Source organism: Microvirga medicaginis, from assembly GCF_052658925.1.
In genome coordinates this window covers 113,394-169,824 of record NZ_JBQWEL010000012.1, presented here as the reverse complement: position 1 = coordinate 169,824, position 56,431 = coordinate 113,394, and the positions used below count along the sequence as shown (strand labels likewise).

Here is a 56,431-nt window from a genome sequence, read left to right as displayed (position 1 = left end):
TCCGATCGTATCCAGATAGCTCCAGTGATCCGGCATCTGGAAAACCCAGCGGTCAAGCCATTTCGCAGTGTCCTCTGGCGAACGGGAGGCACGGTAATATTCCGCCAGATGCTCGCTGTCGTGCTCATAATATCCGTAGACGCCGGTGGGATGAGCGCCATAAGGAACGTGCACGATCATGTCGACCATCAAACCGGGAATGATCGTGAGCGATGGCTGCTCCCGAATCACATCCGTGTCGACAATCTCTTCAACCGTTACGATGACGGTCCTCGCGGCCCTGGCCTGCTCTTCGACGACCGAAGTCGTGCCAAAGAGCTGCACATTTCCGTGTTTGTCCGCGCGGGCCGCATGAATGATGGCGAAGTCAGGCTGAAGAGGGGATACGACGGTGACATTGCCGTTTCCGAACGGCGAGGGGAGAAACCGAGACTTTTCCGCAGGGTCCTCGAAGCCTGGCTGGTTGAGAATATCGGTACCAGCCATTGCCTTCAGCGGCATGAAGGGGAGGCCGAGCCCGCTTGCCATCAGGCGCATCACCATGCCGAAATGGCTGTGATCCTCAACCTCGATAGTTCCATTTTCGACGCCTTCGGAGAAGCGCCGACAACGGCCATATCCCTCAAACATGAAGTTCGAAAAGTAGGCGCGTTTCAGAACGCCCGCCGCAGCCAGAAATTCCGCAACCCAGCATTCGGCAACGCCCATGAGCGTGAGGTCCTTACGGCCGGCCTTGATCAGCCCGCGAAGAAAGGCGAGGGGCTGATGGGAGTGCGCGAATCCTCCTCCAGTGAGGGAGGCTCCGTCAGGAATAGTGCTGATCGCCTCTTCGAGAGAGACGATTTTGGAATGTGTCGCCATTGTCGAGATACCTGACCTCTTGTGAGCTTAGGCGGCTTCGATCCACTGCTGCCGCGCGCCCGTAATCAGCGAGACGATATCGTCGCCGGAGGCTGCGGCTGTGGGAATGTCGCCCACCTTCGTGCCTTGCCTGAGAACCACGACGCGCTGGCTCATCTCCTTGACCATGGGCATGTTGTGGGTGATCAGGACGATGGAGACACCCTCTGCCTGAAGCTGACGAACCGCATCCATCGCACGCTTCGTCTCCTGTACACCCAGTGCGGCGGTGGGCTCGTCAAGCAGGACGAGGCCACTGTGCCACAGCTTCGTGCGGGCAATAGCCACGGCCTGACGCTGACCGCCGCTCAGGCCTGCAACATTCGCATTGGGATGAGGAGTGTTGATTGAAAGGCCGCTCAGCGCAATCGCTGCCTTGTCTCTCATAACCTTCTTGTTGAGAAAGCGGAACGGTCCGAGCTTGCGGATCTCCTCGCGGCCGAGAAAGACATTCTCTGCAACATTCAGATTATTGCAGAGCCCGAGGTCCTGGTACACGGTCTCGATGCCCAGGGACCGAGCAACATCGGTCGACGAGATCGAAACCTCTTTTCCATTGAATTTGATCATGCCGGAAGACGGACGGATCGCTCCGGAGAGAATCTTGACGAGGGTGCTCTTACCGGCGCCGTTATCACCGACGAGGGCAATCGTCTCGCCTGCGCGGATGGTCAGATCGACACCGCGGAGCGCCTGGACGGCCCCATAGTTCTTCTTGATGTCAGAAGCTTCGAGCAGAACGGGTCGTGTCATCGTGCCGCCTCCATAGCGCAATCGTTCGGCCGACAGGCAGTGTGCCATTGTAGCATTCCCATCGGCGACTCTCCCAATACGATTTCATGCCTCTGTCTAACTTCCGTAGACAGGCCTTATTCGCGATGCCGCCAGAGACGGCTGTGTTGAGCCAACAGCAATCTCGAGACGCTGGCGACCGGCACGAAAACGTTTTTGGAAAAACGTTTCATTTTTACATATACAATCGGTGGCGGCCCCGTCAATATGGGGCCTTGTTCATCATCAGGTTCTTTGTGGTCGTGAATGACCAACGGGAAATGACGAAATGAGAGACAGGAAGCGGGTCACGATCAAAGATGTGGCGCACGAGACAGGCCTCGCTCTGTCTACAGTATCCAACGCTTTGGCGGGCAAGACTTATGTGAGCGACGAGACGCGAGCTCTCGTGCGGGCGGCTGCTGAAAAGCTCGGCTACAGAGCCTCTGTTGTCGCACGCGCGCTGCGAATGCAGAGAAGCTTTACTATCGGTGTTCTCATTGCGGACGTTTCAAACCCGTCTTCGGCAGATTTCGTGCGGGGCGTAGAGGACGTGGTCCTCCGCGAGAAATGCACGCTCCTGCTTTGCAATACGGATGGGGATGAGGAGAAGCAGCTTTCGCATATGCGTACGCTGATCGACCGGCAGGTCGACGGAATGGTCCTCATTTCCCAGCATTGCACATCGGCTAAGGTGCGCGAGCTTCTGGACGCCTCCGTCCCGTTCGTGTTGGTTCAGCGGCGCAGCGCGAGACACAAAGACAATTACGTCGGATCCGACAACTGCGAGGGTCTGAGCCAAGCCATTCATTATGCCCATTCGCTTGGTCATCGGCGGATTGGCTTCGTGCAGGGGCCAGATGATTCAAGTGCCGCGAGGGAGCGTCTAGAGACCTTCCTCGCGGTAGCGGATAGCCTGAAGCTGAAGGTCGAACAGGATCTGATTTATCGAGGCGACTACACCTTCGACAGCGGGGTCACGGCGGGGCAATGCTTCTGTGCGATGCGCCGGCGCCCGACCTGCATTCTGGCCAGCAGCGACATCAATGCTCTCGGGATCATCCAATCTGCCCTGGACGCAGACCTGACCGTGCCAAGCGACCTCTCGGTCATTGGATTGGATGATATATCATTGGCATCGTTCCGGCGAATTGATTTGACAACGATCCAGTTGCAAAAGCGGGACATAGGCATTGCCGCCGCGGAACTACTGATGAGAAAGATCCGGCAACCTTCGTCCCGCCCGCAGCAGATCGTCCTTCCGACAAAGCTGATCATAAGAGGGTCGGTTGTGCCGCCAGCCGGGAAGCCCCGCGGCAATGCGAGGAAGCCAGCCGCACAAGCCTTGGCAGTTGTGAGGACGGCCTCGCCTGCCGCCTCCGCCGAATAAACTCGCCAGCGCCTTAAAAGAATGCCGCATGAGTGGTGTTGACGAAGCCGGGTTGCTGTGCTTTTTTATCGAAACGTTTTTTAAAAAACGTTTTTAACAGAGCCCCCGCCAGCCATCAGCAAGGGGCCACTTGCCGCTGCGGCCTCAAGGCTACCACTGAGTCCGGTGCGGTCAGGGCACAGAATGCGGGATCACGACGTCTCGTCGCATAGAAGGGAGGACACCATGAAGAAAATGATTGTGGCGCTCGCTGCGTCGATCATGACAATAGCTTTGGCGCCCGCCGGTGAGGCGCAGGAGCGTCTCAAGGTCGGCGGCATCATCTATGCTCGCGACTCCCAGTACTGGCAGCAGGTCGAGCGTGGCATGAACGATGCCGCCAAGAAGCTCGGGGTCGACTTGCAGATTGGCCTGAACCGCAGGCAGCTGGCGACCGAGGGGCAGCTCGTCGAAGACTTCGCGACCCGGGGTGTCAACATCATTGTCATGCCGCCGTTGGACACGCAGGCCTCGGCCGCTGCTGCGCAGCGGGCGAAGAGCCGCAACATCATGATCGTGGACTACGACACCCGCTTTGTAGATGACTCCATCTCGAGCCACACCGTCGGCGTTGATAGCCGACAGCTTGCGGGCGAGGTCGGCAAGCAGATGCGTAAGCTGATCGATGCCAAGTCGGGCGCGGCAACCACAGTCGGACTGATCACTCTTCCACCGACGAATCCGAACATGCAGGCCCGCCGGAGTGGCGTCGTCTCGGCCCTGGAAGGCGGTAACGTGACATACGTGGCCGAAGTGGCCGCGGCAACGCCAGAACAGGGGGCGAACGCCTTCGAGAACATCCTGCAGCGCAATCCGGCAACCGAGATGATCTGGGTATCCAACTCCGGTGCTCTGTCCGGCGCTGCTGCCGCAGCTCGTCGCTCGAACGCCAAGGCAAAGCTCTACGGGATCGATATGAGCCAAGAATTGGCGCAGATGCTGCTGGATCCCTCGAGCACCTTGCAGGCCGTTTCCGATCAGCAGCCCTACATGATCGGCTACACCGCCGTGGAGACGGCTGCAAAATCTTTCCGTGGCGAGAAGCTGCCGCGTCAGATCAATGTGCCGGCGCGCCTGTACACCCGCGACGATCCGAAGTCGGTCAACGAGTATCTGGACTTCGTGAAGTCGCTCTCGAACTGAAGATGCTTCGGTACTATCACCGGATGCAGAACCTGCATCCGGTGCTGTCCCAGAAGGCGATACGTGGGTTGATAGAATGAGCAATATGGCAACAAACGTCTCAGTAACGGCACGGCAGGCCAATCATCATAAGCTTGACTTGAGCTCATGGCGGGCGGAGATCGGAGTTGCAATTGCTCTTGCTTTCCTGATCGCGGTCTTCAGCTTCACGGCGCCGAACTTTTTCAGTCCCGAGAACTTCGTCACGCTGATGCAGCAGACCTCCGTGATCGCCATCATTGCTGTCGGCATGACGATGGTAATTATCGCAGGTGAGATCGACCTATCTGTCGGCGCCATGGTTGGTCTGTCAGGGACGCTGTTCGCGCTGCTCGTCGTTCAGGCCGGCCTACCCATGTTCGTCGCTTGTTCAGCGGTTCTTGCACTGGCGGCCCTCGTCGGCTGCTTCACCGGAATGCTGCGCGTCGTCTGGGCCATTCCAACATTCATCACGACGCTCGGGCTGTTGTCCGCGTTGCGGGGAACCGCTTTCTATATCAGCGAGGGTCTTACCATCGGCCCCTTGCCATCCTCACTCGCATTCATTTGGTACGGACATGTGCTTGGGCTTCCCGTGCCGGTTTGGGCAATGCTCATCGTTATCGCGACTGGCTGGATCGTCCTGACCCAGACCCGTTTCGGCAGGCATATTTACGCTGTTGGTGGAAATGCCGTTACCGCGTCCCGGTACGGCGTTCGCGTGGGGAGCCTGAGGATCGCCGTGTTGGTCATCGTTCAGCTTCTCGCCGCTCTGGCCGGCGTGATGCTCGTGGGTCGGTTGAATGCCGGCAGTGCAACAGTCGGTGAATTGATGGAGCTCGATGTCATTGCGGCGGTCATCGTCGGTGGCACAAGCCTGAACGGCGGGGCGGGCCGCATCATCGGAACGATTCTTGGCGTGTTCTTCGTCGCTGTGCTGCGAAACGGGATGGTACTCAACGGCCTGGACCCGATCATCTTCCTCATCGCCCAGGGACTGGTGATCATCCTCGCCGTATGGTGGAGCATGCTGCGGCGGCAGCAGTCAGCAGGGTAGCGGAGGGCGGGTTACGTGCAGCGCAGTACAAGAGCTGCGCCGCAGATGACCGTGGCATTCCATACATCGAGGCATAGACGCAATCCAAACTGGAATGGCCAGCATCCGGCTTCCTCCGGGGAACGACAGTGCTGATATCCAGATAAGATAGAAGATAGCTGAATGAGCGCACCGAGTTCAAAACTGATATCGATGGCAGAAGCCGCGAGCATGGTACACGATGGCTCCCGCGTCGCGCTGGGTGGCTTCGCCGTATACCAAAAGCCGATGGCTTTCGTCCGGGAGCTCATCCGCCAAGCCCGTCGGGACCTGACCATCGTTGGAACCGCCAATTCTTACGATATCGATATGCTTGCTGCAGCGGGATGCATCAAGCAGGTTGAAACGTCGTATGTTGGGCTTGAGAAGTTCGGCCTTGCGCGGAACTTCCGCCGGTCCGTGGAGCGGGGGAATCTCAAGGTCGTCGACTATCCTGAAATGGTCAGCTGGGACCGCTTCCGCGCGAGCCAGGAAGGTCTCAAGTTCTGGCCCATCCCTTTTCTCGGCGGGAACGATGTCGTTACCTATAACAAAGACATCAAGGAGTTTCCTTGTCCGATGACGGGCCGTCCGCTCTTCGCGGTTCCCGCTGCCGAACCCGATATCGTCGTCATCCACGCCATCGCGGCGGACGAGCGCGGAAATGTCGTCATTCCGGCACGGCGCCTGCTGCCGCAGAGCGGCGATGTCTTGATGGTGCGCTCCTGCGACAAGGTCATCGTCACGGCGGAAAAGATCGTCTCGAGTTCGTTCATCCGCCGTCATGCGAGGCTTGTGGAAATACCGTCCTACCGAACAAAGGCGGTCGTGCATGCCCCTTACGGCGCTCACCCGACGCCTGTTCTCGGACGTTACCTGGCGGACGAGGTGCACCTCGCCAAATACGCAGAAGCATCGGGTTCAGAGGAAGCATTCCGCCAATACCTTGATGACTATGTCTACCGGCTTCCGGACCAGAGCGCTTACGCAGAAGCAATCGGCCCGGGACGCTTGGCCGACCTCCAAGATATGGATTCGCTCCTATGACCGACACACCGGCAACACTCTACGAGGTATTGGCGGCGGCTCTCGCGCGGGACTTCGCCGATGGAGAAGTCGGCTTCACAGGCTTGCTGACGGGACAGGCCGCAGCGATCTTCGGAACGGCAGTTCCCATCGTCGCCATGGAGCTTGCGCGCCTGACTCACGCTCCGAACCTCACTCTTCTTCTGGCCGGCTGCTATCACAATCCTGACTTCAGCCAGCTCGATGCGATGCCGGATTCCGAGCACGACGCTTTGCTGCGGGACCTTCCGGCCGAGGCCCAGACCTATGATTACCCGGGGCAATGGGTTCTGAAGCGCGGCGACATCAGCTTCGGATTCAGCAGTGCCGTTCAGGTCGACGTCGCAGGAAACATCAACAGCGTCTGTATCGGAGAGCATGACCGCCCGAAGGTCCGCCTTGTCGGCCCCATTCTTCAGCCCGAGCACATGACCCTGTTCCGGCGAGAATACATCATGATGCCGCATCATGACCGGCGGAACTTCGTCGAGAAGGTCGATTATGTGTCCGGCGTCGGATATCCCGGCGGTCTTGAGGGCCGCCGTGAGCTGGGGCTCGACTGGGGTGGACCCGAGCTGGTCGTGACTCCGAAGTGCATATTCGACTTCGACAAGGTCCGCGGCCGGATCAGGGTACGGTCCATCCATCCTGGCGTGACGCATGAGGAGGTGAGGGACTCGACGGGCTTCGACGTAGGCGATTTGACATCGGTGCCTGAGACCCAGCTTCCCACAGCCGAAGAGCTTCGCCTGATCCGGGAGCGCATCGATCCGAGGCAGCTGCTCTTGCCACGGTCTCATTGAAGGGGACGGAGTGCATGAGCCTTGGATCATGCGCCATGCTGCAGGACCCCGATAAGCAGCGACGGATGACTATCGAGTTTGCGAACTTCCACCACAGTGGAACTGAAAAAGGAACCAGAACATGACGAGTTCAACTGATGCATCTCTGCCCTGGCGTGATCTCACCGATCCTCGCCGCGCCGCCGAGGTCGACGATCTCGAAGCCGGATTGAAAGAGCCGGTTTTCGAGAATCTGGAGATCCCAGAAGCTCTAGGGCCGGTGACCATCACCGTGGACGATCACAAGATCAAGCGGTTCTCCTTCACACAGGACGACTATTCGCCATGGTATCTGGAGGCGAGCCCCTTCGGAGGGGCACGGATCGGCCAACCCGCCCTGCTGGGAAATGATCTTGTCCAGCTGTTCACGACGAGATACCGCGCCAGCAAGACAGTTGGCTTCCACACCGAGGAGCAGATGTGGTTCGACAGCCCCGTCAAGCTCGGTGAAAAGGTGACGATGTCGGGCACCTACACGGAAGCCTATGAGCGCCGTGGACAGGGGTATGTGGTGATGGAGGCGCAGGCGATTGGCGAGGATGGCCGCAGCATCGTGCGGCATCGTGGAGTCGAGATCCTGCGCACTGTTCCTGGACGCATCGCCGGTCGCGGTAGCGACACACCCCAGCGTAAGGTGACGGGCGAGATCCCGACCAATCCGCGCTTTATCGAAAAGGTCGATGCCGAGACACGTCCCGGCGACGTTCTGAAGCCTCTGCCCAAGACAGTGACCTTCGAACAGACCGCCGTATTCTCGCGCATCGGCGAGTATGTCCGCAACACGCATAACGATCTCGATATCGCGCGGGCGGCGGAGCTTCGTGTGCCGATCGTGCAGGGCCAGCAGCAGTTTGGCCTCATGGCGGAGTTGATGGCCAAAGTTTTCGGAGCGGCGTGGTTCACCGGCGGCTGGATGCAGGTCAAGTTCATCTCTCCTCTGGAGGTCTTCGATCCCATTGAGATCTCCGGCATCGTGACCAATGTGACGCCCGAGGCCGATGGCCGGCAGAAGGTCGAGCTGGAGATCTGGGTGCGCCGCGCCTCGGATTCGAAGCTCACGGCAGTGGGCTGGGCGTCCTGCGTGCATCCCAAGTAAGGAGCCCATCGGCGGCCGAAACAGGGCCGGCGATCCGGCGAGCAGCAAGACGAGGCTGTCGGCGAGCTTGAGAGGCATGCCGGCAGCCTCCTATGAGCATCTGCGATGGGCCGATGGATGGGCCCATCGCAGGGTCTGGGAGTAGGGCAGTCCAGAATTGAACAGACTGCCAAGAACCAGCCGATCAGAACTATAGGCGGTGGTCGTCGCCGGCGCGATGGCGATCCCCGGTGGTCTAATGACCCATGAGTTCAAGAGCCAGATACAGCCAGCCAGAGCATCAGTTCGCCTCCTCATGCCAATGAACCTGGGATCGCGGTTGTCTGCCAGGGAGGCGCCCGGTCGATACCATGTCGGTCGCCGAATGCATTGCTCGCTTCCGCGGCTATCCGATGTGGCTGGCCGCATTGCCCGGAAGAATGTCTATCCCGTTGGGACTCGGCCCGGAGAGGGTAAGCTCGGCCGGCCTCCACCTTTACAACCGGAAGGGTAGATTTTAGTAAAACTTTTTATAGAATACCTCAATCGGATGAGGGACGTCCGAAAAACGTTCTACCCGACGACTGAGAATTTTATATCGTTCAAGATGGTTGGCCCCGCCGATGCATTTGGAACGCGATTCTGATTTGCTCATCGGGTGGTTCCAAATGTCTAAGAACAGAAATGTCCAAGGGTAGACGGGATATGGATCTCATTGACGAGGTGGATGGTTCCGAGAGAAGGCGCGCCACCATTCATGACGTCGCACGTGAATGCGGTGTCTCCGTCTCGACCGTTTCCAATGCTCTTGCGGGAAAGACCAACGTCAGCGAGGAAACCAAGCAGCGCGTTCTCGCGGCAGCCGCCAAGCTCGGCTACCGAGCATCGAAGTTCGCCCGCTCCTTGCGGATGCAGCGCAGCTTCACGATCGGCGTTCTCATCGCGGATGTCGCCAATCCCGCCTCGCCCGATTTCGTGCGCGGGATCGAGGATGTCGCCTTCCGCGAGCACTGCACGCTCCTTCTGTGCAACACAGATGGGGACGAGGGAAGGCAGATCGCTCATATGCGCTCCCTCCTCGACCAGCAAGTTGACGGCATGGTCCTGATCTCTCAGCATTGCGAGGGGGAGGCGGTGCGCCAGCTTCTGTCCGCCGGGACGCCCTTCGTCCTGCTGCAACGGCGGTCACACCGCTACGCGGACGACTATGTGGGCGCGGACAATCTGACGAGCGTGATCGATGCCGTGAGGCATCTGACGGATCTCGGGCATCGGCGCATCGCTTTCATCCGCGGGCCTCATGAATCGTCGACGGCGCAGGAACGGTTCGACGCTTACCTGCATGCGGTGCGCGTCTTCGGGCTCGACAATGATCCCAACTTGATCTTCTCCGGCAATTATAGCATCGAGGGCGGATATGCTGCCGCGATGCGCTTTCTGGAGCTTGAGAAGCCGCCCACGGCGATCCTGGCAAGCAACGACATGAGCGCGATGGGCGTTCTCAACGCCGCTTCCGAGCGCCAAATAGACGTGCCGGGTAATGTCTCGCTGATCGGCTTCGACGACATCGCCCTAGCCTCTTTCTCCCGGATCAATCTGACGACCATTCACCTCCCGAAGCGTGACATGGGCGCTGCGGCGGCACAGTTGCTGATGAAGCGCATTCAGAGCAAGGAGCCGCTTGAGCCGCAAACGCTCATCTTCCCAACCCGTCTTATGGTTCGCGGCACCACGGGAATTGCGGCGAGCGGAAAGCCGAAGGTCCGGGTTGCGGCCTTGTCGCGGCGCAGTGGAGAGGCAGCGCCGCTCGGCACCTGATCTTTTGCTAGACGGTCGGGGTGGCGAGCCTCGGCCAGTCGGCATGGAGGCTGGCGAGATCTGGGTAGATGATCGTTCCGGGAGGAAACAGGTTCTCCTCCCTCTGAGTAACGATCCCGATGAATTGAGTGCCAGCAGACTCTGCCGCCTCGAGCTCCGTTATGGCATCGCCAATCGCCAGAATAGTGGCAGGATCATAGCCTTCATTTTCAATGATGCTCCGAAAAGCATCGATCTTGCGCATTGGAGAACCAGTTACGGATCTGAAGAAGCGAGTGAGCTCCCGCTGTTCGAGAATCCTGACAAGATCCTCGTGCAGGGTGCCGGAGACGAGGTGGAGCGGGATCTTGCCATGAAGGGCAGTCAGGAAGGGCAGTGCGCCCGGCAGGTAGCCGCAAGCCTCGATCTCAGCTGCCAGAAATTCACCATATAGCCGAGACAATCGGGCAACGCTCTCCGGTGTGGGCTCCCGGTTGAAGAGGGTACGTTCGAAATAGGTGAACTTTTCTCCGCGTCCGACACCTCCATGAAGCGCCTGGTACTCCCGAATGTGAGCCTTCTGCTCTTCGCTGGGTTGATCGCCGTAGCACCGCACGAACAGCTCTGTCTTGAGCGAGACGGAGTCGAGAATGACTCCGTCAAAATCAAATATAATGCCACGGATATCGGTAGTCTTGCGCATACCGCTTTCCTTTCTGCGGGGTTGCAGCTCTCAGATCGCGCCCGCCGCTTTCAATTGTGCGATCCGCCGTTCGTCATAGCCCGCCCACTCGGCAAGAACCTCGTGCGTGTGCTCGCCGACGGACGGTGGCGGGCGACGGATGGCACCGGGCGTTTCGGATAGATTGACGGTAACACCATGCATGGGCAGCTTGCCAATCTTAGGGTGGTCAATTTCGATGATCTGCTTTCGATGGTGGAGCTGAGGGTTGTTCACGACATCACTGATCCGGGCCACCTTCGCACAGGGCACGCCCGCCTCGTCCATCATCCGAACCACATCTTCCGACGTATGGGCAGCCACGAAGGCGGCGACCTCCGCTTCAATAGCATCGACGTTCTGCATGCGGGCTGCTGCCGACGAGAAACGCGGGTCGCTCAGGAGGTGCTCAAGGCCAGCCTTTTTGGCAAAGCGGGGGAAGAGCGTGTCGTTACCGGTCGAAATATGGACCCACTCGCCGTCGGCAGCTTGGAAGTTATTGGCAGGAGCAGTGTAACGGTCCCGGCTGCCGTTGCGGGTCACTTCACGGCCCAGGAGTAGATATTCGGGAATCGCGGTCATCAGGAACGACACGGCGCTGTCCATCAGCGAGACGTCGACGATCTGCCCCAGACCTGTTGTCTCGCGTGCCCTCAAAGCATTTAGGGCACCGATGGTGGCATAAAGACCCGTGGTGAAATCAACCAAGAACGTGCCCGCCATCGTTGGGCGCCCGTCGGCCGGCCCTGTCATGGACATGAGGCCGCTCGATGCCTGGGCAATGACATCGAAGCAGGGCCTGCGCGCATAGGGCCCATCCTGACCGAAGCCGGAAATGCGGACCACGATCAGGCGTGGATTGAGGGTACGGAGAGTCTCCCAGTCGAGGCCCATAGCCTCCAGCGTTCCCGGCCGGAAATTTTCGACGAGGATATCGGCCGTGGCCGCTAGATCCTTCAGAATCGCGATGGAGTCCGGATGTCTATAGTCAAGTGCGAGGCCTCGTTTGTTGCGATTGTACATCATCACGTACAGGCTTTCGCCCGCAACCTTTGGCTCGATCGTGCGCGTATCTTCGCCAAGACCCTTTCGCTCGACCTTGATGACGTCGGCCCCCATATCGCCGAGCTGCATGGCACAGAAAGGGCCCGCGATGAAGCGGGAGAGATCTAAAACGCGAATATCCTTGAGGGGTGACTGATTTGTCATTGTTGGTTTCTCGATGAAAGATAGGACGGTCGGTTATGGATGAACTTGCGAGGTGGGCTTCCAGCGGTTCTGTAGGTAGGCGTTGAGATCCTGTTCCGAGAACCGGCCGAGAGTGCTCTTTCGCCGCGCCGGAGGGCCGATGGATGCGCGAACAACGAGTTGCGTTGGCAAGACAACATGACAGGCAGGGCAGTTGCCGCTGTCGAATCTCTCAATCAGCCTGCGGCCGATCGCATTGCCGATCTCACTGGCAGGCTGCCGAATTGTCGAGAGTGCGATCTGCGGGAAAGAGGACACGAAGATATCGTCAAATCCTATGACGGACAGGTCGCCGGGAATGGTGAGCTCCATCTGAACCGCAACATCCAGCACCGCACAGGCCATCAGGTCATTTGCTGCCAGAATTGCCGTTGGACGCTTCTTGATGGACAACAGGTGATGAGCGGCCTTGAACCCGCTCATCAGAGTATAGTCCCCAGGGCAAACGAGAGCGGGATCAGGGTCTAGGCTGAGCTCTTGCACAGCTTGCCGATAACCATCCAAGCGCTCTTGCGCGGCTGAGGATTGCTCTGGTCCTCCAATGAATCCGATCCGGCGGTGGCCAAGCGCAGCCAGATGCTGAAGCGCGGCCATACTGCCTCCGTGGTTGTCCATCCCGATATAATCGAGATCCAGTCCCGCGGCCTTTCTATGGGTCAGGACAATGGGAGGGCAAAGCTCGACCAGACGTTCGAACTCCTCCCCACCAACGGGCTGGGAGATCATGACAAGAGCATCGACATCGCGCTTGGCAAAAGTCCGGGCGGCGCTCAGAAAGCGCTCTCTGCTTCCTTCCGTACTTGCCAGAAGTGTTGCGAATCCGGACGCGGCCATGACGCTATCCAGGCCTTTGACGATGTCGCCGAAAATCGGATTTGCAATGTCCGGCAGTAGCACTCCGACGGTGAACGTGCGGCCCTCCCGCAACGCTCGTGCGACCGGGGAGGCGACGTAGTTCATAGCTCTGCATTGAGCGAGGATGCGCTTGCGGGTTTCTTCGGCGACAACTGGCTTCCCGCGCAAGGCATTGGAAACCGTGGAGGGGGCAAGCTTGAGCTCACGGGCAACGTCAATGATCGTGACTTGCGGCTTTCTTGGATTCCTCACCTTCATCCTCGCATTCTTCAAGGAAGACGCGGTTCGAGCCGCGCCACATCAATTTTATTAGCACGAAATAAAAACGTTTGCCAAAAACGTTTTTATAGATATTTTGAACCGAAGGGCGCCGAGGCAGAGCCATGAGAGCGCCCGCCCATGGAATCGAGACGCTCAAGACTCTCCAGATCCCCGGACCGCGGCCTGGATGGGTGCGCCCTGTTGCAAGGGAGTGCCGGAGAACGGAGATCCTGCTCGTCTTACAAGGTGTCGGCGCCCCACGAGGCGCCAGGATGTGTGCTCTGCCGTAAGGCCGAGGTTTGGAGCAGGAGAAGGTATGCTGCGCGGGCAAGTCTATACAAAGCTGACTTCTGGTTGCGCCGGAAACGGCAAGCGCTTCGAGCTTGGCCAATTCTTCGACGATGCCATCAGGACCGGCTGCCTTCGGTCTGTTCTTGCTGCTGATGGACCCGCCTCATGCACGGCCGCTGCTGGGTTCCCAAAATCGGGAATCCGGTCCTTCAGCCTCCGGGCGCCAACGATACCAGCAGACCGAGTCCCGGCTGTCGTCCGCTGATTTAGGGAGAATATCAATGTCCAAAAATCCGCCTGTAACCAGCGTTACGCCAGGGCTGCCCCCCGATGATCTCTCCGTCATGGGCCGCGCTCGTGCGCTTCTCCTGCAGAATGTTGCAGTGACCGGCCTTATCGTCCTCGTCATCATTTCCGCCCTTCTGTCTCCGCATTTTCTGACCGCCGACAATATCTTCAATGTCTTCCGGCAATGGACGATGGTGGGGCTGATCGCGGTGGGTCTGACTTTCGTGATCATCTCGGGTGGCATCGATCTCTCCGGCGGATCGATCCTTGCGCTCTCCGCTGTCGTTGGTGCCGTCGTCGCTCCACATATCGGCACATTCGGCATGGTCGGAGTCGTGTTGCTGGTTGGTGCGGTCTGCGGATACGTCAACGGTGCCGTGATCACCTGGGGCAAGGTACCGCCCTTTGTGGCAACGCTCGGCATGATGACCGTGGCCCGCGGTCTTGCCTTGATCATCAGCGAGGGACGCACCATTCCGACGCAGCTTGCCCCCGACTTCGTCTATTGGTTCGGTCGCGGCTATATCGGCGTGGTGCCTGCACCCGTCATCCTGACCGGCTTGGTCTTCATCTTCGCGGCTGTCGCATTGAAATATACGACTTTCGGGCGCTTCGTCTGCCTCGTCGGTGACAATCCTGTCGGCGCACACCGGTCGGGCATCAATGTCGATGGCATGAAACGTAGCGTCTATACCCTGCATGGTGTTCTGGCTGCGCTGGCTGGTCTTCTGTTCCTCGGCCGCCTCGGCGTTGGCGAGCCGACCGCAGGCATGCTGTTCGAACTTTCAGGTATCGCGGCCGTGGTGATCGGCGGCACTCCCTTCACCGGGGGGATCGGCAGCATTGGCCTCAGCTTCGTTGGACTGATGGTGATCGGCCTCACCTACAACATTCTGAATCTGCTCTCCGTTTCGCCCTACGCACAGGACGTCGCGCGAGGCGTGATCATCGTCATTGCCGTCATGTTCAGCATTCGTCGAATGGGGACAGGCAAAGCTCGACGCTGAAGCGTCGCACAAAAGGGCCGGGCGATCCAACGCCCGGACTTTCTCAAAGGAAGGAACCAACCATGAAGCTTAAAACCCTAATCTGCTCTTTCGCTGCCGGATGCGCTGCCATGGCACTGATGGCATCGTCTTCCTCCGCGCAGGAGAAGCTCAAGATCGGCCTCTCTCAGCCTAACGTCGAGCATCCCTATCGCGTGAGTGGCGTTGAGAAGGCCAAGGCTTGGGCGGCACAACATCCCGAGGTCGAGCTCACTATCGCCGATGGCCGCCGCGACAGCGCTGTTCAGCTCTCCTCGCTCGAAGATCTGATCACGCGCCGTGTCAATGTCATCGTCATGTCTCCAAATGACTCGGCCGCATTGGCGCCGATTGCCGATTCTGCGAAGCGCGCAAAGATTCCGCTTGTCGTGTTCGATCGCAAGCTCGCCGTCGACCCGGAGAGCTACGCCGCCTATATCGGCTCCGACAACGTGGAAATGGGACGGGTTTCCGCTCGCTTCATTGCCGAGAAGCTGGGCGGCAAAGGCAAAGTCATTCAGATCGAGGGCACGCCCGGCGCTTCGGCGACTATCGACCGCAAGCGCGGCTTTGAAGAAGAAATCGCCAAGTATCCCGGCATGAAGGTTGTTTCCTATGTCGGCCATTATCGCCTACACGACTCCGTTGCGGTGATGGAAGACGCCATTACGGCCCATCGCGATCTTGCTGCTGTCTATGCGCACAACGACTCCATGGCCCTGGGCGCAGCCCAGGTTCTGCGCGAGCGCAACATCAAGAACATCGTGACGGTCGGCATGGATGGCGCGAAGGAGGGTTGCGATGGCGTTGCTTCCGGCGCGCTCACCGGATCCGTCTACTATCCGACCATGTTCCCCGAGGCTCTTGATCTCGCCGTGAAGGTCTCGAAGGGCGTGTCGGTTCCGAAGAATACGGTTCTGCCGACGCCGATGATCACGGCCGAGAACCGCGCAAACTTCTGCAAGTGATCCAAGTCTCCGGCGGCGGGCGGCGCCTGCCGCTCGCCGATCATTCCAGGGAGAGAACGATGTCCCCGCTACTGAAACTGAGCAATGTATCGAAATCCTTCGGCCCGGTGCGGGCGCTCTCTGATATCAGCTTTGAGCTGAACCCATCCGAGGTGGTAGCGCTTGTTGGTGACAATGGCGCCGGAAAATCGACGCTGGTCAAGATCATCTCCGGGGCGCTAAGCCCCGATGCGGGCCGCTTCTGGTTCGAGGGTTCGGAGGTTCAGATCCGTAAGCCCGAGGATGCGCGTCGCCTGGGGATTGAGACAGTCTACCAAGATCTCGCGCTTTTCGATAATTCCAATGTAGCGGAGAACATCTTCGCCGGTCGCGAGATCGTCAAACGCGCGCTCGGCATTCCCTTCCTTCGCTCATCGGAGATGCATGCGCGATCCAAAGAGCTGCTGAAGTCTCTCAAGATCCATATCCAGTCGACCCACTACCCGGTGAAAGGCATGTCGGGTGGGCAGCGCCAGAGCGTCGCCATCGCCAGAGCCGTAGCCTTCGGACGCAAGGTCGTCATTCTCGATGAGCCCACTGCGGCTCTCGGTGTGCCGGAGCAGCAGAAGGTCCTCTCTTTGGTGCAGGATCTCAAGGCGCGCGGCTTCTCGATCATCATGATCAGCCACAATCTGCATCATATTTTTGAGATCTCCGACCGCATCCATGTCTTGCGCCAGGGCCGCACGGCAGGCGTTCGGGCAACGAAGGAAACGAGCCCGGACGATGTGGTGAAGCTGATCACGGGCGGGGATCTCGTCCGCCACTAGGTGCCTGAAGCTAAAGCCGTTTCAGCCCGGCTTCCTGAAGGGGGCACCTCCTTGAAGAAGCCAATTCTAACCAACCTGGCAAGAATGCCAGATCTACACCCTGGAGAAATCCGATGACTTCCCTCGCAACGAAAGCGGCCGATCCTGTGTCGCATACGATTTCGAACACATCTGGCGCTCATGTTTTCGCTGCGGCTCTGCGTCGCCACGGCGTGGAAGTGATTTTTGGCCAGAGCATTCCCGCTGCTCTCTTTATCGTGGCTCCCGAATTTGGCATCCGTCAGATCGGCTACCGCACGGAGAATGCAGGAACGGTGATGGCTGACGCCTATGCCCGCGTGAGCGGAAAGGTGCCTGTGGTCACGGCCCAGAACGGTCCGGCTGCGACCCTGCTCGTTCCTGGTCTTGCTGAGGCGCTCAAGGCCTCGATTCCGATCGTCGCCATCGTACAGGACGTTCATCGTCAGCAGACCGACAAGAATGCGTTCCAGGAACTCGATCATCTCGAGTTGTTCCGCGGTTGCGCCAAGTGGATCAAGCGGGTCGCGGATGTGGATCGCATCGACGATTACGTCGATATGGCGTTCACCGCAGCGGCTTCCGGCCGCCCGGGACCGGCCGTGCTGATCGCCCCCATCGATCTTTTCGTCGATACGCCGAAGGCTGATCGCACTGATCGCACGCAACGTGTCGCCTCTCTGGGAACCTTCCCGCTCGACCGGTCGGTCGCCGATCCGTCGGCCATCGAAGCCGCGGCCGATCTCCTTGCCGCGGCAAAGGCTCCTCTCGTCATCGCTGGCGGTGGCGTTCACGTCTCCGGGGCCGCCGATACCGTTGCCGCTCTGCAGGAAGCCGCATCATTGCCGATCGCCACAACGGTCATGGGCAAGGGATCGACCGACGAACGTCATCCACTCTCCGTCGGTGTTGTCGGTTACTTCATGGGAACGCGCGGCCGCACCCGTCACCTGCGCTCTCTCGTGACGGACGCTGACGTTATTCTGCTGATCGGTAACCGAACCAACCAAAACGGCACCGACAGCTGGAACCTTTATCCGAAGAACGCCAAGTACATCCACATCGACGTGGACAGCCAGGAAATCGGTCGAAACTACGAAGCCGAGGTGCGGCTCGTAGGCGACGCCCGCCTGACGATCGAGGCTCTCACTGCGGCTCTGAAGAAGCGGGATCTTTCCGCACGCCGCACCGCGCGCCCGGCGCTTGAAGCTCGCATCGCCGAGGGCCTCCGCGGCTGGGAGGCCGACATGGCCGAGAGCGTCGACATGGACAGGCAGCCAGTGCGTCCCGAGCGTCTGATGCGCGATCTGGACAGCGTTCTCACCCAGGACATGATCGTCGTGTCCGATGCGAGTTACTCGTCCATCTGGGTTGCGAACTTCCTGACCTCGCGTAAGCCCGGCATGCGCTTCGTGACCCCGCGCGGCTTGGCGGGTCTTGGCTGGGGCTTGCCCTACGCGATCGGCGCCAAGGCAGCTCGTCCGGATGCTCCGATCTTCTGCCTCGCCGGCGACGGCGGCTTTGCCCACGTCTGGTCGGAACTCGAAACGGCACGCCGCATGAATCTGCCGGTCGTGGTGACGGTGCTGAACAACCAGATCCTGGGCTATGAAAAGCATGCCGAGAAGGTACTCTTCAACGACTACTCGGATGCGTGCGATTTCGAAGCCGTCGACCATGCCGCCATCGCGAGGGCCTGCGGCTGCGAAGGCATCCGCATCGAGAATCCGGCGGACTTCAAGCCGGCTCTCGAAGCTGCGCTGCGCTCGGGCAAGACGACGGTTCTCGATGTAATCACCGACGAGCATGCCTATCCGCCCGTCAGCATGTTTGAGGCCAATCAGCGGCTCAACTACTAAGACTTACAACCGGGCAGGTCTCGTGCGATCTGCCCGGATCTCGATGGATCATGTTGATGCCTGAGGGGTGGCCCGAGAGCGGTGAGCTCTTGACGGTCCCAGCCCTCGGGAGGAGGGGAGTAGCACAATGAAGAAACTGATCAATGCACCGACAGCTTACGTGGACGAGGTGCTCGATGGCTTGACGGCAGCGCATCCGTCGCTGGTGCGCGATGGCTCCGGCGGGCGTGTGATCCGTCGTTCCGATGCGCCGGTCAAGGGGAAGGTCGGCATCGCATCGGGCGGCGGATCCGGCCATCTGCCGCTGTTCACCGGCTATGTGGGGCAGGGCCTGCTTGACACTTGCTCGATCGGCAACGTGTTCGAAGGCCCCAACGTCGATTCCTGCATTGATGCCATTCGTCTTGCTGATGGTGGGAGAGGCGTGCTGTGCCTCTATGGCAACTACGGCGGAGACCGGATGAACTTCGATATGGCCGGCGAGGTGCTGGCCGATGAAGGCATCACCACCACGACGGTCCTTGGCACGGACGATGTGGCCAGCGCCGGCCCCGACGAGCGTCACAAGCGCCGGGGTGTGGCAGGTATCATCTATGCTTACAAGGCCGCAGGCGCCAAGGCGCAGGAAGGAGCGGATCTGGACGAGGTGACGCGCGTGGCCCGCAAGGCAGTGGATGCGACGCGCACGATCGGCGTCGCGTTGGCGCCATGCCAAGTGCCAACGGCCAGTAAGCCAACCTTCGCACTCGCCAAAGACGAGATCGAGATGGGCATGGGCATTCATGGCGAGCCCGGCATCTGGCGCGACAAGCTGAAGCCCGCTGACGCGATCGTGGACGAGATGATCGAGCGCCTGCTAGCGGACCAGCCCGCACTGGCGACTGACCGTGTGTCGATCCTGGTCAACAGCCTTGGGGCGACGCCTTTGGAGGAACTCTTCATTCTCTACCGCCGCGCGGCGCAACGTCTCACGGAGAAGAAGCTGCGGATCGTGCAGCCGCTCGTCGGCCCGTATGTCACCTCCATGGAGATGGCTGGCGCTTCGATCAGCCTGTGCTTTGTCGATGACGAGTTGGAAAGCCTGCTCGCTGCTCCGGCTGCGTGCCCGTTCTGGAGGGTCGGCTAATGGGTTGGACGATTGACGATGTCACCCGCGCTGTAGCGCGGGCCCAGGAGCGGATGGGCAGCCTTGAGCAGGAATTGAACGAGGCTGACTCCCGCCTGGGCGACGGCGACACGGGCAGCATGCTGGCTCGCGTCGTCGAGCGCATGAGCGCGACGGATCTCGCGCAGGCCGCAGATGTGGGCGCTGCTCTGGGCCTGCTCGCTCGCTCGACCCTTTCGGCGACGGGATCGAGCCTCGGCACGCTCATTGCCACGGCGCTGATGACCATGTCCCGCCAGACCAAGGGGCAGGTGGAGGTCGCATGGGCCGATCTGTCGGGCCTGCTGAGTGCTGCGCGGGATGCGATGATCGCCCGAGGCGGAGCGCAGCTTGGAGACAAGACGGTGCTGGACGCGCTCGATGCCGTGGCCTCTGCCGTATCCGGGCAGGATGACGGAAGCGCCGTTGCCACAAAGGCGCGGGCCGCGGCTCATGAGGCGCTGGACCGCTTCCGGTCTCAGCCTTGCCGCATCGGCCGGGCGCGGATGTTCCCGGACAAGAGCGTGGGTTCGGACGATCCCGGCATGCTTGCCTTCGTGCGGATGACGGATGCGATTGCGGTCGCGCCTAATGCGGCAACGGCGTCGTAGCTGCGTAGCTGGCCTTCAGAAGAAACTCTTAACAGGGTGTGACCCTACTGCGTGGCGAGCTTGCATCGCGTGCGACGGGGCTTCACCCGGTCCGATCGCAATGGCGCGGTCGTATCTCTCACCTTCAGGCTGACCGGCAGAACGACCGACTGGAGATTTGCTTCGCGTCCTTCCGCCAGACGCCGGAGGAGCATTTCTGCCGCAGCCACTCCGATTTCCCGTTTGGGCTGACAGATCGTCGTCAGTCCCCGCATTGACAGGGAATGTGGAAGCAGATCGCTGAAGCCCAGTACGTCGTCAAACCCTGTGACGGAGAGATCTTCCGGCACGGAGAGGCCGCGGTTTTGCGCCTCGTCGATGATGCCGATTGCGGATATGTCGTTGGCCGCCATGATTGCCGTCGGTCTGTCGGGCAAGGTCATCATCCTGCGGACTGCCTCACGCCCACACTCGATGGTGTAGTTGCCTGGAAAGATCCACTCCGGCTTGGGAGAGAGGCCGTGTCGTTCCAGCGCGACGGAAAATTGCAGCAGGCGCTCGCGGGATGTGGACGAGCTTTCGGGGCCTGCAATGTAGCCGATCTTCTTATGTCCAAGACCCGCAAGATGGTCCACGAGGAGATTGATGGCCTGAATGTTGTCCGGTCCGACATAATCCGCTGCCTCATAGGGGCGTCGATTGACAAAGACGCAAGGGGGGCCACCCTCAAGAAGATCCCTGATTGCCTGCGTTTCGAGCGATTGAGACACCAGGATCAAACCATCCACATGCCGATCGACCAGCGAACTGGCCAGAGCCAGCTGCTTCTGAGGGTTTTCATCGGTATTGCACAGAAGAATTGTGTGTCCCCTGGCGCTGAGAACGTCATCGATTCCCTTCACGATCTGGGGAAAGATCGGATTCGTGATATCCGCAATCAGGACGCCGACCGAGGCCGAACGCTGGGTGCGAAGGGCTCTGGCAAGAGCCGACGTGCGATAACCGATCTTCTTGGCTGTCTGCTGGATGAGCAGCCGCTTTTCACCGTCGACATAACCTTTTCCCGATAGGGCGCGGGCGACCGTCGCGCGGGAAAGGCCACAGGCTTGCGCAACATCCGCGATGGTGGGCCTTTTGCGGGATGAGGTGCGAATCTCGGAACTCCCCTTGGACATGACACGCTCTGAAAGCTTCCTGATTGGTAATCACCTTTGGGCGAGACGTCCATAAGGCGAATTCGAGCATCGAAGTAAAACGATTGACAAGCCTAACAACATATGAGATCGATTCCACATGAAATCGATCTCATATGGATGAGAAGAGGTTTCATGGGCTTTGCGAAATGAGCCGCAACAGGCCGAAGGCGGACCGTCAGAGTCGCCGGGCCTCAACGGGAGGAGGACCCGCTTTGGTCCGAACGTCCAAATTATGTTCCCTGTCCGATGCCGTGTCTGCGGTTGCAGACGGTGAACGCATCGCGTTTGGCGGCTTTGCCATCTATCAGCGTCCCATCGCGTTCGTGCATGAGTTGATCCGCCAGAAGCGACGCGATCTGACCATCGTTGGCGTAGTCAATGCCAACGAGACGGATCTCCTCGTCGGTGCGGGTTGCGTCCGGCGGATCGAGACGTCCTACGTCGGCCTTGAGAGTTTCGGCTTGGCGCGCAATTTCCGGCGTGCGGCCGAGGCCGGCGAGATAGAAGTTGTTGACTACCCGGAGCTCATCGCCTGGGATCGTTTTCGTGCCAGCCAGGAGAACCTGCCATTCTGGCCCTGCACTTTTCTCGGCGGCAGCGACGTTGCTCAGCTCAATCCGGACATCATCCCATTCACGTGCCCTGTCACGGGCAAGCAGATGTGGGCCGTTCCACCCGCCAAGCCTGATGTGGTTGTGGTTCACGCCATCATAGGCGACGAATATGGTAACGTCGCCTTTCCTGCTCGGCGCCTCCTGCCGCAAAGTGTCGACGTCACTCATACACGGTCTTGCGACAAGGTCATCGTCACGGTCGAGCGCATCGTCAGCACGGAAGAGCTCAAGAAGCATCCTGAGCTGACCGAAATTCCTTCGTTCCGGACGACTCATATTGTCGAAGTGCCCTATGGCGCACACCCCACGGCAGTGCTTGGGATCTACAAGTCAGACGACGATCACTTCCGCGCCTACGCCGAGGCCAGCGCGACGCAGCAGGGCTTTGATGCCTATCTGGAAGAATACGTGCATGGCACCAGAGACCACCATGAGTATCTGGAGCGGATCGGACTTCGCCGCCTGATCGCGTTGCGCAATGTGGAGCTGCCACAATGAGTTCGCTCCGCTATACGATCGAGGAACTCCTCGCCATCCACCTTGCAAAAAGCTTCAAGGATGGAGAGGTCGGCTTCACAGGACTCGCGACAGGAGGTGCGGCTGCCCTTTACGCGACGGCCATTCCCTTGGCCGCCATGCAGTTCGCCCGGTGTACGCACGCTCCCAACCTCACCATTCTTCTCGCCGGGTGGTCGATCAACCCGAACATAGCCACTCTCAAGGAACTGCCAGCTGCCGAATTCGAATCCGGACTTCAGGGGCTGGAATGCGAGGCGCAGATGATGAGCTATCCGGGCCATTACGCCGTTCGACGCGGCGACGTGGATTTCGGCTTCGGCTCGGGCGTTCAGGTCGACCGGCAGGGCAACATCAATAGCGTCTGCGTCGGCGAGTATAAAAGGCCGAAGGTCCGCCTCGTCGGCTCCATCCTCCTACCCGAGCATCTGGCTCTGTTCGGCCGCGAATACATCATGATGCCGCACCACGAGGTGAGGAACTTCGTCCAGCGTGTCGATTACGTATCCGGAGTCGGCTACCCGGGCGGCGCGGCAGGGCGTCAGAGCCTTGGTCTCGAAATGGGTGGGCCTGAATGGATCGTCACTCCCAAATGCATCTTCGATTTCGACAAGGCCGAAGGCCGGGCGAGACTCAAGAGCCTACATCCCGGAGTGAGCCTTGAAGACGTGAGGCGGAGCACAGGCTTCGAAGTTTTCGAAACGAACCCTGAGCGTACGCCTGAGCCAACCGACGAGGAACTCGAACTCCTTCGGCGCGTGGTCGATCCAAGAGGCATTCTTATCCCGCATCCTGATCAATAACCCGGTCCGAAAGGGGAGGAACAATCATAATGTCACATGTAGAAATCAGCAGCAGCTCTTCGGTCGGAACGATTCAGGCGACCGAGCAGGGCAAAAGCGCTCGCCACTATCTGATGCTTGCGCTGAAATACAGCCACGCAATCACATTCGTCATTCTGCTGATCGCAGCCACGATTGCCTCTCCGCATTTCTTGAACTCCACAAATATTCTGAACGTGATACGGGGCGCCAGCATGGTTGGCGTAGTCAGCATCGGTATGACGATCGTCATTCTGGCCAGGGGCATCGATCTGTCCGCCGGTTCACTCGTCGGCGTCGCGGCGATCACGGCTGCCGCGCTGGCGTCGAACGGCTCTCCGGCCGCGTGGGCAGTCGCTCTTGTGGCGACGACCGCGTTCGGGGCCATCAACGGGCTCCTTATCACACGTCTCAATCTTCAGCCCTTCATCGCGACGCTTGCGATGATGATTTTCGCACGCGGACTGATCTATCTCTATTCGGATGGCGGCGATGTCGCGGCGGAAGGAGCCGACAGCCTGTTCAGGTTGATTGGATCCGGCTATGTCGGCCCGGTGCCTGTTCCTGTCGTCATCTTCATTTCGATCTGGCTGCTCTTCGCCTATGTCATGAAGCACACCAAGTGGGGCCGTCACGTCTATGCCGTTGGGGCCAACGAGGAGGCCGCACGCGTCTACGGAATTCCGGTCAACCGTATCAAAGTTCAGGTCTATGCCCTGTCCGGCTTCCTTGCAGGACTGGCCGGCCTGATCCTCGTCAGCCGCATCAGCGTCGCCGAGCCGAACGCCGGTAATCTCTTCGAGCTCGATGCGATTGCCGCAACACTTATCGGCGGGACGTCATTCGATGGTGGCGTCGGCGGCGTTGTCGGCACGATTCTCGGCGTCCTTATCCTCGCCATCATCACAAACCTTCTCAATCTCATGAGCGTATCGCCCTTCGTTCAAATGCTGGCAATGGGTGTCATCATCATCGTGGCCGTAGTGATCAGCGATCTCCGCAACCGGCAGCGATAACACGGGACGGACAAACATCCGAGGAACCAGGAGGAATCGAGAATGACCACCAAGACAACAGATACACGCTCCGGCCTGAGCCGACGTGGCCTGATCAAGGGCGGCCTGAGCGCTGCGGCGCTTGCCGTGACAGGCTTTCCATTCGTAATTGGCAGCGCCCGTGCGAAAAGTCCCGTTGCAGGCAAGACGATCGGCTTCTCCCAATCCTATGCGACGGATGAATGGTTGAAAGCTCAGCGTCAGGACGTGCTGGGGACGGCCGAGAAACTGGGCCTCAAGACCATCGTGACCGACGCTCGCGAGAGCCCGGCTCAGGAAATCCGTAATCTTGAGGATCTTGCCGTACGCGGCGTCGATCTCGTCATCATGATTACCTATTACGCTGACGCGGTGCAGCCGGGCATCAAGGCTCTCAACGACGCGGGCATTCCGATCGTCGTCATGAGTTCGAGTCTCAAGGGCAATGTCAACTTCGATTGTCACCTCGCCGCCGATACTCTCGGCACGGCTCGCCGGGCTGGTCAATACTATGTCGAGCAACTGAAGGGGCAGGGCAATGTCGTGCAGATCGAAGGCAAACCCGGCTCTGTCGTGAACCAGGAACGCGGCAGGGGCTGGCGAGAGGTCATTGACGCCAATCCGGGTATCAAGGTTGTCTCCAAGGGCATCGCTAACTACAGCCGTGCGGAAGCGCTGCAGGTCATGCAGGACTTCCTGCAGGCCCAGAAGGATATTGACGCGGTTTACTGCCACAACGACAACATGGCGAAAGGCGCACTCCAGGCGATCACAGAAGCAGGCCGCAAGGACGAGATGTTCATTACTGGCTTTGATGGAATTTCACCTGAAACGCTGGAAATGATCGCCAACGGAGACCTGCGGGGTACATTCGTCTATCCGACGTTCGGTGGCGAAGCCGTGGAGGTCGCCTCGCGCATCCTGCAGGGGCAGAAGGTTCCAAAAGAGCTGGTCTTTCCATCGCCCATGATCACCAAGGAAAACATCGCCGAGTTCTACGACGCGGGCACCAAAACGCGACGTGTTCCGGCTGTCGATCTCAAGTCGCTGGGTCTTTAGCGAACAGGGGAGTGCACTGAAGAGTGCGCTCCCAGGCCCAATCTCTCTCGTTGACGGAGTAACCGATGCAACATGCTTTCCAGGCACAGGAACCCGGGTCTCAGAGTGCCTCGGCCGATGTCCGAGATCCGATGATCTCGATCCGAGGCCTCTCGAAGTCTTATGGTGGGCACAAGGCAAATGATAACATCAGCCTTGATATTTTCCCCAATGAAGTGATTGCGCTGGTCGGCGACAACGGAGCCGGTAAGTCGACCTTCATCAAGATGATTTCGGGTGTGGTTCGTCCGACATCAGGCTCGATTTCCGTCGGAGGGAGAAAAGTCGACATGACCAGTCCCAACGATGCCCGCGCCAATGGGATAGAGACGTTGCATCAGAATCTGTCTCTGGTCGATGTCTTCAATGTTCAAGAGAACATCTTCATGGGCCGCGAGCTCCAGCGCAAGATTCTTGGCATGGTGCCTTCACTGGACCATGCAGAGATGCGCCGCCGCACGGTGGATCTCTTCAAGCAACTCGGGCTCAAGACACCCGATCTCAACAAGGCAGTCCGTGCCCTCTCCGGCGGACAACGTCAGGCAGTGGGCATTGCAAGGCTTCTCCTGGAAAGCGACCTGAAACTCATCATCATGGATGAGCCCATGGCGGCCCTCGGAGTGGAAGAGTCACGGCTTGTAGTGGAGCTCATCATGCGTCTGCGCGAGCGGGGCTACAGCGTCCTGATCATCAGCCACAATCTCGATCACGTCTTCCAGGTGGCCGACCGAATCGCGGTCATGAAGAATGGGCGCATGATTGGTGCCGTCGAGCGCAACAAGGTCGAACATGACGATGTGGTCTCGATGATCGTCGGCGGAAGGATTCCGGAAAAGCTCGCCAGCTAAGGCGAAGGCTAAGGGCAGGCGCAAGGAATATACGAGATGAAATCAAAGTTAGCCAGTTTGAAGGATGCGGTTTCACGCATCGAGTCGGGATCGACTATAGCTGTCGGGGGATCGCTCCTGCGCCGTCAGCCGATGGCGATTATCCACGAAATGATCCGTCAGGAAATTCGCGACCTGACGCTACTGACCTGGGCAACCACGATGGCGACCGACATGCTGGCGGGTGCCGGCGCCGTCCGTCGCTGGGAAGGTATCTATGCCGGCTTCTTCAGGCATGGTCTGGCACCCAATTTCCGTCGCCAGGTAGAGGCAGGCGCCATCGAGACGCATGATTATTCCGAGTCGGCCACCGTCGCACGTTTTCGTGCCGCAGGGATGGGGATCAGCTTCCTGCCGATCAAATCCATGCTGGGGACAGGTATGGTGCGCAAGAGCCCAGATCAGATCAAGGAAATCCGTTGCCCATTCACGGGCGACACGTATCACGCATTGGCGGCAGCGCAGGCCGACTTCACAATCCTGCATGGCTATGTGGCTGACGAATACGGCAACGTTCAATGGCCGGTTGTCCGAGACAGCGACGATATCGACCAGATGATGGCGTCGGCTTCCAAGCGGCTGATCGTTACCGTCGAGAAGATCGTGCCGCACTCCGAGATCCAGCGCCGCCCCAGCTTAACATATATCCCACATAGTCTCGTTGAGGCTGTAGTCGAAGTTCCCTACGGTGCACACCCCTGTGCCTGCGACGGTTTCTATGATGAGGACGAGGCTGCGCTAAAGAACTATCTGGCGGCAGCAAAAACGTCGGAGGGCACAGCCCAGTACTTGGCCGAGCATGTTTTCCGTCATCGCGACCATGCGGCTTATCTCCAGGCATTTGGCGGACGTGAGTCCTTGCGCGCCTTGGACGTGACAGGAGGGGCAGAATGACGACCGCAAAGGATTTCACGACTGAAGAATTGATGATTGCCGCGATCAGCCGCGAGCTGCGTGACGATGAGCTAGGCTTCGTCGGCCTTGGCACCGCGGCACGGGCATTCACGCTCGCGGTGGGCATCCCCATTGCCGCAGCGAGGCTCGCGCAGCTCAAGCATGCCCCTGGTTTTAGCATCTATTGGGGTAATCTTCTCACTCCCAGCCTTGAGAAGATTCCTGACGCACTCCTGCAAGATGCTTATACCCGCTGGCCAGCCGCTGCGTCGCCCGCCGATGTTGGCTACAAGATCGACATGGTGACACGGGGCCGCTTCGATGTGTCGTTCGAGTCTGCTCCTCAGGTTGACAGGTTCGGCAATCTCAACATCACCGAGATTGGAGGAGAGGGCGAGCCGAAGAAGCGTCTTGTGGGTTGCCTGGCACAGACGGAGCATTTGGCTTTCATCAAGCGTCCGATCATCGTCACCGATCTCAAGAAGCGCACTTTCGTGGAGAAGGTCGATTTCATCACGAGCCTCGGCCATCTCGAGGGCGGAGACTCCCGAGCAAGCCTCGGCCTTCCAGGACCGGGCCCGTATATGGTCGTCACCGACAAGGCGCTCTTCGATTTTCATCCCGAGACCAAGCACATGCGCCTCAAGTCGGTTCACCCCGGCGTCACGCTCGACGAGGTGCTGGCCAATATGAGTTTCGAGCCGATCATCGAGGGAACGCCGCCGACAACCGAAGCCCCAACCGAGGAAGATGTCAGGCTGATCCGCGAGGTCATAGATCCTGAAGGCACACTCTTTTCGCCGAGGTCAGTATGACGACATCTCCATTGCAAGGCCTCAGGGTGCTCGATCTGTCCCGTTTCATTGCAGGCCCCCATTGCGCCATGCTGCTTGGCGACATGGGGGCCGACGTGATCAAGATCGAGAAGAAGGGAGCTGGCGATGACAGCCGCCATTTCCCGCCTTTTCAGAACGGGGAGAGCCTTTACAGCATGGCTCTCAACCGCAACAAACGATCGATCACCCTGAACTTCCGCGACAAGCGGGCTCAGGAACTCCTGCGTGAGATGGTGAAGACTGCCGATGTGCTCGTAGAGAACTTCCGTCCGGGCATCATGGAGAACATGGGATGCGGCTGGGAGGATCTCCGAAAGATCAATCCCCGTCTCATCATGACCCGCCTCTCGGGCTTCGGCCAGAATGGCCCCTATAGCCAGCGGCCCGGCTTCGACGGGATTGCGCAGGCTATGAGCGGCCTGATGGAGCTGACCGGGAACCCGGATGGCCCGCCCATGCTCGCCGGAACGTTCTATATCGATTACATGAGCGGCATGTACGCGACCACGGCGACCCTGGCGGCTCTCCATGCCCGCGAGAAGACAGGGAGGGGGCAGATGATCGATGTCGCTCTCCTCGACAGCGCCGTGTCGATGTTGACGACAGCGGTTTCCACTCAGGTCAACCAAGGCATCACTCTGACCCGGACCGGCAACCGAGACCGGTATTCCTCTCCTGCCAATGTGTTCAAGACGGGTAGCGGAGACTTCATCCTTATTCTTTCGGGAACCAATCCGCTCTTCAAGCGTCTGGCCGGAGCCATGGGACAGCCGGAACTAACCACGGATCCACGATTCGCGGATGTCGGCAGCCGCCTCAAGAACGCTTCTGCGATTGAAGCCATCATACAGGAATGGCTCAGTATGCTGCCGACCGAGCAGGCTCTTGAGGCGATCAGCGGTGCAGGTGTGCCATGCGCGAAGGTTGCAAGCCCGGCCGAGGTCGTCAGGAACCCGCAATTGCTTCACCGCAAGCAGATCGTAGAGGTGGAGCATCCCACCGCCGGGCGTGTCGCCATGTCAGGCGTGACCATGCAACTCTCCGAGAATCCGCTTTCGATCCGCAGGCCCCCTCCAAGCCTCGGTGAACACACGGGCGAGGTGCTGCGCGAATGGCTAGCGCTTTCAAAGGAGCAGATCGAATCCCTCGATAAGGAGGGCGTGCTGTAAGTCTCCTAAAGGAATGGAGACCGAGAAAAGGGGCAGCTCCGGGAAGGGCTGCCCCTTTTCGTTGATAGGCCTTAAGCTGCCATGCTCAGGATCTGCCGGACGCTCGAAGCATCAATATCGCGATTTTCGCCAAGTGCGGTCTGTCCTGCCCGCTCGAGGTGCTCAAGAATGTCTGTCTGACTGAAATTGAGTCTGAGTTCTGATATGCGAACTGGGCACCCCATGGTCTTGAAGAACTGTTCGGTGTGCTCGATCGCCTTCTCTGCGGCGATAGCGTCGTCGGTTTCAGTGATGTTCCAGACCATTCTTCCGTAGCGTGCCAGCATCGCCTGCTTTTGCGCCGCTTTGTAGCGCATGAGGGAAGGCATGATCACCGAGAGCGTGCGTGCGTGATCCACATTGTAGACCGCCGTAATGGCGTGTCCGATCATGTGGGTTGACCAGTCCTGAGGAACACCGGCACCAATGAGGCCATTCAGGGCTTGATTGGCGGCCCACATCACATTCTCGCGAGCTTCGTCGCTCCCGGTTCCGACCAGCTTTGGACCCCACTCGGTCAGGACCCGCAGCAGGGTCTCGCTGTAGCCGTAATGAATCGGCGCGTTGACCGGGGAGGTGAGATATTGCTCCAGCACATGAGTGAAAGCGTCAACGACGCCATTCTCGAGCTGCTGCCTGCTGAGGCTCTGCATGGTGGATGGATCAAGAATGGCGAAGGCCGGGCGGGCCGCCTCATTCCGGAAAGGCAGCTTCAGCTTGCGCTCCCGGCTTGAGATCACGGACACGGCATTGCTCTCCGACCCGGTGGCTGGCAGCGTCAGAACCGCACCAACCGGCAGTGTGGTGGCCGGGAGCTTGCCGGCTGCAAGGTCGGGCCAGGGATCGTCGGAGCCTAGTGAAACCATGGTCGCCAGGAATTTGGCGGCATCGATAACGGAACCACCACCCACACCCAGAATGAGATTGACGTTGTTCTCACGGGCTACAGCCGCGGCCTTCTGAAGAGTCTCGTAGACGGGGTTGGGCTCGACGCCTCCGAACTCGACGACCTTGCTGTCCTTAAGACCGGCCATGACCTGATCGTAGATGCCATTGCTCTTGATGCTGCCGCCGCCATAGAGCAGCAGCACGCGGGAATTTGGAGGCACCAATTCACGCAGGGCTTCTATCTGGCCATTTCCGAAGCGTATGTCGGTCGGATTGCATATGCGAAATTTCATCGTCTTTCCTCGTGTTACCCTTGAGCGTTCCAGATTGATCTCGTCCGACACGCGCTATCCTGCGGTAAGCGGCTAAGGCTTCCTTGATCAGTCGTACATCTGAATGACGGTTTCTGCGACCATGGCGGGGCGTTCATGATTGCTGTCGGTTTCAAGCACATTGTGCAGAATCAGCCTTACGCCACCTTCGATATCGACAACCTGCCTGATGGTCTGCCGAAGGCGGATGCGCGAGCCGGGATGAACCGGTGCAGTGAAGCGCACTTTATTGCAGCCATAGTTCAAGCCGCGGCGATAGCGGCGCACCGTGAGAAGAGTATCGGCGAGGCGCGGCATGAGCGAGAGGGTCAGGAGGCCATGAGCAACCGTCTTGCCCTGTGGCAATTCAGATCTGGCGCGGTCCTGGTCTATATGAATCCAGTGGCGATCCTGCGTCAATTCTGCGAAGACGTCGATCTGATGCTGCGTGACAAGAAGCCAGTCGCTCGGCCCAAGTTCTCGCCCTACATGCTGTTTCAATTGGAAAACATCGTCGACAACCAACATCGGGTCCCTCGCGGTTGCTCTGCCCTGCAGGACGCTTGACACGCAAAAGTCGTCACCTTGGCAGCATCCTCATATAAAACGATTTAATCGATATTCTGCAGGCTGTCGACAGAAGGCGCCTCTTTCACTGGGCCCATTCTCGAAACAGGGCGGAGGAGCAGATCATGCTACTCGTCGTGGATTTGTCGTCGCGTGTCGCTGTTGTACCCGGCGGCTAGAGCATCGGACTCAGACGTGAACTTGCACTTTTGGGATCGATCCGGTGCTCATTCTCTGGAGGAGCGCATCGTTCGATGCGGAAAACCGGGCCCACTTTTCCGCACGATGCGCTAGGGTTTCGGATATGCGGCGAATGCATTGAAATCGGCTGGAGCGCAGGTCTTGATCGCGGAACGCCGAGAGGACGTTCTGCGTGAATGCCAAGTTACCTGAGTGGCGAGATGATCCGTCTCGTCGGTGGGCCGCTGGCATGGTGAGAGCAGGGTCCTGAATTGGCCACATCTGGACAAGGCTGAGCAAGAAAGGCTCTCTGGCAGGGAGACTTTCTTGTAGAGGTCAGATGATCTCGTCTGCCTTGGCTTGAGAGATCTCCTCGGGGCTCATTTTCAGCCACTCGGAGAGCACCTCGCCGGTATGCTGCCCAAGAGCAGGAGGGGCTTTCTCGATCGAAGTCGGGCTTTCGCTCATCCTGATTGGCAAGCCTTGCATGGGAAGGTTGCCCGCTTTTGGATGGGTGATATCGACGATATGACCGGCCTCCCGCATATAGGCGCTGCTCGCGATATCGGCGACGGTCTGCACTTTCGCCGAAGGGAGCTCAGCACGGCTCAAGGCAGCAAGCGCCTCATCTGAGGAGTGGGATGCAAACCATTCGGCTGCGATCGCCTCGATGGCCTCGACGTTCTTCATCCTCGCCTCCAGTGTCGAGAAGCGAGGGTCTTGCAGCAGCTCCGGCCGCCCGATCATCCGGACGAAGCGCGGGAAATGAGCATCATTGCCCCCGACCATATGGATCCAGACACCATCCTTTGCCCGAAACGTGTTGCCTGGTGCTGCGTAACGGTCCCGGTTGCCCATCCGGCTGACCTTGCGCCCGTTGACGAGATATTCCGGGATCGCCGTCATCAGAAGAGAGGTGGCGCTGCCGACCAGGCTGACATCGACCATCTGTCCCTTGCCGGTGTGATGTCGCCGCTCCAGTGCAGCAAGAATGCCTACGCAGGCATAGAGTGCGCTCGCATAATCGGCCACGAACGTTCCGGCCATGGATGGGGGACCGTCAGGCTGGCCCGTCAGGTCCATCAGGCCGGAGGTCGCCTGGGCAATGCCGTCGAAGCAGGGCTCGTTGGAAAGGCTGTTGTTCTGACCATAACCTGAGATTCGCGCCATGATCAGGCGCGGGTTGAGCTGTTGCAGAACGTCCCAGCCGCACCCCATCTTTTCCATGGTTCCCGGACGGAAGTTCTCGATCAGAACATCCGCCTCTGCAACGAGGCGGCGGAGCAGGTCCTGGGCTGCAGGATTACGAAAGTTCAGGGAAAGGCTGCGCTTATTGCGGTTGAACATCATGAAGTAGATGCTCTCGCCCTCGATATAGGGGCCAAGAGAGCGGGTGTCGTCGCCGCCCCTGGTCCTCTCCACTTTGACAATTTCCGCGCCAAGATCGCCAAGGACCATGGCGCAGTGGGGGCCGGCGATAAACCGGGATAGGTCGAGGACTTTCAGTCCCTTCAAAGCACCTGACATCATGCACCTGAGATCGCAGATATAAATTCACGACACCGTCCAAGTGAGAGACATCGCTTCACGCGGCTGCTCTTGCAGTGTTGCGCTCTGTCCTGAGGGGGCAACGCCTCTCCCAAGCCAAGCTCGTCCGTCCAATGGGCCCGAGGCCGGGAAAGCGGATCGAGTTTCTCGATGGACGCAGCTCCAAAGCCCGACATATCGTGCCCCTTTGGACATCTGCTGCCATGCTCCATCAAGGCCAAAGCCAGTGGGCGAAGCAGCCTATGTCCTCACTAATTGGAAACTATATAAAAACGTTTCTCTGAGATTTAGCAACCTATAAAAGCGTTTTATCAGGATCGGTTGTGTTCCTTGCGCGGTTCTTCAAGCAAAAAGGAGAAGCTACGGATTCGGGAATTGACTTGTCTGGAAAGCCATACTTTATTGTCTATCGAAACGTTTTTAAGAAATCGTTTCGAATAGATCGGAAGAGCTCTGCTGTTCAGTATCCATAACGATATGGCGTGGCTGAATAGCCGGACCCGGGGAGGTGGAGTTGACTAAAGAGCGTGGCACCCGTTTGCGCGCAGGTTTGGTCGGATGTGGCGGCTTTGCTCAAGCGGCGCTGATCCCAGCCACGCGAATGGCCCCGATCGACCTGGTGGCCGTTTGCGACCGTGACCAAGAGCGGGCTGAGGCCTGCGGGCATTTATTGCGGACTCCGGCGATCTATACGTCTCTCGATGATCTTCTGGCTCGGGAACAACTCGATGTCGTAATCATGGCCATTGGGCCCAACGTTTACCCCGAACTTGCTGAGAAGGTGATGCGGGCGGGGGTAGATGTCTATGTGGAGAAGCCGCCTGCGGTGACAGTCGACAAGGCGCTTCGCATGCGTGAAGTGAGCCGTGAGACGGGCCGAAATCTCGCCGTCGGCTTCATGAAGCGCTTTGCCACGGGATACCGTATGGCCAAGGAGTTGACGAGCGCGCCTGATTTCGGACGCCTCATGCATCTCACTGCGCGCATATGCTCCGGCGTTTGGACGCCGGCCTGGTCGAGTGAGCTTACCACCTTCGCCTTCGTACTCGACCACAGTGTGCACTATCTCGATCTGATCCAGTTCTATGCTGGGCCCGTTGCGTCGGTGACTGCCGAGCTGTCTCAGGCAAGCAATGAGCGGTTTGGCTATGCCGTCCTGCTGCGCTTCCAAAGCGGTGCAACCGGCCTTTTGGAGATCTCGAATTACGAATCCCGAGGGGTTCCGAATGAGCGTATCCAGCTGATGGGCAGCGAAGGGAACTCGGTAATGGTCGAGAATGTCAGTCGCGTCACCTATTCCCGGAATGCACCGCCCATGAGTCTGGGGCGGCACTTCGATCCGGCTGCGGATCGGGTTGTTTGGGAGCCAAACATGACGAACATATCTCCCGAGAATTCGTCTTTGGTGCACCAGGGCTACGTCGGAGAGATGCGCCACCTTGCGGATATGTTGCTAAGTAACAGACCGACGAAGCCTGACATTGATGACGGAATTGCGGCCGTTCAACTCGCTCATGCAATCGTGGCCAGCAACGGTCAGCGGATTGAGCTCCCCCGGTAAGGTTAGAGAACAATGGCGTATAACAAAACCGAACTCTCCTCTCGGGTTGCTCTGGTCACAGGTGGCGGAACAGGGCTTGGCAAGGCAGCCGCGGAAGGTTTGCGCGCTGCCGGCGCGCGCGTGTTCATCATGGGGCGCCGCGAAGATGTCCTTCACAGGGCGGCTGAAGATATCGGCGCGGAGCCGGTTGTGGGCGATGTTTCCGACAGGGCCAGTGTCGAGAGCGTAGTCGCTCAGGTCCGCGAGAAAGGCGGCCGTCTCGACATTCTGGTCAACGCGGCGGGAATTAACCTTCGTGGAGAGTCCCTCGACTATCCAGAGGATCAGTGGGACCAAGTCCACGCAGTTAATACCAGAGGTACATTCCTGTGCTGCCAAGCCGCAGGGCGGATCATGCGGTCCGCCGGATACGGCAAGATCATCAATATCGCATCCTTGGCGAGCGAGATCGGATTCCCGCGCATCGTTGCCTATGCGTCCAGCAAGGGCGGCGTTCGGCAGCTGACGAAAGCCCTTGCCGTCGAATGGGCTCCGTTCGGGATTCGTGTCAATGGAATTGAGCCTGGCTGGTTCAGGACCGAGCTGACTGAACCTTTGTTTCATGATGCAGAGTGGGTCAAGAAGATCACCTCTCGCATTCCAATGGGGTATGCTGGCAAGCCCGAGGATCTGCAGGGAGCTGTCGTGTTCCTGGCATCAGGAATGTCCGATTACATCACCGGTGAACTCATCCGTGTTGATGGCGGTGCTCTCGCGGGATGAAGGAGACATACATGGATGAACTCGATCATATCGAGCGCGCCGGCCAATCGCCGTTCGAAAAAGCATTGGAGTGGATTGTCGTCCCACTCATGCTGGGCCTGATCACGATCGGTTTCGTGGCTGTGTGTCTGCGCTTCTTTGCAGGGGGGTATTATGCGCTCTTCTGGTCCGAAGAGGTGATCCGCTACGGCTTCATATGGATCTTCTGGCTGTGCGCACCCGTGCTGATCTGGCAGGGCGCCATGTTCACCGTAGACATGTTTGTCGGAGCGCTGCCGGACAGGGTACAGAGAGTGCTTCGTCTGCTCGTTAATCTTCTCATCATGTTCATCGCAGGCGTATATGCCTATCAGGGTTGGTTGATGACAGAGGTGAACATGGAACAGCAGTCCAGCGCCTTGGAAGTTCCGCTTGCCCTCGTCTATGTTTCCATCCCCTTCGGATGCGCACTGATCCTCCTGGTCACGGCTTATCAGAGCCTGAAGCTTATGGGTGTCATTAAGTCCCCAGTGGTAGAGCCATGATCCTGACGCTGTTCATTGCATTTATCATTCTTCTTCTCATTGGTGTTCCTGTTGCATTTTCGACAGGGATCGCGGCTCTGATTGTCGTTATTCTGGATCCGACACTGTCTGCTCGCCTTCTGGTTACGAGGGCATTCGCCGGCATGGATTCCTTTCCTCTGATGGCGATTCCATTCTTCATTCTCGCTGGCGAGATCATGGCGCACAGCGGCTTGACACAAAGGATCGTCAACGTGGCCATGGCACTCGTCGGTCACGTTCGCGGTGGCCTCGCGCATGTGACCGTCATGGCGAACGCGCTGATGTCGGGCGTATCTGGGTCTGCCTCCGCAGACTGCGCAGCAACCGGCTCAATCCTGATTCCATCGATGATCAAGCAGGGTTACAAGCCGGCATTCGCCGCACTCATCACGGCATTCTCAGCCATGATGGGGCCCATCATCCCACCAAGCATCTTCATGATCATCTATGGCTCGATGGCGGGTGTCTCCATCGGGAAGCTGTTCATTGGCGGCGTGGTTCCCGGTCTTCTAATCGGCCTGTCCCTGATGCTGCTGGTAGCGATCTTGGTCCGGAGACAATCCTTCGCCGTTCCGACGACGACGTTCTCATTTAAGAAGCTCTTCCAATCCTTGGTCAGCGCGGCTTGGGCGCTGGTCATGCCCATCGTAATCGTCGGCGGCATCCTCGGCGGCATCATGACGCCGACCGAAGCAGGCATCGTCGCCGTCGTCTACAGTCTGTTCGTCGGCTTCTTCGTTCATCGTACGCTCACGCTCAAGCAGCTTCGCCTGTTGACGATGTCCGCGGCACTTTCGTCCGCGAATATTATGATGGTTGTGGGATTTGCATCCGTATTCGGAACGATGCTTGCCCTGGGCCGGTTCGAAACCGTGGTCATGAACGTCCTGTTCGGAATTACAGACCAACCTTGGCTTCTCGTTGCGATTCTCATCATCTCGCTTGCCATCATCGGCAGCCTCATGGATGAGGTTTCGACTGCAGTGCTCTTTGTTCCCACTCTCGCGAAGATTGGCGCAGCCCTGCATTACGATCCCGTGCATTTCGGCGTTGTGATGGTTCTGGCGATTATGCTGGGCGCTGTTGTACCACCGGTCGCAACGCTTCTGTTCATCGGATGCACGCTGGCGAAGATCCCTCTGTCAGCGATCATGAGGCTGGTCTGGGTCTTTCTGATCCCGCTGGTGCTCACAAACCTGCTGATCGCCTATGTGCCGGCGCTCGTTACGTACTTGCCATCTCTGTTCTGACAAAGGTGGTTAAAAAATCTTGCCGCGAAGGCAAGTTACTTTGGGAGGTCGTTATGCCTGGAATTCTAAAGCGTCTCATGACAATCGCGGCCATTGGCACAGCAGCCATGGTGACGTTTACATCAGCCAGTTCGGCACAAACTGTTCTAAAGCTTGGCGATATCTACGCCCAAACCCACAGCAACAGTCTGGCCGACAAGCGCTTCGCCGAACTTGTAGAGAAGAAAACCAATGGCGCCGTAAAGGTCGAGGTTTATCTCGATTCCACTCTCGGCAATGAGCGGGAGCTTGCGGAAAGCGTGATTGCCGGGACGATCGATATCGCTCCGAGCGGGTTGTCCGGGATTGGCCGCTTCGTGCCTGATGCGCAGGTGCTGGAACTTCCATATCTCTATCGCGACCTGAAGCACATGCAGCGCGTTGCAATGGCTATTGCTCCCGACGTGGACAAAATGTTCCAGGCGAAGGGAATCAAGAACCTCGGCTACCTCTTTCTTGGTCCGCGTTCGCTTGCGAGCCGCAAAGAAATCAACACTTTGAGCGATATGCGCGGCTTGCGCCTGCGTGTGCCAGAGTCCCCGCTCTATGTCGGCTTCGCTCGCGCTTTGGGTGCAGTTCCGACTCCAATCCCGTTCCCTGAGGTCTATACCAGCCTTGAGACCGGCGTTGCGGACGCTGCCGAGGGCGAGCCTGCTACGCTCGCGACTACGAAATGGTATGAGCCAACGAAAAGCGTCAGCCTGACGAAGCACATCTGGCATTATCGCTTCTTCGCGATGAACGGAAACAAGTTCAATAGTCTTCCTCAGGATCAGCAGAAGGCGGTGCACGAGGCTGCTCAGGAGGCAATGGAATACCAAGTCGGCCTCGTCGAAGAGTTCAACAACAAAGCGCTCGACGAAATCAAGGGTGCAGGAGTGAAGATCGTCGAAACCAAGGATCTCGACGCCTTCGCGAAAGCGCTCGTGGAATTCAACACGGAATTTGCGAAGAAACTCGGCCCGACGGCTGAGGCGCTGCTTCAGAAGGTCCGGACCGTTCAGTAAGCCCGCATGACACTCAGCGCCTGAGGGCCTTCGCGCCCTCAGGTGTTCAAGAAGCGTTGGAGGCAGAAGACAAGTTCCGGGTATCGGAAAATCCCATATGGCTATCACAGGAAAGACGGCTCTGTATGGACTGATCGGAGATCCAATCGAGCACGTTGGATCGCCCACTCTGATCAATGCCTATATGGTCGAGATGGGACGGGATGGCGTTCTGGTTCCACTCCATGTCAAGCCTTCGGACCTTGACAAGGTCGTAGACGGGCTTCGCCGTCTGCAGAACCTGCGCGGTTTTCTTGTCACCATTCCGCATAAGCAGACGATCGTTCCACTCTTGGATCGCCTGACCGAGTCCGCCGAACTTTCCGGAGCGGTTAATGTCGTACGAAGAGATAGTGACGGCACTCTGACCGGAGACCAACTGGACGGACAGGGATGTGTCGGGGCTCTGCGCGAGAGTGGAGTGAGCCTTGCGGGAGCACGCATCTACATGTCTGGTGCAGGAGGTGTTGCCGCGGGTATCGGCTTTGGGCTTGCCCAGCAGGGTGCAGGCGCCATTACGATCTTCAACCGCACAGTCTCCCGGGCTGAGGAACTTGCACGTCGCATCAAACGCGCCTTCCCGAATTGTGAAATCCGTGTTGGAGACAGCAATCCAAAAGGACACGATATCGTTGTCAATGCCACCAGCCTAGGACTGAAGGCGAATGATCCCTACCCGATGGACGTCAATGGGCTGGACTCCTCGATGATGGCCGTTGACGTAGTGATCAATCCTCAAGAAACGGCCTTTCTCACAGCCGCGGCGGCTCGTGGTTGCCGGGTCCAGTATGGATTCCGCATGGTCGAGGAACAGCTGCCGCTCATGATGCAAGTCATGGATCAAAATTCATGATCAGGCAGCGTTTCCTGGAGTGCCTGTCGAGAGCGCTTGCTCTGACTGCAGAGGCCGAAAGCTTTCCATATCGGCCTCCATGGCGTGGCAATTCGCCACTCTTGGAACTTATCGCTGATGTTAACGCGGTCTGTGGGCCGCCTCCAGAATCCCATGCCTTAAGGAGCCTTGTTATGACTGCACATAATCCTCCGGAGCGCCGCGTTCCCGACCTGAAGGACGCGTCCCTCTTGGTCTCTCAGGCCTATGTGGCGGGCGAGTGGGTGGAGGCGCAAGACGGCAAGACCCTTCCCGTCACCGATCCCTTCGACGGGGCGCTGATCACCACCGTGCCCGATCTCGGGGCGGATGCCGCCCGCCGCGCCATCGACAAGGCACACGAGGTGCAAAAGGCCTGGGCCAAGCGCACTGCCAAGGAGCGCAGCCAGATCCTGAAGAAGTGGTACGATCTCATCATCGAGAATGCCGACGATCTCGCTCTCCTCCTCACCACCGAGCAGGGCAAGCCGCTTGCCGAGGCCAAGGGCGAGGTGGTGTCGAACGCCGCTTACATCGAGTGGTTCGCGGAAGAGGCCAAGCGCATTGATGGAGACATCATTCCTGGTGCCAACCCGAGCCAGCGCATCCTGGTGCTGAAACAGCCGGTGGGCGTGTGCGCCGCGATCACGCCCTGGAACTTTCCCAATGGCATGATCACCCGCAAGGTGGGGCCGGCGCTGGCGGCCGGCTGCACCATGGTGTTGAAGCCCGCCGCGCAAACCCCGCTCTCGGCTCTCGCCCTCGCCGTTCTGGCCGAGCGGGCGGGCATCCCTAAGGGCGCGTTCTCGGTGATCACCACCAGTGAGGCAAAGCCCATCGGCGAGGAGTTCTGCCACAACCCGAAGGTGGCCAAGATCACCTTCACCGGCTCGACCAATGTCGGCCGCTGGCTGATGCGCGAGGCCGGCGACAGCATCAAGCGCCTGTCGCTGGAGCTCGGCGGCAACGCACCCTTCATCGTGTTCGACGACGCCGACCTCGATGCTGCGGTGGAAGGCGCCACGGCCTCGAAGTTCCGCAATGCCGGCCAGACCTGCGTCTGCGCCAACCGGATCTATGTGCAGGAGAGCGTGGCCGAGGCATTTGCCGAGAAGCTCGCCGCCAAGGCCAAGGGTCTCAAGCTTGGCCGGGGCACGGAAGCCGGTGTCGCCATGGGGCCGCTGATCGACGATCGCGCCGTGGCGAAGATGGAGGATCATGTCCAGGACGCGCTTTCCAAGGGCGGCAAGGTGCTCGTCGGCGGCAAGCGCTCAGAACTGGGCGGCACCTTCTTCGAGCCGACGGTGATGACCGGCATCACCCAGGGCATGAAGGTGACGAAGGAGGAGACCTTCGCGCCTTTGGCTCCGATCATCACCTTCAAGGACGAGGCGGATGTGATCGCGATGGCCAACGACACGGAGTTCGGCCTGGCCTCGTACTTCTATGCCAGGGACATGGCCCGCGTCTGGCGCGTGGCGGAGGCGCTGGAGAGCGGCATGGTCGGCGTGAACACGCCGGCGCTGGCCAACGAGATGGCGCCCTTCGGCGGCATCAAGCAGTCGGGCCTGGGCCGCGAGGGCTCCAAGTACGGCATCGAGGGCTTCCTCGAAATCAAGTACATCTGCCTCGCCGGGGCATCGTCAACTTAACGACTTGAGACAGGTCTACCCCTCCAGGAACGTCAGATCAGGTACTCGCGATGCCGGTTACCTCAGCCCAGACCCGGAAGGCTTGAGCTCGGGATGTGCGATGAGCGGCAGCGGTAATGTGTGCAGGACGGCGGAAGAGATTTGCAACCTGGTCGTGGACTGAGAGGAATCGCTGCGCCTGCCCGACTGATTTGAAGCGCTTCATGATGCGTTCGCGTCGGCGGGTCGGCTGATGAGAGTTCTCCGCCCTGTTGTTCAAGCCTTTGTGCTGCCGATGCTCCACACCTGGCATGACCACTCTCTTCGCGGCGGCATAGCTGGCCAGTTTGTCGGTGATCATCACGCGCGGTGCTGTGCCTTGCTTCTTGAGCAGCTTGCGCAGCAGACGCTTGGCCGCTTTGGCGTCCCGGCGGCTCTGAACCAGGATGTCGAGCACGATCCCATGCTGGTCGACGGCGCGCCAGAGCCAGTGCTTCCGGCCCGCAATGCTGATCGCGACCTCGTCCAGGTGCCATTTATCTCCGGCTGCCGGAAGACGGCAGCGGATCTTGTTGGCAAAGTCCTGACCGAACTTCAGCGCCCACTGCCGCACGGTCTCATAGCTCACCCCGATACCTCGGGCGGCCAGCATCTCCTCGACCATGCGCAGGCTAAGCGGGAAGCGGAAGTACAGCCAGACGGCGTAGCTGATCACTTCGGCCGGAAAGCGGTGGCGGGCATAGCGAGGATGACGGGTCGATTCCATGCCGCACAGATAGCTCGATCCAGGTCACTCTTCGGTTAAGTTGACGATGCCAGCTCGACGCTTGCACGTTCCAATGCTGCCTTACTGTCCACCGGCGATGCAAAGGACCGGCTACGGGTGACTTGCTGGAAACCGGCATACTTGACCTTCAATGTGACCGCGCGGCCCCGAATGTTCGAGCCCTCGCAGAAGCGCCAGACCTTGTCGATGATCGGCTCGAGGCTCTGTTTCATCTCTTCAAAGGTAGTCAGATCGCGGGAGAAGGTGTTTTCCGCTCCAACCGACTTGCGAGTTCTGTCCGGTTGCACGGGACGGTGATCCACGCCGCGGGCAATCCAGTAGTAGTAGGATCCGGCCTTGCCAAAATGCTGCTGCAGGAATTCGAGGGACTGGGACCGCAGGTCCAGGCCCGTGTAGATGCCGAGGCTGTGCATCTTTGTGGTGGTGGCCGGCCCGATGCCGTGAAACCTGCCCACCTCCAGCGCTTCGACGAAGACGGGGCCCAACCGGGGCGTGATGACGAAGAGGCCATCGGGCTTGCGATGATCCGAGGCGAGCTTCGCCAGGAATTTGTTGTACGACACGCCGGCCGATGCCGTCAGAGCCGTCTGCTCGCGGATCTTCTCCCGGATCTCCTCCGCGATCTGCGTGGCCGACGTGATGCCTTTGAGGTTCTCGGTGACGTCGAGATAAGCCTCGTCGAGTGAGAGCGGCTCGATGAGCGGGGTGTATTCGGCGAAGATCGTGCGGATCTGCAGCGAGATCTCCCGATACACCTCAAAGCGCGGTGGCACGAAGATGAGCTCCGGGCATTTGCGTCGCGCCATCGTAGAGGCCATGGCGGAGCGGACGCCGAATTGGCGGGCCTCATAGCTGGCAGCCGCCACGACGCCGCGCTCGCCTGCTCCACCCACCGCCACAGGCTTGCCGCGGAGATCCGGGTTGTCCCGCTGCTCGACGGACGCGAAGAACGCGTCCATATCGATATGGATGATCTTGCGCTGGCGTTCAGCCGGAGCGGGGTTCTTTCCGATTCCCTCAGAGGCGTGTTGCTGACTGACATTGGAGGCGGACCTTTGGGTCATCGCTTATGACCTCCACTAATCTCGTCGCAGCCACTGATGGCCATGTGATAGTCCACCTCGGCAGGCCGGCTATCGCCACATGCCCCGCATCTTCGCGCCGACATCGACCCGAACGCCTTTTGTTGCGGCAGATGTGGCCGTGGACTCCGAAACAGCCACGGGCCATGACACCCGCTCGAACAGCTTCAGGAGCGCGCTGGGAATGAAGCGGGTGCGGGCGGCATAGACATGACGATCGCCCGTGGCGGATTGCTGGTGCGTGAAGAACCGCTGCGGCCCGATGAGATGCAGGTGGTCCTTGGCGCGGGTCATGGCCACGTACAGCAGCCGGCGCTCCTCCTCGACCTCCGCCGTGGTGCCGGTGCCGAGATCGGACGGAATGCAGCCATCAACCACGTTCAGGACGAACACCGACTTCCACTCCTGTCCCTTGGCGGAATGGATGGTCGACAGGATCAGATAGTCCTCATCACGCAGAGGCACACCGGCCTGGTCGCTCGTAGCGTCCGGCGGATCGAGCGTGAGCTCGGTGAGGAAACGCTCGCGGGAGAGGTAGCCCGCCGCGATCTGCTCCAACTGGATCAGGTCCGCTTTGCGTGTCACGGCGTCCTCATGCATGCGCTCGAGGTGCGGCTCGTACCAGGTCCGCGCTAGCTCAAGTTCCGCCGGCCACCCCGCTGTCCCGGCGCGAAGCTGTGTGATCGTGTCGACGAACGCGTGCCACTCGTCGCCGGCGCGGGGCGGGGCAGGGGCTTCCAGCAGCGCCCCGACAGGATTGGCGGCATCATGCATGCAGTCGAGCACCTTCTGGGCCGAGGTCGGGCCGACGCCCGGCAGAAGCTGCATCAGCCGGAATCCTGCAATCCGATCGCGTGGATTCTGGACGAACCGCAGCAGGGCTAGCAGGTCCTTGACATGTGCGGCATCGAGGAACTTGAGGCCGCCGAACTTGACGAACGGGATGTTGCGGCGGGTCAGCTCCACCTCCAGCGGCCCGGAATGATGCGAGGTCCGAAACAGCACGGCCTGTTGCTTGAGGCTCATGCCGCTCTCGCGGTTCGCCAGCACCCGCTCGACCACGTAGCGGGCCTGCTCGGCCTCGTCCCGCACGGCCACGAGTTGCGGCCGCTCGGCGGAAGTGCGGTCAGTCCAGAGGTTCTTCGTGAAGCGCTCGGAGGCCAGCTCGATCACCGCATTGGCCGCGGCCAGGATCGGCTGGGATGAGCGGTAGTTGCGGTCCAGCGTGACGATCTCGGCCGGCGGGCTGAATTGGCTGGGGAAGTCCAGGATGTTGCGGATTGTGGCCGCGCGAAACGAATAGATCGACTGGGCATCGTCCCCGACCACCGTCAGGCCGTGACCGCCCGGCTTGAGGGCGAGCAGGATCGAGGACTGGAGCCGGTTGGTGTCCTGGTACTCGTCGACGAGGACATGATCGAAGCGGCCTCCGAGTTCGGCCGCGATTGCGGGCTCGGCCACCATCTGGGCCCAGTAGAGCAGGAGGTCGTCGTAATCGAGCACGTTCTGGCGCTGCTTGGCTTCGACATAGGCGGCGAACAGCTGCCGCAGTTCGGCGGCCCAGCCGGCACACCACGGGTACGAGGTTCGCAGCACCTCCTCGATCGTCATCTCGGCATTCACGCAGCGCGAATAGATTGCGAGACAGGTTGCCTTCGCGGGAAAGCGGCTCTGCGTCGTCGAGAAGCCGAGTTCGTGCCGGACGAGGTTCATCAGGTCGGCCGAGTCCTCGCGGTCATGAATCGAGAAGGCGGGATCCAGCCCGATCTCGGGTGCATAGTCCCGCAGGAGCCTGGCGCCGATGCCGTGGAATGTGCCGGCCCAGGTGAGGGCGTCGGTCATCACCCCGGCGCTCTGGCCCAGAACCTGGCTGGCGATCCGCTCGACCCGGCGTGTCATCTCGGCCGCGGCCCGGCGGGAGAAGGTCAGCAGGAGGATGCGGCGCGGATCGGCGCCGTTGACGATCAGATGGGCCACACGATGGGCGAGGGTGTTGGTCTTGCCCGAGCCTGCGCCGGCAATGACCAGCAGCGGCGCAGCCGAATTTGAGCCGTTGGCCAGGATGCCGTGCTCCACCGCCTGACGCTGCCGGGGATTGAGTTGGTCAAGGTAGGCGGGGTGCGCGGGCACAGTCGAATCATTCCTTTTGGATCCACTATAGACCCTGATTCCTGTTTTGTTCGCAACGGTCCAGCTTATCGTCGCAGGGTGACGACGCGACAATATGTTCTTTATTTGTTCTAGATTGCTAGCACGAACGCCAGTAGGGTGCGGCTCACTTCTATCGAGCACAGGATTTGCGATGACCACGGATAAGGCCAAGGCGATCGAGACCGCCGTCAGCCAGATTGAACGCGCCTTTGGCAAAGGCGCCATCATGCGCCTCGGCGGCGATCAGGTCATCGAAGTCGAGACGGTCTCCACCGGATCGCTGGGCCTGGACATTGCCCTCGGCGTGGGCGGTCTGCCGCGCGGCCGGATCATCGAGGTCTACGGACCGGAATCGTCCGGCAAGACGACGCTCGCGCTGCACACCATCGCCGAGGCTCAGAAGAAGGGCGGCGTCTGCGGCTTTATTGATGCCGAGCACGCCCTGGATCCTGTTTATGCCCGCAAGCTCGGTGTGAACCTGGACGATCTTCTCGTCTCGCAGCCGGACAACGGTGAGCAGGCACTCGAGATCGCCGATACGCTCGTCCGCTCGGGCTCCGTGGATGTCCTGGTCATCGACTCGGTGGCCGCCCTGACCCCGAAAGCCGAGATCGAGGGCGAGATGGGCGAGAGCCGCCCCGGTCTTCAGGCCCGCCTGATGAGCCAGGCGCTGAGGAAACTCACCGGCTCGATCAGCCGCGCCAACACGACGGTGATTTTCATCAACCAGATCCGCATGAAGATCGGCGTCACCTATGGCAGCCCGGAGGTGACGACAGGCGGCAACGCGCTGAAGTTCTACGCTTCGGTCCGTCTCGACATCCGCCGGACTTCGACCCTGAAGGACCGCGATGAGCCGATCGGCAATCAGGTGCGAGTGAAGGTGGTCAAGAACAAGGTCGCTCCTCCGTTCAAGCAGGTCGAGTTCGACATCATGTTCGGCGAGGGCATCTCCAAGGTGGGCGAGCTGATCGACCTCGGAGTGAAGGCCAACGTGGTCGAGAAGTCCGGGGCTTGGTTCTCCTACGACAGCCAGCGCCTCGGCCAGGGGCGCGAGAACGCCAAGACGTTCCTGAAGGACAATCCCGAGATTGCGGCCGAAATCGAGAGCCGGATCCGCCAGAATGCCGGTCTCCTCATCGCAGACCTGCAGGGCAACGATGACGCGAGTGCATCGGAGGATGCCGCCTAAGGATCTCTTGTAGAACCGTAAGCACCCTGCGCGTCAACTGCTCTGCATTCCATGAGAAAGTAAGAAGGCCGCCGATGAGTCGGCGGCCTTCTCGTTATCTGAAATTCCAGAGTGCGCTTAGGCCGCTTCAGCGGCAGGAGCGGGGTCTGCTTCGTCCATCGCCCGCATATAGACGTCGAGCAGGGTCTCGTGCTCGTCGCGCTCGTCCTGATCCTGCTTGCGGAGCTTGATGATCTCCTTGAGGATCTTTACGTCGAAGCCCTCGCCCTTGGCCTCGGAGAGGATTTCCTTCTTGGCCTCGTTCAGCTCCTTGATCTCGTTCTCGATCTGCTCGATGCGCTCCACGAACGAGCGGATCCGATTGCCCGGAATTCCAACGATGTCACTCATGGCTTCTCCTTTTGCCGTACCGAGCCGGCACTATCCGGCAGGGGAGTAAGCGCCCCGTTAATCCGAGCATCTCTCGCACAGATAGTCGCAACTCCAACGACGAACTTTCCTGACGCAACACCACATTCGATGATTGGCTATCAAGTGGACGAGCCGTTCAGGAGGGCACGAGCGACCACCACGAACACTTTCGTGACGGATCGAAGAAAACTATGAAGCAGCCCGGAAACGCTCGAAGGGCGTGATCCTTTGCGTAAATGGCTCCACGTTCCTGCGATAGATTTCTTGCCGCAGAAACGTCAGCTCTGCCTCATACGACTCCTCGCCAATCTCGATGAACCAGGATTTGGGGCGGCCGTCCGTGCCGTCGTTCCAGCGGTAGCCCCGCTTCTTGAGGGCATCCTTCATGTCGAAGGGAGAGCCTTCCGCCCAGATCCGCAGCAGCGCCTTCCGGGCTGAGGCCAGCAGATGGGACATGGCACAACCCGCGTCATCAGGGAGGGGAGTTGCAAGTACCTCCAGAAGGGCATGACAGTCCTCGACGGCCCGATGCCCCTGATGAAACCAGCCGCACTGCGACAGCAGGTATCCGAGCTTCGAGCCCTCGAAGCCGAAGTCGGACCAGGACACTTCCGCATGCGAGCAGGCCCAGGCCTTCAGCGAAAAGCCATGGGTCAGGCGCTCACAGAAGGGACGGTCAAAGCGGGCGTTATGGGCAATCACCAGATGGGCCGGCTGGATGAATGCTTCGACGGCATCCAAATCGATCGTTTGTCCCGCCACCATGTCGGGCGTGATCCCGGTCAGGCGCGTGATCTCGGGCGTGATCGGGATCGAAGGCTCCCGCAGGGCATTGAAGGTGCCGACAACATCGCCGATGCGACCGTCTTCATCATACGAGAACGCCACCATGCCGATCTCGATGACCTCGTCCCGGGCGTGGTCGAGACCTGTGGTTTCGGTGTCCACGATGACGGCCAACTTTTCGCCCGGAACTGCGTTGCGGGATGTGGCCACGGAACGGGGCAGAAGGCGACGCAGGATGCGGTATTGCCCACTTGCCTCCAAGGCCTCGACCGCAGCCTCGAAGTTGGCAGTATCCAGCCGGAACGGACGCTTCTGCCCCGGCTTCACCTCGATATCAGAGGTAACGGGCTTCCGGATCGGCGCCGCCGTCTCGTCCAATCCAAAAAACAGATCCGCCTGTCCCTGCATTCAGTCCCCCGCAGCAACGCTGCCGCCGTTCATGAAGGTCAGAACCGTAGGAGCAAACTGGTCGCCATAAGGTTAAGGGCTGTTCAACGTCTCTTCGGCATAGCTTGCTCGCGCGCCCCGAGACTGCGAACGGTGGCTGCGCAACTGACGATGAAACCAACGGGACAACGAGTCTGAAATGTCGGATTGGCGAGACGAGAAAAATCAGACGGCGCGGGCCCGACTGGAGAAGCGCTTGTCCGAACGCTTCCCTGCATGCGTTCTGTCCCACGCACTCAGACAGCCGCTGATCCCGCCCACGCAACGTCGCGCCATGGAGTCGTATTGGCGTCACCGGCCGCTTCTGGCGGATCGATTGGCGCGCGCACTCGCAGCCAAGAGTGGGCAGCCTGCAGATTGGCAGTGGCGTCTCGGGTCCGGCAAGGAAGAAGGATTGCCGATGTCGTTCCGCACGCCGCCATCACCCTACCGCGAGCCTGCATACTCGCGTGGACCAGGGCATTGCTGCGTCTGCGGGCAGCCTGTCTATCGCTTAGGATGGCATCGTAATCTCAGGGGCGACGGCAAGTTCAACAAGAATGCCACCTGGCATGCCGCTTGTGTCGTGGCCTGGCAGCTCTGGACCGCACCGACCTATCATCTGAGGATGCTCAAGCTGCGCCAGAACCGGAAATGCGCGACGACCGGACGTCGCCTGCTGAGAACCGCCGAGGTGGACCACCGCGTTCCGCTCTTCGCTGTTTGGTCTCAGCATCGCTCGAAACCTTGGCCGGAGCTGCTGACGTTCTGGGGCGCACGCAACCTCCAGGTCATCAACAGGGCGGCTCATGTCGCGAAGTGTGCGAAGGAGTCAGCGCAGCGATCAAAACGACGGAGAACCACGCTCTCGTCCAATGAGAGCATGATAGAAAATTCCACGTCATAGAAATCGCTCGGCTTCGTTGCAGTAACTTGGAAAGGGCATAACGAACCTATCCGCGAGCTTTCTTCAGGCGGCGAGACCAAAGAGTTGATTGACGAGACGGACTTCTCCTGTCGCGCCTTGCTGCTGCAGGATGCAGTGCCCACGCCGGATCATTCGCATCACCTCGAAGCCTTTGATCGTCGCATCGGCTGTCTTCACCCTCTGAAAACCACGCGTTGGGCGGATCACGCGCTTGAGCGCACCGTGGTCCGCCTCGATGATGTTGTTCAGATATTTTGACGTCCGGTGCTCGACGCTGAGCGCCAAGTGGCCCTCTCGTTGCAGGCGCCGAATTGCCTCCGGGTAAGACGCCAACCTGTCGGTCGTGATTGATGACGGAGGATAGTCGCTCATCGTCTTCAGAGCTTTGCGTAGGAAGCGATAAGCGGCTCTGGTATTCCGCCGGTCCGATAACATGAAGTCGATGAGTTGACCGTGCTTGTCGACAGCCCGAAACAGATACTTCCAACACCCGCCGACCCGCACATAGGTCTCGTCGACCCGCCAGGATCCGGACCGCTTTCCCTGATATCGGCGCACCCTCTTCTCGATCTCTGGGGCATAGCGCTGGACCCAGCGAAAGATGGTGGATGGGTCGACCTCGACACCACGCTCGGACATCATTTCAGCCAGATCACGATAGCTGATGCCGTACTTGCAGTACCAGCGCACGCACAGAAGGATGATCTCAACCGGGAAGCGGCGGCGCTTGAACAGAGACAACAGGACGGCTCCTCACATAGCCGCCTTCCTCTAAACTGCCAAGGTTAATGCAACAGTCCCGTTTACGCAACGGGCTATCATCATGCCTCGCCGCTCACGCCAAGGTTCGGAGGACAGCGGTCTCCATCTCGCGACCTCATGCGCCGGGTTTCACGTCAATTGTCACGGCATCATTCAATGCCTTCGGCAGGTACAAGGCCAGGATCTTCGGCAGCACCTCGTCCACGGCCGCTCCGGCTCCGCCCTTTGCGGCCCCGAACTTCCCGTCCAGGGCGAGATGAGCAAAGCCATGAACGAGCGCCCATGCCCCCTGGGCGGCAAGCGCAACCGACTCCGGCGAGGTCTTGGGTCCCAAGTTGTCCCGCATGACACGCTCTAGTTCGGCATAGGCGGCTCCACCGGCGGCCCGCAGTTTCGGATTGTCGGCCTCCAGCCGATCCTTGCGGAACATGAGATTGAACCTGCCCGGATGGGCCAATGCGAAGCGCACATAGCCCATGCCCTGGCCGCGCAGCCGCTGATACGGGTCGGCGCCGCCCTGCTTCTCCCCTTCCTGAAGGAAGCGGGTCAGCTCCTCGAACCCCCGAATGGCGACTTCCGTGAGGAGCCCGGCGACGCTGCCAAAATGATGCGCGGGCGCCGCAGGGGATACGCTGGCCCGCCGCGCAGCTTCGCGGAGGCTGAAGGCTTCCACGCCGGCCTCCAGCAGGATCTCATCGGCGGCGGCCACGAGGGCGTCCCGAAGGTCGCCGTGGTGATACCGGCCTTTTTCGCTGGACTTGCGGGCCATGCCCCCTCCACACGGATTAATCTTGACACTGTAAAGATCATCTGGAATCTTAATACTGTCTAGTTTGATCTAAAATCGGGTAGGGGCAAATGGAATCGGATCGTCTGAAAGGATGGAGTCGCAGGCGAGCGCTGGTTGGCGCTGGAGCAGGGATGGCGATTGGCGCGGCGGCCGGGCTCGCAGGCGGGGTTGCGCTCGCGACGAGCGGTGCGCAGCCGGCGCCGGTCGTCCTGGATGGCCGGCGCCGGTTCGAGAACAAGGTCGTGGTGATCACCGGCGCGACCTCCGGGATCGGCCGCGCGGCTGCGGAGGCCTTCGCGCGAGAAGGCGGGAAGGTGGCTTTCTGCGGCCGCCGCCAGGAGCTGGGACAGGAGGTCGAGCGCGCCATCAGGGCTGCGGGAGGCGAGGCGACCTACATCCCGGCGGATGTGCGCCGCGAGGCCGACGTGCAGCGTTTCATCAAAGAGACTGTTGCGCGCTACGGCGGTCTTCACGTCGCCTTCAACAATGCCGGGATCACCCTTCAGAAGCCACTGCACGAGTACAGCGTGGATGAGTTCGACGACATCCTCAACACCAATCTCCGGGGCGTGTTTCTCGCCATCAAGTACCAGGTGCCTCATATGATGGCGCAGGGCGGCGGGCAGATCGTTGTGACCTCGTCGGCGACGGCGGTCGCACTGCGCGAAGACCAATCTGCCTATGGGGCGAGCAAGTCGGCGCTCGTGGGGCTCGTGCGCGGCGCCGCTCTCGACTACGTGAAGCACGGGATCAGGGTGAACGCGCTGCTGCCGGGCACCACCGACACCGCTCTCGTGCGCCGCGCAGGCGGCATGGCCGATGCGCCCGATGCCGTGTGGGCCGTCGGCGCGGCGCAATGGGCCAAGAACAACATCCCGACCGTCGGCCGGATGGCCCAGCCGCACGAGATGGCCGCGGTCGCTCTCGACCTTGCCTCTGACGCGCATCCCTACTTGACCGGCGCAACCATCCTCGTTGACGGCGCAATGACGCTTCGCGCATAGGATTGCGATGTCCGGAACACCGAGACTAAGTGAAAGGGACTTTGAAGCTGCGGCATTCCGAAAGGACCACCAGGCGGTTTTTGCTACCGAATGCCGCGAAAGCAGCAATACCCATCTGTTGCCAGCTTTTCCAGTTTTGGCTGAAGTCAGAGTGCGACCCGCGGTGTGCCCGTGCGCTTCGCGCTTCGTAGAATTCCGTCATCCATTTGCGATGCAGGGGCTATGCCTGCTGCACTTTCGCAAAATCTGCCCAATGATCAGGTTTCACCCGCTCGGCCTGAGCCAAGGTCCGACCGGCGCACGGAGCCCATCGATTTGCAAGGACTTCCGCCACTCCTTGCGCGTTGGCGTGAGCCGGCTCTAGCAGTCGCTCGAATGTCATTGCCGAGAGCATGATGCAGCTTCCCCGGTCAAGCTGCGGGACTTCGGCATGCCCCAGCAAGAAGAGCTCAAGCGAGGGGCAATCGGCTCCATACTGCGGACTTTGATCGACGCGCCTTCGAGAGAGCCTCGGCCAGCCGGACGTTAACGACCTTGCACTTGGTGCCTTCCACCTGGGACGGCCGCTGAAAGACGACATCCTTGAAGCGGACGCCGCCGATACGAAGGCCACGCCGCGCCGCGGATAGAACAGCCCGATCTGGTCCGAACCGGCTGTGATCCTCTGACTAATAATCTGGAGCATCGTCGCGTTTAGATGACAGTCTCTACTTCCGCGAGCCGCACGGGATCCTGTTCGAGATTGCCACCGACGAGCCGATGGACAAGCTCGGCGTGAAGCTCTCGCTGCTGCCGATCCTGGAAGGTTGGCGCCAGCCGATCGAGGCCGGCTCGAGGCCGTTGGCGTCACGCAATGCCAATCAATTTACCACACGCCCGAAGTGAGCTTCAGGAGCCGGGCATCTGATCAGGCGTTACGGCCGCCTTCAGTGCGAGCTGACTTCGAAAGAGCCGGGCATGCGCAGAACGAAGGCTGCCTTGCGCATGCCCGGGCTTGTAAACAGCGCAGGTGCAAGCTACACCAGTGGTGACATCAAGAGTTGGACTGACGTCCAACGCCAACCTGCTGACCGAGCAAGGTGGCGCTTCCGCCAGGAAGGATGTGGCCGAACCGGCAACCAAACGGGATCTAAGCCACTGCGTCAGTCTGCTCACAGGTTTGGGGTAGAGGGATGCAAAGGCGCAATACAGGTGATCTGCCGTTGATCACGGGGCCTCGCGATACGGTCCGTTACGTGGGCTCCTGTCACTGGAAAAGACGCTTCGGCCGATCCGAATGGTCGCGCGTGTATGTCGTCACTCATCAAGGGCCACAACATGGGAGAGACGCACCAGATGTGGCCTGGACTCACATTTACCGGATCGCCGACGACACACGGACAGGACGGTCGGTCGTTTACGTAGAGGCTGTGTTGGCAGGGGATTGCACGGTCCGCGGCCTCGCCAGGGCTCAGCAGCTCATCGGGATCTTTGGTGAACCTTCCTGTCCGGCGCAAAGCCCACTAAGCTCCTCCGACGTTGGGGAAGCCGCTTAAGGGATAAGCGTATGTCTAGTGCATCGATCTTTTGCGTGGTGCATCGTTCGGGGCGGAAAACCGGATCCACTTTTCGCTGACGCGGATCTCCGGTTCTGCACGATGCGCTAGGCTCGGCATTGTTCGGCCGATTAGTCGCTTGGGTCGGCAGGCCCGCAGGGTGGTTGGGATAAGCGGGGATTGGGAGCGGTGCTCGGCGCGTTTGCCGTCTACCATGCGAGTTCCCGGTCTATTGGATTGTTGTGAACGAACTGAGGAGATGACGATGGAGTTCATCCTGCGGCTTCAGTGCGACGACATTCTCGGAGCCAGAATCGAGCGGGAGACACCGACGGGTTTGGTCACGATAGCGACTGCCGTGCCGCAGGACGGGAGCTTGGAGGTGCATCTCCTCGATCCGCCTGCAAGCGCGGGTTTGGAGTTTCTCGATGGGCTTCGAGCGCAGGATTGCAGCGATCTGAGACGGCAGCTGACACGGCCGAACGTCATGGTCGTCATGCCTGATGTTTGATGTGTCGGCGCTTGTGGGAGTGCTGATCGAATGCGCGTTCGGCCAGGAGCGACCCGAGAGCGCTTGCCGAGCTTGAATTGGTTGGAGGCATCATGACACCCGACGAATTATGGTTCGCTGACAACCCATCGCGGCGCTATCGGCTTCGGGAGGCGACCCGGCCCGAAGCGGATGCTGCGCGTGCCGAAATGGGGCACAAGGAACGGAGTGCTGCGCTGCATTTCTGGCGAATTGTCGGGCGAGACGGAACGGGCATCACGTTCGGGTCGACGGCCTGGAGTGGTCCCTCTGTTCCGGCCGATACGGATGAGGCCCTTGAGGAACATCTGAGGGCTTGGAGGTTGAACGAATAGCGGGAGGGGCATGATCTCCCTCGCGGCCGATCGAGATTGAGATGAAATCCGCCCCTTCGCCGGTATTTGGACGCCCTTTACCTTCGCTGTTCCGATGGGCGAAGTCGGGCAGGGCTCGCGCATCGGAACTGCGTCGCAAATTCCGTATGTCTTGCCGTTTTTAGCAGGGCCTTTGCACTCATCGGAGGGAAATCCGCTCCCAAGCCGCCACTCCCACGAGCACCGCCGCCGCAGCGGCGGCCAATGCTTCAGGCCAACTCTGAATTAACATCACACCCGGATCACCTACTCGGGGCAGGCCACGACGAGAGGGAGCAGTCGATCCGATCGGGACAGCACCTCTTACCTCTATGCACAACCTCGCGATTACGAAATTTGAGCGGACTGGCTGTATGCTCAAGGCTGAATATGAGCTGGTCTCTTGGAACAACTACCATTGAGACGAGACATGAAGGATTACGGCCTAAGGCGAGGACTCTTCTAGCCCAAATGGGTCTCATGTGACCGGGCATGAACCGTTCCCTGATTTGAGATCGTGCATCCCAGCGAGCATGGTAACAGGCATCGATAAGTGAAGAAGTTGCTATAGAAGATCGAACTATCTTCCCTCATGAACATAGGATGATTTATCTACTTTCTAAGCGAAAGATGGCATCTTCTTCTTAAATTCACGAGCTGGTTGCTGGGGCGCTTTCTGAACTGCATATCCTGCGTATAATACTTGCATAGCCGCTCTTTTTTCTTCTCGCAGGTCATGAAGAAACGATCACGCCTCTCTCGCAAGTTAATTCTGCAGATCACACTCTTCTGGGTGGTTGTTGTCGGATCTGTCGTGTGCAGAATTGCGTACTTTGACCAGATCTCGGTGCAGGCAGCATCAAAGCCCTTATCGCACTGAAACCAGTGACCAACTCGAAAAGAGCACCGGTAGTCTTTCACCTATACCGTTGACGGGCTGCCTAGCACGCACGGTGTGATAAGAACCCTGATGCAGGTTGGGCGTCGTCTCGCGGGCCGGTCTGACGGATGCACCTATAAGGATAATCAGCGGACCGCTTCCTGGCAAAGTGGCTCCGTGAGCAAGATCGACGAGCGTGGTCTCCAGCTGCTCCTGTGTTGGCCTCGATGCATCGCTTACAGCGGCAACCGGCGTATCGGGCTGCAGGCCGTTGTCGATCAAGCGCGCAGCCAATTTGGAAGCTGTCCGCCGACCCATATAGACGACCGTCGTTGCCAGTGGGTCCACGAGAGCTCCGAGGTTCAACTCCTCAGGGAGATCTCCGTGACGATCATGAGCCGTGACGAACTGGACACGCTGCGCATGATCGCGGTGAGTCAGTGAGCCACCGAGCGAGGCTGCAGCTGCGCTGGCCGTCGTCACACCGGGTATGATACGGACTGGAACACCTGCATCTTGGCAGGCTTCGACCTCTTCACCCGTGCGGGCGAAAATGGATGGATCCCCACCTTTCAGGCGCACAACGCGATGGCCGGCGAGGGCCAAATCCACGATAAGCGCATTGATGTCATCCTGCCGGCAGGAGGCGCCATGGCCCTCCTTGCCGACGTGAATCCGGCGCGCTTCACGGCGGGCCAGTTCCAGAACCCCGGGGGTCACAAGGCGGTCGTAAACGATGACGTCAGCAGCCTGAAGCTCGCGCATTGCTTTCAGCGTCACCAATTCGGGATCGCCAGGACCGGCGCCGACGATAACCACTTCGCCAACCTCTGGTCTCGTCACCTGCTCGTCACGCGTTTCGAGAGCCAGGCGCTCTAGTCTGGAAGAACGTTGCACTTCATCGCCCTTGGCCGTGAAGGCCGTGTCGACGAACTTCTCCCAAAACCGTCGCCGGCCTGCCTTGGCTGGCACGATTGCTTTCAAGTTCTCGCGAAACTCTTTTGCCGCCTGCGCCCAAGCCCCCAGGGAGAGCGGCAAGGCCGCCTCGATCCGGCGTCGGATGGCCTGGGCGAGGATGGGCGCCGCTCCATCTGTCGAGATGGCCACCGTAACGGGCGACCGGTTGACGATGGATCCGAACTGAAAATCGCAGAAGGCAGGCTGATCGATGACATTGACGAGCACGCCGCGACTGCGCGCCACCTCCACAAATCGTTCAGCCTCATCGGGTTTCTCGATATCGGCTACCGCGAGTGAGACGCCATCAAGATCATCAGGCTGCCAATGGCGCTGAACGAGATCGAACTGATCGGGCGCGCTGGCAATGAGGGCGCTCAGTTCCGGCGATGGATCTACGGCGACGATGCGAACGATGCCTCCCGAGGCCGCCAGGAGTTCCGCCTTCCAGGCAACTCCCTCGCTTCCTCCAATGACGAGAATGCGCTTTCCCGTGAGATCGTAGAAGATCGGCAGCTTCGGCAAGGAATTGAGCCGAGCCGGACGGGAAGCCCTGGGAGGGACTGGCGTATTCATTCCGCCGCCTTCGCAATGGGGCCGATATTCGCATGAAAATCGCGCCCGTTCGTTGTCGCCGAGACGATCCCTGAACGGATAAGAAAGTCGCTGAATTTTTCGCCAGAGTCGCGTCTATGGGCGTAGGCCGCGAACAATGGGTCGAGTGCTGCAACGATCTCCTCATGCTGCAGGTCGGCGGCATAGAGTTTCGACAGGCGCGAGCCATCAAAGGCGCCACCGAGATAAAGGTTGTAACGGCCGGGACCTTTGCCGACGAGGCCGATCTCCGCAATGTAAGGACGCGCACACCCGTTCGGGCAGCCGGTCATGCGGATCGTGATTTCGTCATCCTCCAGACCGCGGAGATTAAGGCGCTCTTCCAGCGCCGTCACGAGGGAGGGCAGGTAGCGTTCGCTTTCGGCGAGCGCCAGACCGCACGTCGGCAGAGCAACGCACGCCATCGCGTTGCGACGCAGGGCCGTGGCATGGCTCGTCAATCCGTGCTTTGCGACCAAAGCGTCGATGGCAGAACGGTTATCAGGCCTGACATTGGCGATGATGACGTTCTGGTTCGCCGTCAGGCGGAACTCCCCGTCATGCATCTCCGCAATGCGGCGAAGTCCCGTCATGAGCGAAGGACCGCCCGGAATGTCGCGCACACGACCGTTTTCGATGAACAGGGTCAGGTGATAGCGTCCATCTTCGCCCTCGACCCAACCGTATCGGTCGCCGTTCGAGTCGAAGCTGAATGGACGCGGATCGCCCAAAGGCTTGCCGATGCGCCGCTCGACCTCCGTGCGAAAGG

51 protein-coding genes, 1 pseudogene and 1 riboswitch (2 of these 53 only partly in view) are annotated in these 56,431 nt (G+C 59.7%); of the genes and pseudogenes, 34 read left to right on the top strand and 18 right to left on the bottom strand.

Translation table 11 applies throughout. The features are described from left to right. Both ACUXUR_RS16580 and ACUXUR_RS16575 read right to left on the bottom strand, forming a co-directional pair. A protein-coding gene (locus tag ACUXUR_RS16580; RefSeq protein ID WP_445503450.1) for a CoA transferase subunit A crosses the window boundary here: on the bottom strand, nt 1-861 show its 5' portion. The gene continues 72 nt to the left of window position 1, outside the view; the window shows 861 of its 933 coding nt (coding positions 1-861); the start codon lies at nt 859-861; the stop codon falls past the left edge of the window. Between the two features lie 27 nt (nt 862-888). Next, on the bottom strand, nt 889-1,653 hold the full coding sequence (locus tag ACUXUR_RS16575) for an ATP-binding cassette domain-containing protein (protein WP_445503449.1): 765 nt from the start codon (nt 1,651-1,653) through the stop codon (nt 889-891). Nucleotides 1,654-1,960: 307 nt separating this feature from the next. Between ACUXUR_RS16575 and ACUXUR_RS16570 the strand changes: the two genes are divergently transcribed. The 7 genes from ACUXUR_RS16570 to ACUXUR_RS16540 all read left to right on the top strand — a co-directional run bounded on the left by ACUXUR_RS16570 (nt 1,961) and on the right by ACUXUR_RS16540 (nt 10,136). Beyond that, nucleotides 1,961-3,061: a LacI family DNA-binding transcriptional regulator gene (locus ACUXUR_RS16570; RefSeq protein ID WP_445503448.1), complete on the top strand. Its 1,101-nt coding sequence runs from the start codon at nt 1,961-1,963 to the stop codon at nt 3,059-3,061. A gap of 225 nt (nt 3,062-3,286) precedes the next feature. Next, nucleotides 3,287-4,243, top strand: coding sequence for a sugar ABC transporter substrate-binding protein (locus ACUXUR_RS16565; protein WP_445503447.1), 957 nt, complete (start codon nt 3,287-3,289; stop codon nt 4,241-4,243). A gap of 85 nt (nt 4,244-4,328) precedes the next feature. After that, nucleotides 4,329-5,318, top strand: a complete 990-nt coding sequence (locus tag ACUXUR_RS16560) for an ABC transporter permease (RefSeq protein WP_445503446.1) — start codon at nt 4,329-4,331, stop codon at nt 5,316-5,318. Nucleotides 5,319-5,480: 162 nt separating this feature from the next. Continuing rightward, nucleotides 5,481-6,383, top strand: coding sequence for a CoA transferase subunit A (locus ACUXUR_RS16555; protein WP_445503445.1), 903 nt, complete (start codon nt 5,481-5,483; stop codon nt 6,381-6,383). Further along, the gene (locus ACUXUR_RS16550; protein WP_445503444.1) at nt 6,380-7,204 is read left to right on the top strand and encodes a CoA-transferase; all 825 of its coding nucleotides are present in this window, start codon (nt 6,380-6,382) and stop codon (nt 7,202-7,204) included. Before ACUXUR_RS16555 ends, ACUXUR_RS16550 begins: the two co-directional genes overlap by 4 nt. A gap of 121 nt (nt 7,205-7,325) precedes the next feature. Next, nucleotides 7,326-8,339 carry a hypothetical protein gene (locus ACUXUR_RS16545; protein ID WP_445503443.1) on the top strand — a complete coding sequence of 338 codons (1,014 nt, stop codon included), beginning with the start codon at nt 7,326-7,328 and terminating at the stop codon, nt 8,337-8,339. Between the two features lie 684 nt (nt 8,340-9,023). Then, nucleotides 9,024-10,136 (top strand): LacI family DNA-binding transcriptional regulator, encoded by a 1,113-nt coding sequence (locus tag ACUXUR_RS16540; protein ID WP_445503442.1) that lies wholly within the window; start codon nt 9,024-9,026, stop codon nt 10,134-10,136. Nucleotides 10,137-10,143: 7 nt separating this feature from the next. Here ACUXUR_RS16540 and ACUXUR_RS16535 read toward each other — a convergent pair whose 3' ends face one another. From ACUXUR_RS16535 to ACUXUR_RS16525, 3 genes are read right to left on the bottom strand one after another with little or no spacing between them, the layout of a single operon-like run. Next, nucleotides 10,144-10,818, bottom strand: a complete 675-nt coding sequence (locus ACUXUR_RS16535; protein WP_445503441.1) for an HAD family hydrolase — start codon at nt 10,816-10,818, stop codon at nt 10,144-10,146. Nucleotides 10,819-10,848: 30 nt separating this feature from the next. Next, nucleotides 10,849-12,045, bottom strand: coding sequence for a CaiB/BaiF CoA transferase family protein (locus tag ACUXUR_RS16530; protein ID WP_445503440.1), 1,197 nt, complete (start codon nt 12,043-12,045; stop codon nt 10,849-10,851). Between the two features lie 33 nt (nt 12,046-12,078). Continuing rightward, nucleotides 12,079-13,191 (bottom strand): LacI family DNA-binding transcriptional regulator, encoded by a 1,113-nt coding sequence (locus tag ACUXUR_RS16525; RefSeq protein WP_445503439.1) that lies wholly within the window; start codon nt 13,189-13,191, stop codon nt 12,079-12,081. Between the two features lie 581 nt (nt 13,192-13,772). On the opposite strand from ACUXUR_RS16525, the gene ACUXUR_RS16520 reads away from it, so the two are divergent. From ACUXUR_RS16520 to ACUXUR_RS16495, 6 genes are all read left to right on the top strand, one after another. Beyond that, nucleotides 13,773-14,786 carry an ABC transporter permease gene (locus tag ACUXUR_RS16520; RefSeq protein WP_445503438.1) on the top strand — a complete coding sequence of 338 codons (1,014 nt, stop codon included), beginning with the start codon at nt 13,773-13,775 and terminating at the stop codon, nt 14,784-14,786. Between the two features lie 110 nt (nt 14,787-14,896). Continuing rightward, nucleotides 14,897-15,772 (top strand): substrate-binding domain-containing protein, encoded by an 876-nt coding sequence (locus tag ACUXUR_RS16515; RefSeq protein WP_445503437.1) that lies wholly within the window; start codon nt 14,897-14,899, stop codon nt 15,770-15,772. Between the two features lie 59 nt (nt 15,773-15,831). Beyond that, nucleotides 15,832-16,581 carry an ATP-binding cassette domain-containing protein gene (locus tag ACUXUR_RS16510; protein WP_445503436.1) on the top strand — a complete coding sequence of 250 codons (750 nt, stop codon included), beginning with the start codon at nt 15,832-15,834 and terminating at the stop codon, nt 16,579-16,581. A gap of 113 nt (nt 16,582-16,694) precedes the next feature. After that, nucleotides 16,695-18,458, top strand: coding sequence for an acetolactate synthase catalytic subunit (locus ACUXUR_RS16505; RefSeq protein ID WP_445503435.1), 1,764 nt, complete (start codon nt 16,695-16,697; stop codon nt 18,456-18,458). Between the two features lie 127 nt (nt 18,459-18,585). Then, nucleotides 18,586-19,584, top strand: a complete 999-nt coding sequence (locus ACUXUR_RS16500) for a dihydroxyacetone kinase subunit DhaK (RefSeq protein ID WP_445503434.1) — start codon at nt 18,586-18,588, stop codon at nt 19,582-19,584. Then, nucleotides 19,584-20,213, top strand: coding sequence for a dihydroxyacetone kinase subunit L (locus ACUXUR_RS16495; RefSeq protein ID WP_445503433.1), 630 nt, complete (start codon nt 19,584-19,586; stop codon nt 20,211-20,213). Before ACUXUR_RS16500 ends, ACUXUR_RS16495 begins: the two co-directional genes overlap by 1 nt. Before the next feature lie 44 nt (nt 20,214-20,257). Here the strand turns inward: ACUXUR_RS16495 and ACUXUR_RS16490 are convergent, their stop codons facing one another. After that, nucleotides 20,258-21,367 (bottom strand): LacI family DNA-binding transcriptional regulator, encoded by a 1,110-nt coding sequence (locus ACUXUR_RS16490; protein ID WP_445503432.1) that lies wholly within the window; start codon nt 21,365-21,367, stop codon nt 20,258-20,260. A 272-nt stretch (nt 21,368-21,639) separates the two neighbouring features. Between ACUXUR_RS16490 and ACUXUR_RS16485 the strand changes: the two genes are divergently transcribed. From ACUXUR_RS16485 to ACUXUR_RS16450, 8 genes are all read left to right on the top strand, one after another. After that, the gene (locus ACUXUR_RS16485) at nt 21,640-22,500 is read left to right on the top strand and encodes a CoA transferase subunit A (protein WP_445503431.1); all 861 of its coding nucleotides are present in this window, start codon (nt 21,640-21,642) and stop codon (nt 22,498-22,500) included. Continuing rightward, the gene (locus ACUXUR_RS16480) at nt 22,497-23,321 is read left to right on the top strand and encodes a CoA-transferase (RefSeq protein WP_445503430.1); all 825 of its coding nucleotides are present in this window, start codon (nt 22,497-22,499) and stop codon (nt 23,319-23,321) included. The genes ACUXUR_RS16485 and ACUXUR_RS16480 overlap by 4 nt, the downstream gene beginning before the upstream one ends. A 29-nt stretch (nt 23,322-23,350) precedes the next feature. Next, on the top strand, nt 23,351-24,355 hold the full coding sequence (locus tag ACUXUR_RS16475; protein WP_116530784.1) for an ABC transporter permease: 1,005 nt from the start codon (nt 23,351-23,353) through the stop codon (nt 24,353-24,355). Nucleotides 24,356-24,397: 42 nt separating this feature from the next. After that, nucleotides 24,398-25,432: a substrate-binding domain-containing protein gene (locus ACUXUR_RS16470; RefSeq protein WP_445503429.1), complete on the top strand. Its 1,035-nt coding sequence runs from the start codon at nt 24,398-24,400 to the stop codon at nt 25,430-25,432. Nucleotides 25,433-25,497: 65 nt separating this feature from the next. After that, nucleotides 25,498-26,319 carry an ATP-binding cassette domain-containing protein gene (locus ACUXUR_RS16465; protein WP_445503428.1) on the top strand — a complete coding sequence of 274 codons (822 nt, stop codon included), beginning with the start codon at nt 25,498-25,500 and terminating at the stop codon, nt 26,317-26,319. A 36-nt stretch (nt 26,320-26,355) separates the two neighbouring features. Next, nucleotides 26,356-27,252 (top strand): CoA transferase subunit A, encoded by an 897-nt coding sequence (locus ACUXUR_RS16460; RefSeq protein WP_445503427.1) that lies wholly within the window; start codon nt 26,356-26,358, stop codon nt 27,250-27,252. Next, nucleotides 27,249-28,067: a CoA-transferase subunit beta gene (locus ACUXUR_RS16455; protein WP_445503426.1), complete on the top strand. Its 819-nt coding sequence runs from the start codon at nt 27,249-27,251 to the stop codon at nt 28,065-28,067. The genes ACUXUR_RS16460 and ACUXUR_RS16455 overlap by 4 nt, the downstream gene beginning before the upstream one ends. After that, entirely contained in the window at nt 28,064-29,257 is a 1,194-nt protein-coding gene (locus tag ACUXUR_RS16450) for a CaiB/BaiF CoA transferase family protein (protein WP_445503425.1), read from the top strand. Before ACUXUR_RS16455 ends, ACUXUR_RS16450 begins: the two co-directional genes overlap by 4 nt. A gap of 71 nt (nt 29,258-29,328) precedes the next feature. Here ACUXUR_RS16450 and ACUXUR_RS16445 read toward each other — a convergent pair whose 3' ends face one another. The 3 genes from ACUXUR_RS16445 to ACUXUR_RS16435 form a co-directional block, all read right to left on the bottom strand. Next, on the bottom strand, nt 29,329-30,477 hold the full coding sequence (locus tag ACUXUR_RS16445; RefSeq protein WP_445503424.1) for an iron-containing alcohol dehydrogenase: 1,149 nt from the start codon (nt 30,475-30,477) through the stop codon (nt 29,329-29,331). Nucleotides 30,478-30,564: 87 nt separating this feature from the next. Then, nucleotides 30,565-31,023 (bottom strand): MaoC family dehydratase, encoded by a 459-nt coding sequence (locus ACUXUR_RS16440; RefSeq protein ID WP_445503423.1) that lies wholly within the window; start codon nt 31,021-31,023, stop codon nt 30,565-30,567. A gap of 555 nt (nt 31,024-31,578) precedes the next feature. Next, nucleotides 31,579-32,772 carry a CaiB/BaiF CoA transferase family protein gene (locus ACUXUR_RS16435; RefSeq protein WP_445503422.1) on the bottom strand — a complete coding sequence of 398 codons (1,194 nt, stop codon included), beginning with the start codon at nt 32,770-32,772 and terminating at the stop codon, nt 31,579-31,581. A gap of 532 nt (nt 32,773-33,304) precedes the next feature. On the opposite strand from ACUXUR_RS16435, the gene ACUXUR_RS16430 reads away from it, so the two are divergent. From ACUXUR_RS16430 to ACUXUR_RS16400, 7 genes are all read left to right on the top strand, one after another. After that, the gene (locus ACUXUR_RS16430) at nt 33,305-34,351 is read left to right on the top strand and encodes a Gfo/Idh/MocA family protein (RefSeq protein ID WP_445503421.1); all 1,047 of its coding nucleotides are present in this window, start codon (nt 33,305-33,307) and stop codon (nt 34,349-34,351) included. 12 nt (nt 34,352-34,363) lie between these two features. Next, entirely contained in the window at nt 34,364-35,113 is a 750-nt protein-coding gene (locus ACUXUR_RS16425; protein WP_445503420.1) for an SDR family NAD(P)-dependent oxidoreductase, read from the top strand. An 11-nt stretch (nt 35,114-35,124) separates the two neighbouring features. Next, the gene (locus ACUXUR_RS16420) at nt 35,125-35,637 is read left to right on the top strand and encodes a TRAP transporter small permease (RefSeq protein ID WP_445503419.1); all 513 of its coding nucleotides are present in this window, start codon (nt 35,125-35,127) and stop codon (nt 35,635-35,637) included. Continuing rightward, nucleotides 35,634-36,908, top strand: a complete 1,275-nt coding sequence (locus tag ACUXUR_RS16415; protein WP_445503418.1) for a TRAP transporter large permease — start codon at nt 35,634-35,636, stop codon at nt 36,906-36,908. The genes ACUXUR_RS16420 and ACUXUR_RS16415 overlap by 4 nt, the downstream gene beginning before the upstream one ends. Nucleotides 36,909-36,961: 53 nt before the next feature. Beyond that, entirely contained in the window at nt 36,962-37,954 is a 993-nt protein-coding gene (locus ACUXUR_RS16410; protein WP_445503417.1) for a TRAP transporter substrate-binding protein, read from the top strand. Between the two features lie 97 nt (nt 37,955-38,051). Continuing rightward, nucleotides 38,052-38,846, top strand: coding sequence for a shikimate dehydrogenase family protein (locus tag ACUXUR_RS16405; protein WP_445503416.1), 795 nt, complete (start codon nt 38,052-38,054; stop codon nt 38,844-38,846). Between the two features lie 173 nt (nt 38,847-39,019). Further along, the gene (locus ACUXUR_RS16400) at nt 39,020-40,516 is read left to right on the top strand and encodes an NAD-dependent succinate-semialdehyde dehydrogenase (protein WP_445503415.1); all 1,497 of its coding nucleotides are present in this window, start codon (nt 39,020-39,022) and stop codon (nt 40,514-40,516) included. Nucleotides 40,517-40,553: 37 nt separating this feature from the next. On the opposite strand, the gene ACUXUR_RS16395 is transcribed toward ACUXUR_RS16400, so the two are convergent. The 3 genes from ACUXUR_RS16395 to ACUXUR_RS16385 all read right to left on the bottom strand — a co-directional run bounded on the left by ACUXUR_RS16395 (nt 40,554) and on the right by ACUXUR_RS16385 (nt 44,494). After that, nucleotides 40,554-41,261, bottom strand: coding sequence for an IS6 family transposase (locus ACUXUR_RS16395; RefSeq protein WP_445503414.1), 708 nt, complete (start codon nt 41,259-41,261; stop codon nt 40,554-40,556). A gap of 35 nt (nt 41,262-41,296) precedes the next feature. Continuing rightward, nucleotides 41,297-42,346: a DNA polymerase IV gene (gene dinB / locus ACUXUR_RS16390; RefSeq protein ID WP_445503413.1), complete on the bottom strand. Its 1,050-nt coding sequence runs from the start codon at nt 42,344-42,346 to the stop codon at nt 41,297-41,299. 69 nt (nt 42,347-42,415) lie between these two features. Next, the gene (locus ACUXUR_RS16385; protein ID WP_445503412.1) at nt 42,416-44,494 is read right to left on the bottom strand and encodes an ATP-dependent helicase; all 2,079 of its coding nucleotides are present in this window, start codon (nt 44,492-44,494) and stop codon (nt 42,416-42,418) included. A 172-nt stretch (nt 44,495-44,666) separates the two neighbouring features. Here ACUXUR_RS16385 and recA point away from each other — a divergent pair, with 172 nt between their 5' ends. Next, a complete protein-coding gene (recA, locus tag ACUXUR_RS16380; RefSeq protein ID WP_445503411.1) occupies nt 44,667-45,707 on the top strand; it encodes a recombinase RecA in 1,041 nt (346 codons plus the stop codon). 117 nt (nt 45,708-45,824) lie between these two features. Here recA and ACUXUR_RS16375 read toward each other — a convergent pair whose 3' ends face one another. Further along, entirely contained in the window at nt 45,825-46,097 is a 273-nt protein-coding gene (locus ACUXUR_RS16375) for a DUF2312 domain-containing protein (RefSeq protein ID WP_445503410.1), read from the bottom strand. A gap of 210 nt (nt 46,098-46,307) precedes the next feature. Next, nucleotides 46,308-47,312 (bottom strand): 3'-5' exonuclease, encoded by a 1,005-nt coding sequence (locus ACUXUR_RS16370; RefSeq protein WP_445503409.1) that lies wholly within the window; start codon nt 47,310-47,312, stop codon nt 46,308-46,310. Between the two features lie 178 nt (nt 47,313-47,490). On the opposite strand from ACUXUR_RS16370, the gene ACUXUR_RS16365 reads away from it, so the two are divergent. After that, nucleotides 47,491-48,237: a hypothetical protein gene (locus tag ACUXUR_RS16365; protein WP_445503408.1), complete on the top strand. Its 747-nt coding sequence runs from the start codon at nt 47,491-47,493 to the stop codon at nt 48,235-48,237. A 63-nt stretch (nt 48,238-48,300) separates the two neighbouring features. On the opposite strand, the gene ACUXUR_RS16360 is transcribed toward ACUXUR_RS16365, so the two are convergent. Next, a complete protein-coding gene (locus ACUXUR_RS16360) occupies nt 48,301-48,999 on the bottom strand; it encodes an IS6 family transposase (RefSeq protein WP_445503407.1) in 699 nt (232 codons plus the stop codon). Between the two features lie 136 nt (nt 49,000-49,135). After that, nucleotides 49,136-49,789: a TetR/AcrR family transcriptional regulator gene (locus ACUXUR_RS16355; RefSeq protein ID WP_445503406.1), complete on the bottom strand. Its 654-nt coding sequence runs from the start codon at nt 49,787-49,789 to the stop codon at nt 49,136-49,138. A gap of 152 nt (nt 49,790-49,941) precedes the next feature. On the opposite strand from ACUXUR_RS16355, the gene ACUXUR_RS16350 reads away from it, so the two are divergent. The 4 genes and pseudogenes from ACUXUR_RS16350 to ACUXUR_RS16335 all read left to right on the top strand — a co-directional run bounded on the left by ACUXUR_RS16350 (nt 49,942) and on the right by ACUXUR_RS16335 (nt 53,213). Further along, entirely contained in the window at nt 49,942-50,814 is an 873-nt protein-coding gene (locus ACUXUR_RS16350; RefSeq protein WP_445503405.1) for an SDR family NAD(P)-dependent oxidoreductase, read from the top strand. 702 nt (nt 50,815-51,516) lie between these two features. Then, nucleotides 51,517-51,699: pseudogene (locus tag ACUXUR_RS16345) on the top strand (hypothetical protein); the annotation flags it as partial. A gap of 140 nt (nt 51,700-51,839) precedes the next feature. Further along, nucleotides 51,840-51,946: riboswitch (SAM-I-IV-variant riboswitch) on the top strand. A 668-nt stretch (nt 51,947-52,614) separates the two neighbouring features. Then, nucleotides 52,615-52,860, top strand: a complete 246-nt coding sequence (locus ACUXUR_RS16340) for a hypothetical protein (protein ID WP_445503404.1) — start codon at nt 52,615-52,617, stop codon at nt 52,858-52,860. A gap of 92 nt (nt 52,861-52,952) precedes the next feature. Beyond that, on the top strand, nt 52,953-53,213 hold the full coding sequence (locus ACUXUR_RS16335) for a hypothetical protein (RefSeq protein WP_445503403.1): 261 nt from the start codon (nt 52,953-52,955) through the stop codon (nt 53,211-53,213). 886 nt (nt 53,214-54,099) lie between these two features. Here ACUXUR_RS16335 and cysG read toward each other — a convergent pair. After that, nucleotides 54,100-55,644: a siroheme synthase CysG gene (cysG, locus tag ACUXUR_RS16330; protein WP_445503402.1), complete on the bottom strand. Its 1,545-nt coding sequence runs from the start codon at nt 55,642-55,644 to the stop codon at nt 54,100-54,102. Next, nucleotides 55,641-56,431, bottom strand: partial view of an NADPH-dependent assimilatory sulfite reductase hemoprotein subunit gene (locus ACUXUR_RS16325; RefSeq protein ID WP_445503401.1) — the 3' portion only. The gene runs 931 nt beyond the window's last position; only the last 791 of its 1,722 coding nucleotides appear in the window; its start codon lies off the right edge, out of view; the stop codon is at nt 55,641-55,643. The genes cysG and ACUXUR_RS16325 overlap by 4 nt, the downstream gene beginning before the upstream one ends.

What these genes read in the sequence shown, in the direction of transcription:
- ACUXUR_RS16575 (WP_445503449.1), bottom strand. Translation starts at nt 1,653, where the DNA reads ATGACACGACCCGTTCTGCTCGAAGCTTCTGACATCAAGAAGAACTAT.
- ACUXUR_RS16570 (WP_445503448.1), top strand. Translation starts at nt 1,961, where the DNA reads ATGAGAGACAGGAAGCGGGTCACGATCAAAGATGTGGCGCACGAGACA.
- ACUXUR_RS16565 (WP_445503447.1), top strand. Translation starts at nt 3,287, where the DNA reads ATGAAGAAAATGATTGTGGCGCTCGCTGCGTCGATCATGACAATAGCT.
- ACUXUR_RS16560 (WP_445503446.1), top strand. Translation starts at nt 4,329, where the DNA reads ATGGCAACAAACGTCTCAGTAACGGCACGGCAGGCCAATCATCATAAG.
- ACUXUR_RS16555 (WP_445503445.1), top strand. Translation starts at nt 5,481, where the DNA reads ATGAGCGCACCGAGTTCAAAACTGATATCGATGGCAGAAGCCGCGAGC.
- ACUXUR_RS16550 (WP_445503444.1), top strand. Translation starts at nt 6,380, where the DNA reads ATGACCGACACACCGGCAACACTCTACGAGGTATTGGCGGCGGCTCTC.
- ACUXUR_RS16545 (WP_445503443.1), top strand. Translation starts at nt 7,326, where the DNA reads ATGACGAGTTCAACTGATGCATCTCTGCCCTGGCGTGATCTCACCGAT.
- ACUXUR_RS16540 (WP_445503442.1), top strand. Translation starts at nt 9,024, where the DNA reads ATGGATCTCATTGACGAGGTGGATGGTTCCGAGAGAAGGCGCGCCACC.
- ACUXUR_RS16535 (WP_445503441.1), bottom strand. Translation starts at nt 10,818, where the DNA reads ATGCGCAAGACTACCGATATCCGTGGCATTATATTTGATTTTGACGGA.
- ACUXUR_RS16530 (WP_445503440.1), bottom strand. Translation starts at nt 12,045, where the DNA reads ATGACAAATCAGTCACCCCTCAAGGATATTCGCGTTTTAGATCTCTCC.
- ACUXUR_RS16520 (WP_445503438.1), top strand. Translation starts at nt 13,773, where the DNA reads ATGTCCAAAAATCCGCCTGTAACCAGCGTTACGCCAGGGCTGCCCCCC.
- ACUXUR_RS16515 (WP_445503437.1), top strand. Translation starts at nt 14,897, where the DNA reads ATGGCACTGATGGCATCGTCTTCCTCCGCGCAGGAGAAGCTCAAGATC.
- ACUXUR_RS16510 (WP_445503436.1), top strand. Translation starts at nt 15,832, where the DNA reads ATGTCCCCGCTACTGAAACTGAGCAATGTATCGAAATCCTTCGGCCCG.
- ACUXUR_RS16505 (WP_445503435.1), top strand. Translation starts at nt 16,695, where the DNA reads ATGACTTCCCTCGCAACGAAAGCGGCCGATCCTGTGTCGCATACGATT.
- ACUXUR_RS16500 (WP_445503434.1), top strand. Translation starts at nt 18,586, where the DNA reads ATGAAGAAACTGATCAATGCACCGACAGCTTACGTGGACGAGGTGCTC.
- ACUXUR_RS16495 (WP_445503433.1), top strand. Translation starts at nt 19,584, where the DNA reads ATGGGTTGGACGATTGACGATGTCACCCGCGCTGTAGCGCGGGCCCAG.
- ACUXUR_RS16490 (WP_445503432.1), bottom strand. Translation starts at nt 21,367, where the DNA reads ATGTCCAAGGGGAGTTCCGAGATTCGCACCTCATCCCGCAAAAGGCCC.
- ACUXUR_RS16480 (WP_445503430.1), top strand. Translation starts at nt 22,497, where the DNA reads ATGAGTTCGCTCCGCTATACGATCGAGGAACTCCTCGCCATCCACCTT.
- ACUXUR_RS16475 (WP_116530784.1), top strand. Translation starts at nt 23,351, where the DNA reads ATGTCACATGTAGAAATCAGCAGCAGCTCTTCGGTCGGAACGATTCAG.
- ACUXUR_RS16470 (WP_445503429.1), top strand. Translation starts at nt 24,398, where the DNA reads ATGACCACCAAGACAACAGATACACGCTCCGGCCTGAGCCGACGTGGC.
- ACUXUR_RS16465 (WP_445503428.1), top strand. Translation starts at nt 25,498, where the DNA reads ATGCAACATGCTTTCCAGGCACAGGAACCCGGGTCTCAGAGTGCCTCG.
- ACUXUR_RS16460 (WP_445503427.1), top strand. Translation starts at nt 26,356, where the DNA reads ATGAAATCAAAGTTAGCCAGTTTGAAGGATGCGGTTTCACGCATCGAG.
- ACUXUR_RS16455 (WP_445503426.1), top strand. Translation starts at nt 27,249, where the DNA reads ATGACGACCGCAAAGGATTTCACGACTGAAGAATTGATGATTGCCGCG.
- ACUXUR_RS16450 (WP_445503425.1), top strand. Translation starts at nt 28,064, where the DNA reads ATGACGACATCTCCATTGCAAGGCCTCAGGGTGCTCGATCTGTCCCGT.
- ACUXUR_RS16445 (WP_445503424.1), bottom strand. Translation starts at nt 30,477, where the DNA reads ATGAAATTTCGCATATGCAATCCGACCGACATACGCTTCGGAAATGGC.
- ACUXUR_RS16440 (WP_445503423.1), bottom strand. Translation starts at nt 31,023, where the DNA reads ATGTTGGTTGTCGACGATGTTTTCCAATTGAAACAGCATGTAGGGCGA.
- ACUXUR_RS16435 (WP_445503422.1), bottom strand. Translation starts at nt 32,772, where the DNA reads ATGATGTCAGGTGCTTTGAAGGGACTGAAAGTCCTCGACCTATCCCGG.
- ACUXUR_RS16425 (WP_445503420.1), top strand. Translation starts at nt 34,364, where the DNA reads ATGGCGTATAACAAAACCGAACTCTCCTCTCGGGTTGCTCTGGTCACA.
- ACUXUR_RS16420 (WP_445503419.1), top strand. Translation starts at nt 35,125, where the DNA reads ATGGATGAACTCGATCATATCGAGCGCGCCGGCCAATCGCCGTTCGAA.
- ACUXUR_RS16415 (WP_445503418.1), top strand. Translation starts at nt 35,634, where the DNA reads ATGATCCTGACGCTGTTCATTGCATTTATCATTCTTCTTCTCATTGGT.
- ACUXUR_RS16410 (WP_445503417.1), top strand. Translation starts at nt 36,962, where the DNA reads ATGCCTGGAATTCTAAAGCGTCTCATGACAATCGCGGCCATTGGCACA.
- ACUXUR_RS16405 (WP_445503416.1), top strand. Translation starts at nt 38,052, where the DNA reads ATGGCTATCACAGGAAAGACGGCTCTGTATGGACTGATCGGAGATCCA.
- ACUXUR_RS16400 (WP_445503415.1), top strand. Translation starts at nt 39,020, where the DNA reads ATGACTGCACATAATCCTCCGGAGCGCCGCGTTCCCGACCTGAAGGAC.
- ACUXUR_RS16395 (WP_445503414.1), bottom strand. Translation starts at nt 41,261, where the DNA reads ATGGAATCGACCCGTCATCCTCGCTATGCCCGCCACCGCTTTCCGGCC.
- dinB (WP_445503413.1), bottom strand. Translation starts at nt 42,346, where the DNA reads ATGACCCAAAGGTCCGCCTCCAATGTCAGTCAGCAACACGCCTCTGAG.
- recA (WP_445503411.1), top strand. Translation starts at nt 44,667, where the DNA reads ATGACCACGGATAAGGCCAAGGCGATCGAGACCGCCGTCAGCCAGATT.
- ACUXUR_RS16375 (WP_445503410.1), bottom strand. Translation starts at nt 46,097, where the DNA reads ATGAGTGACATCGTTGGAATTCCGGGCAATCGGATCCGCTCGTTCGTG.
- ACUXUR_RS16370 (WP_445503409.1), bottom strand. Translation starts at nt 47,312, where the DNA reads ATGCAGGGACAGGCGGATCTGTTTTTTGGATTGGACGAGACGGCGGCG.
- ACUXUR_RS16365 (WP_445503408.1), top strand. Translation starts at nt 47,491, where the DNA reads ATGTCGGATTGGCGAGACGAGAAAAATCAGACGGCGCGGGCCCGACTG.
- ACUXUR_RS16355 (WP_445503406.1), bottom strand. Translation starts at nt 49,789, where the DNA reads ATGGCCCGCAAGTCCAGCGAAAAAGGCCGGTATCACCACGGCGACCTT.
- ACUXUR_RS16350 (WP_445503405.1), top strand. Translation starts at nt 49,942, where the DNA reads ATGGCGATTGGCGCGGCGGCCGGGCTCGCAGGCGGGGTTGCGCTCGCG.
- ACUXUR_RS16340 (WP_445503404.1), top strand. Translation starts at nt 52,615, where the DNA reads ATGGAGTTCATCCTGCGGCTTCAGTGCGACGACATTCTCGGAGCCAGA.
- ACUXUR_RS16335 (WP_445503403.1), top strand. Translation starts at nt 52,953, where the DNA reads ATGACACCCGACGAATTATGGTTCGCTGACAACCCATCGCGGCGCTAT.
- cysG (WP_445503402.1), bottom strand. Translation starts at nt 55,644, where the DNA reads ATGAATACGCCAGTCCCTCCCAGGGCTTCCCGTCCGGCTCGGCTCAAT.